Source organism: Streptomyces tamarix (assembly GCF_032423885.1).
GTDB lineage: Bacteria > Actinomycetota > Actinomycetes > Streptomycetales > Streptomycetaceae > Streptomyces > Streptomyces tamarix.
The window spans coordinates 1-40,832 of sequence record NZ_JAWCTQ010000056.1 but is presented as its reverse complement, the minus strand read 5'-3'; the positions used below and the strand labels follow the sequence as shown (position 1 = coordinate 40,832).

The following is a 40,832-nucleotide window of genomic DNA, read 5'->3' as shown; positions in this document are numbered from 1 at the left end:
GCGCCCTCCCCCCCCCCCCCCCCCCCCCCCCCGCCGCGATCTACCGAGCCGAAGTCGTCATCGCCGCCATCATGATCGGGCTCCGCTGATCGACAGGAAACGCCCTAGTCGTGCGCGTGGCCGTGGTGCTCGCCGTGGCCGGCGCGGTCTGCGTGGTCGTGGCCGCCGTGGTCGTGGACCGTGTTCGTCGCGGCGATCTTGGACCAGGACTTCGGCGGGACCGCCGGGGCCGCCGCCGTACGGGCCGCCGTGGCCGCGGGGGCCGCCGGGACCTCCGGCTTCGACGGCTGGTACAGCCAGGTGTCGAACAGTCCGCCCAGCCGCTTGCCGGAGATCCGCTCCGCGTACGCGACGAAGTCCGCCACCTCCGCGTTGCCGTGCGCCCGCTCCGTCGGCCAGCCCTTCAGGACGCGGAAGAAGTCCTCGTCGCCCAGTTCGTTGCGCAGGGCCTGGAGCGCCAGCGCGCCCCGGTCGTAGACGGCGATGTGGAACTGGTTCTCCGGGCCGGGGTCACCCGGCTTGACCGTCCAGAACGGGTCGTCGTCCGGGTGCGAGGCGTACACCCAGTCCGCCAGCTCCTGCGCCGTGCCCTCGCCCTCGCGCTCGGACCACAGCCACTGGCTGTACCGGGCGAAGCCCTCGTTGATCCAGATGTCCTTCCAGCCCTTCACGGACACGCTGTCGCCGTACCACTGGTGGGCCAGCTCGTGGACGACGACCGACACGTTGGAGCCGTTCGCGAACTGGCGCGGGCTGTAGAACGGCCGCGTCTGCGTCTCCAGCGCGTACCCGCTGCGCACGTTCGGCACGTACCCGCCGAGCGCGTTGAACGGGTAGGGCCCGAAGACCTCCTCCAGCCACTCCGCGACCTCGACGGTCCGCTCGATGCTCGCGCGCGCCGCGCCGGCGTTCGCCCCGAGGTCCTTGCTGTAGGCGTTGAGGACGGGCAGTCCGCTCGCGGTCGTGTCGGTGGTGAGGTCGAACTTCCCGACCGCCAGCGTCGCCAGGTACGTCGCCTGCGGCTTGTCGGACCGCCAGTTGTAGCGGGTCCAGCCCAGCCGGGAGCTCTGCGACTGCAGCACGCCGTTGCTGATGGCCTGCGTGCCGTCCGGGACGGCGACGGAGACGTCGAAGGTCGCCTTGTCGAGCGGGTGGTCGTTGGACGGGAACCACCACGCGGCGGACTCCGGCTGCTGCGCGGCGACCCCGCCGTCCGGGGTGCGGTGCCACGCCGTCCACCCGCCGATCTCCACCTCGGACGGCTTGCCCGCGTACCGCACGACGACCGAAACCGGTCGGCCCTTCGGCAGCGGCACCGCCGGCGTGATCTCCAGTTCCTGGGCGCCCGACGCCCTGGAAGCGGCCTTCCGACCGTTCACCCGCACCTCCAGCGCCTCCAGGCCGAGGTCCAGGTTGAAGCGGGACAGGTTCTGCGTGGGGGTGGCGAGGATCGTCGCCGTCCCCTCCAGCAGGTCCGTCGACGGCTGGTACTTCAGCCGCAGGTCGTAGTGGGCGACGTCGTATCCGCCGTTGCCGCTGACCGGGTAGTAGGGGTCGCCGATGCCCGGTGCGCCCGGCACGAAGTCGGCGGCCGATGCCGGGATCGCCAGCAGCAGGGAGGCCGCGATCGCGCCCGGGACGATCAGTCTGCGGTGCACGTGTCTCTCTCCAAGTCGTCGGGAAGTGCGATGGTCTGAACGCTATTCAGCGCGGGCGCCGCTGTCGTGTCCACGGCACACACCGTCACACGATCGCCATCCGGCCGACATGGACCCCCCGGGCCCGTCCCGTCCCCTCTGCCGCTCTTGTCCCGCAAACGCCCTCTTCTGCGCGGCAGTCGACGGCAGTACCGTCCGCCCATGCCGATACGCACGCGGAGAACCCCCTCCCACGCTCCCGGCTCCGCCCGGGCGGGCGCGGCCCCCCTGCCGAGCAGGACCCTGGTGGTGGCGGTCGCGGCCGCCCTGATGTCCGTCCTCGTCCCGGCGGGCGGCGCCCACGGCGCCCAGGGCCCCCGCCCCGACACGTCCCGGCCCGTCTACGCGTACGAGAACGCGATCCGCGAGTCCGTCTGGGTGGACACCGGCCTCGACGGCGACGGCGACGGCCGGACCGACCGGGTGGCCGCCGACGTCATCCGGCCCCGCGAGGCCGAGCGGCACGGCCGCAAGGTCCCCGTCATCATGGACGCCAGCCCGTACTACTCCTGTTGCGGACGCGGCAACGAGAGCCAGAAGAAGACCTACGACGCGAACGGCGACCCCGTCGGGTTCCCCCTCTTCTACGACAACTACTTCGTGCCCCGCGGCTACGCCTTCGTCGCCGTCGACCTGGCCGGAACCAACCGCTCCGACGGCTGCGTCGACGTCGGCGGCCCCTCCGACGTCCTGTCCGCGAAGGCCGTCGTCGACTGGCTGAACGGCCGCGCCCCCGCCTACACCACCCGCACCGGCACCACCCGCGCCCGCGCGCACTGGTCGACCGGCGCCACCGGCATGATCGGCAAGAGCTGGGACGGCACGGTCGCCAACGGCGTCGCCGCGACCGGCGTGGAGGGCCTGAAGACGATCGTGCCGATCGGCGCGATCTCCTCCTGGTACGACTACTACTTCAGCCAGGGCGCCCCCCTCTACGGCACCGGCCCCGACCGGCTGTCCCACCACGTCGGCAGCCCGGACGCCCGCGCCCGCTGCCAGGCCGTGCAGCGCCGCCTCGTCGAGGGCGCCCCGCGCTCCGGCGACCTGACCCCGCTGTGGGACGCGCGCGACTACGTGCCCGACGCCTCCCGCGTACGGGCCAGCGTCCTCGCCGTCCACGGCCTGCAGGACCTCAACGTGCGCACCGGCCACCTCGGCCGCTGGTGGCGGGCGCTCGCCGCGCACGGCGTCGAACGGAAGATCTGGCTCTCCCGGACGGGTCACGTCGACCCGTTCGACTTCCGCCGCGCCGCGTGGGTCCGCACCCTGCACCGCTGGTTCGACCACTATCTCCTCGGATACGACAACGGCGTCGAACGGGAACCCATGGCCGACATCGAACGCGCTCCCGACCGGTGGACCACCGACCGCGCCTGGCCCCCGGCCGGCACCGCGACGACCACCCTGCGCCCCGCCCCCGGCCCCGCCCCCGGCGTCGGCGCGCTCGGGCTGCTGCCGGCCCCCGCGGGCGCCACCGAGACGTTCACCGACGACCCGTCACTCGGCGAACTCGACTGGGCCGCGCGGATCGACGCCCCGACAGGGGCCAAGGCCGGGTTCGCCACCCGTCCGCTCAGCCGCGACCTGCGGCTGGCCGGCTCCGCCACCGTGACCGTCACCGCCACCCCGACCACCGACAGCGCCCATCTGACGGCGGTCCTCGTCGACCTGGGCCCCGCCGTCATCCGCGACTACGCGGCACCCGGCGAAGGCATCACCACCCTCGACGAACGCACCTGCTGGGGCGCGAGCACCCCCGGCGACAGCGCCTGCTTCAAGGAGACCGAGGCCAAGACGGCGGACGTCGGCTTCACCGTCGTCAGCCGGGGCTGGGCCGACCTCGGCACCTGGGCCGACCCGCGCCGGGGCCGCCCGCTCACTCCCGGCGAGCCGCACACGATCACCCTCGACCTGCACGCCACCGACCACGTCGTCCCGGCCGGGCACCGGCTCGCCCTGATCGTCGCGGGCACCGACGAGGACCTCGTCGAGGCCCCGCCCTCCACCCCGACGCTCACCCTCGACCTGGCCCGCACCCACGCCCGCGTCCCGGTCGTCGGCGGCCCCCTGGCGTACGCCCTGGCCACCTTCCCGCGCCCGCGGGCCGACGCGCGTGCCCCCCTCGCCGCAGGAGACGCCCCGCGTCCGCCGCGCGCCCAGCCGCCGACCCCCGGAGCCGCCCGATGAGCCTTCGCCTCCGAGCCCTGGCCGCCCTCGCCGCCTGCGCCACCGCCCTGACCCTGCCCGTCGCCCCGGCGCAGGCCGCCCCGGCCGGCCCGCAGCCGCCCCGGACCGGCTTCGAGACCAGTGGCGGCGCCCGCTGGACCGGCCTCGACGAGGAGCGGCGCTTCCTCGCCGCCGTCGACCGGGGCAGCGACCGGACGGCCACGACCACCCTCGGCACCACCCGCCAGGGCCGCCCCCTCCACCTCGTCCGCGTCGGCGGAGGCCCCGCCGGGTCCACCACCACCGTCCTCCTCGTGTGCGGCCAGCACGGTGACGAGCCGTCGGGCCGCGAGGCGTGCCTCACCACCCTCCGCGACCTGGCCTACGCACGGGACGCGCGGACCCTCCGGTTCCTCGCGCGCACCACCGTCCTCGTCATCCCCACCGCCAACCCGGACGGCCGGGCCGCGCACACCCGCCACAACGCCGACGACGTCGACGTCAACCGCGACCACATCGCCCTGCGCACGGCGGAGGCCCGCGCCGTGGCCCGCGTCCTGCGCGACCACCGCCCCCACGTCGTCCTCGACCTGCACGAGTACAGCGGCACACCGCCGTACTACGTGAAGGACCTCCTCGCGCTGTGGCCCCGCAACCTCAACACCCACCCCGGCGTCCACCGCGAGGCGCGCACCCTCTCCGAGGCGTACGTCCGCCCCGCCGCCGAACGCGCGGGCTTCACCAGCGGCCTCTACGGCATCTGGACCGACCCCGTCACCGGCGAACCGGTCCGCCAGGTCGCCGGGGACGGGCAGGAGCGCATCCTGCGCAACACCACCGGCGTCAAGCACGCGGTCGGCCTCCTCGTCGAGACCCGCGAGGAACCGCTCACCGCCGCGGACCGCGACGACCCCGCCCGGAACAACCGGCGCCGCGTGGACACCCAACTCGCGGCGCTCGACGGGGCGTTCGCCCACGTCACCGAAGGGCGCGCGCGGATCGCGGCGGCCACCGCGGCGGCCCGGACCGCCGGATACGCCGACCGGGGCCCCGTCCTGCTGGGCGGCGCCGACAACGACCCCGCCGAACCCGCCGAAATCCTCCACGACCCGCCCTGCGGCTACCGCCTGGACCCCGCCCAGTACGCCGAGTGGGGCGACGAGCTGGCCCTGCACGGCGTCCGCGCCGTCCGGGACGGCTCCGGCGCCTTCGTCCCGCTGCGCCAGTCCCTGCGCGCCCTGGTCCCCCTCCTCCTCGACGCCCGCGCCGCCCACCACCTCACCGTCGGGGAGCCCGTGCGGCGCTGCTGAACGCCCCCGCGCCCCCGGCGCGCACGACCCGTCCCGGGGTCCCGCGGGGAGCGGGAGGAGGTCCACCGGCACGGCCACCGGCGCGCCCGGCCGTCCCGGAACCCTCCGGCCGGCGCGCCCCCACCGCCCGGCCGGCGCGCCCCCACCGCCCCGGTCGGAGCCGGTCCCGCCGCCCGCCCGCCCGCGCCCGTCCGCCCGCCGCGCCGCGCCGCCGACGCGAAGACGACCCGCCGACGCGAAGGCGGCCCGCGCCTCCCCGCCCCCGTTCGGCACGGCGAACGCCCCGCGGGCGGGGCCCGGGCCGGTCCCCGGGCGCGTCGAGGAGCGGATCCGGCCGCGGTCCGCCGCGGCGGGCGGCGCCGTACCCGCGAACCGCCGGGCCCCACCGGCGCCGGCGCGACCGGCGGGCGGAGGCGGGGGCGCCGCCGGGCTGCCCTAGGATCGGTCCCCTGATGACCGCAACCCTCGTCGCCAAGAACCTCGCCGCCGGACACGCCGAGCGCTCCCTCTTCTCCGGCCTCGACCTCGTCGTCGCCCCCGGCGACGTCGTCGGCCTCGTCGGAGTCAACGGCGCCGGCAAGTCGACCCTGCTCCGCGTCCTCGCCGGCCTGGACGCCGCCGAGGAGGGCGAGGTCCACCTGTCGCCGCGCACCGCCGCCGTCGGCCACCTCCCGCAGGAGCCCGAGCGGCGGCCCGGCGAGACCGTACGGGACTTCCTCGCCCGCCGCACGGGCGTCGCCGGGGCGCAGGCGGCGATGGACGCGGCGACGCAGGGGCTCGTCGACGGGACGCCCGGCGCCGACGACGCGTACGCCACCGCCCTGGAGCGCTGGCTCGCCCTGGGCGGCGCCGACCTCGACGACCGGGCCGGGGAGACCGCCGCGTCGCTCGGGCTCACCGTCGGCCTCGACCAGCCGATGACCGCCCTCTCCGGCGGTCAGGCGGCCCGCGCCGGACTCGCCTCGCTGCTCCTCTCCCGCTACGACGTGTTCCTCCTCGACGAGCCGACCAACGACCTCGACCTGGACGGACTGGAGCGGCTGGAGACCTTCGTGCGGGGCCTGCGCGCCGGGACCGTCGTCATCAGCCACGACCGCGAGTTCCTCGCCCGCACCGTCACCAAGGTCCTCGAACTCGACCTCGCCCAGCACCGGACGACCCTGTACGGCGGCGGCTACGACGCGTACCTGGAGGAGCGCGAGCGGGCCCGCCGGCACCTGCGCGAGGACTACGAGGAGTACGCCGACAAGAAGGCCGCCCTGGAGGGCCGCGCCCAGATGCAGCGCTCCTGGATGGACAAGGGCGTCAAGAACGCCCGCCGCAAGGCCGGCGACAACGACAAGATCGGCCGCAAGTTCCGCAGCGAGGCCAGCGAGAAGCAGGCCGCCAAGGCGCGCCAGACCCAGCGGATGATCGAGCGGCTGGAGAGCGTCGAGGAGCCCCGCAAGGAGTGGGAGCTGCGCATGGAGATCGCCGCCGCGCCCCGCTCGGGCGCCGTCGTGGCGTCGCTGCGCGACGCCGAGGTCCGGCGCGGCGGCTTCGCCTTCGGCCCCGTGACCCTCCAGGTCGACTGGGCCGACCGGATCGCCGTCACCGGCGCCAACGGCGCGGGGAAGTCCACCCTCCTCGCCGCGCTCCTCGGCCGCCTCCCGCTGGACGCCGGCCACGCGGCGCTGGGCTCCGGCGTCGTCGTCGGCGAGGTCGACCAGGCACGGCGGCTGTTCCACGGCGAGGAGACGCTGCTGGACGCCTTCTGCGCGGCCGTCCCCGACACCGAGCCGGCGGACGTGCGCACCCTGCTCGCCAAGTTCGGCCTCAAGGCCGCCCACGTCCTGCGCCCCGCGACGACGCTCTCACCGGGCGAGCGGACCCGCGCCGCCCTCGCCCTCCTCCAGGGCCGCGGAGTGAACCTCCTCGTCCTGGACGAGCCGACCAACCACCTGGACCTGCCGGCGATCGAGCAGTTGGAGTCCGCCCTCGACGCGTACACCGGGACGCTGCTCCTCGTCACCCACGACCGGCGCATGCTCGACACGGTCCGCGTGACCCGCCGCATCGAGGTCGCGGACGGCGCGGTCACGGAGGTCTGACCGGGACCGCCCCCGCGCGGGCGGTCCCCGCCGGGGCTAGGGGCGGTCCTCCGGCTCCTCGTACGCGTCGAACGTGCTGTACGCCTCGTCGTCGGGCGCGGCACCGCGGGCGCGCTCCTCCTCCGGGGCGTTCCCGGCCCGCTCGGCCCGGTCGTCGCGCTCCTGCCCGCCGGCCGCGCGCCGTGCCTCCTCGTGGCGCCTGCGGACCTCTTCGGGCTTGTCTCCGATCTGGTTCACGGCCCTCTCCGTCTTCGTCGTCGGCTCCGTCGTCGGACGGTCTGGTGACCCGGCCAGCCTCACACGGCCCGCCCGCGCCCGCACGTCGGCGCCGGAACGCGCCCGGGGCGGGCGGGGAGACCCCCCGCCCGCCCCGGCGCGGCTCCGGGCCGGACTCAGCGGCGGCCCCGGCCCCCGCCGGAACCGCCGTCCAGCAGCCCCGCCTTGCGCAGGGCGTCCGCCATCGCGCCGTTGGCGGCCGGCGGCGCCTGCCGGTCGCCGCCGCGGCCGCCGCGCCGGTCCTGGCCGCCCCCGCCCTGGCGCTGCTGCGGCGGACGGGCACCGCGCTCGCGGCGCTGCCGGCCCTCGGCGGGCCGGCCGGCCGCGGCCTCGTCGTCCAGGCGCAGCGTCAGCGAGATCCGCTTGCGCGGCACGTCGACGTCGAGCACCTTCACCTTCACCACGTCACCCGGCTTCACCACCTCGCGCGGGTCCTTCACGAAGTTCCGCGACATGGCGGACACGTGCACCAGGCCGTCCTGGTGGACGCCGACGTCCACGAACGCGCCGAACGCCGCCACGTTGGTGACGACGCCTTCCAGCACCATCCCGGCCGCCAGGTCGCCGATCTTCTCGACGCCCTCCTTGAAGGTGGCCGTGCGGAACGCCGGACGCGGGTCGCGGCCCGGCTTCTCCAGCTCCCGCAGGATGTCCGTGACGGTCGGCAGGCCGAACTTCTCGTCGACGAAGTCCTCCGGGCGCAGCGACCGCAGCACCCCCGTGTCGCCGATCAGCGCCGCGACCTCGCCGCCCGTCGCCTTCACCATCCGCCGCACCACCGGGTACGCCTCCGGGTGCACCGCCGACGCGTCGAGCGGGTCGTCACCGCCGCGGATCCGCAGGAAGCCCGCGCACTGCTCGTACGCCTTCGGGCCGAGGCGCGGCACGTCCTTCAGCGCCTTCCGCGACCGGAAGGGCCCGTTGGCGTCCCGGTGGGCCACGATGTTCTCGGCCAGCCCGGCGCCGATGCCCGACACGCGCGAAAGGAGCGGCGCGGAGGCCGTGTTGACGTCGACGCCGACCCCGTTCACACAGTCCTCGACGACCGCGTCCAGCGACCGGGACAGCTTCACCTCGGACAGGTCGTGCTGGTACTGGCCGACCCCGATCGACTTCGGGTCGATCTTCACCAGCTCCGCGAGCGGGTCCTGGAGCCGCCGCGCGATCGACACCGCGCCGCGCAGCGACACGTCGAGCCCGGGCAGCTCCTGCGAGGCGAACGCCGACGCCGAGTACACCGAGGCGCCCGCCTCCGACACCATCACCTTCGTCAGCCCCAGCTCGGGATGGCGGGCGATGAGGTCCGCGGCGAGCTTGTCCGTCTCGCGCGACGCCGTGCCGTTGCCGACGGCGACGAGCTCCACGGCGTGCTCCTTCGCCAGCCGCGCCAGCGTCGCCAGCGACGCGTCCCACTTGTTCTGCGGCACGTGCGGGTAGATCGTGTCCGTCGCGACGACCTTGCCGGTCGCGTCGACGACGGCGACCTTGACGCCCGTACGGTAGCCGGGGTCGAGGCCCAGGGTCGCCCGCGTCCCGGCGGGCGCGGCCAGCAGCAGGTCCCGCAGGTTCGCGGCGAACACCCGGACGGCCTCGTCCTCGGCCGCCGTGCGCAGCCGCAGCCGCAGGTCGATGCCGAGGTGCACCAGGATGCGGGTGCGCCACGCCCAGCGGACCGTGTCCGCCAGCCACTTGTCGGCCGGCCGGCCCCGGTCGGCGATCCCGAACCGCCGGGCGATCGTCCCCTCGTACGTGGACGGGCCCTCGACCGGCTCCTCCGGCTCCAGGACCAGCTCCAGCACGTCCTCCTTCTCGCCGCGCAGCATCGCCAGCACGCGGTGCGAGGGCAACCGGGTGAACGGCTCCGCGAAGTCGAAGTAGTCGGCGAACTTGGCGCCGGCCTCCTCCTTGCCCTCGCGGACCTTCGCCACCAGCCGGCCGCGCGTCCACATCCGTTCGCGCAACTCGCCGATCAGGTCCGCGTCCTCCGAGAACCGCTCGGTGAGGATCGCCCGCGCGCCCTCCAGCGCGGCCGCCGCGTCGGCGACGCCCCTGTCCGCGTCGACGAACGGGGCCGCCGCCGCCAGCGGCTCCACCGACGGGTCCGCGAGCAGCCCGTTTGCCAGCGGTTCGAGCCCGGCCTCCCGGGCGATCTGCGCCTTGGTGCGCCGCTTCGGCTTGAACGGCAGGTAGATGTCCTCCAGGCGGGCCTTCGTGTCGGCCTCCCGGATGCGCGCCTCCAGCTCCTCGGTCAGCTTGCCCTGCTCGCGCACGGAGTCGAGGATCGCGGCACGCCGGTCCTCCAGCTCCCGCAGGTAGCGCAGCCGCTCCTCCAGGGTGCGCAGCTGCGCGTCGTCGAGCATCCCGGTCGCTTCCTTGCGGTAGCGCGCGATGAACGGCACGGTCGAGCCGCCGTCCAGCAGCTCCACGGCCGCTTTGACCTGCCGCTCCCGTACGCCGAGCTCCTCGGCGATCCTGCCTTCGATGGACGTCGTCACGGTGTGTCCCGACCCGCCTTCCCGTGCTTCCAGGTTGCGCTCGCATTCTGCCTGTCCGGGGCCGGATGTGTCGCATGCGCGGCACGCCGGCCCGCGGGGCGCGCCCGGCCGGTGGCGGGCACGCCCCGCGGGCCCGGTCAGTTCCGCCCGGTGAGGTGGGGCGGGAACGCGCCGGCCGCGACCGCCGTCGCGAGGAAGCCCTTGGCCAGCTCGGTGAGCCGTTCGACACCGGCCGCGCCGAGGTGGGCGTACGGCGCCGCGTCCAGCCGGTCCGTGTGGTCCTCCACCTCCTCGCGCAGCGCGGCGCCCGCCTCGGTGAGCGCGCCCTCCCCGTCCATCAGCCCGCGCCCGCGCAGGCGCTCCACGGCGGCGTCCCAGTCGGACTGCTGCCAGCCGCGGGAGGCGAGCACCCAGCGCGGCGCGATGCCCGTGCCGGTCGCGGTGTGGCTGACGACGGCCTCCAACGGGTCGAGTCCGGCGCTCAGCAGGGCGGCCAGGTGGGCGTCCCCGCGGTGCTCGCGCAGCAGCGTCGCCGCGTGCCAGTACGCGAGGTGCGGGGCGTCCGGCACGGGCAGGTCGGCGTGGGCGGCGTACAGCGGCCGGGCGTGCCGGGTGCACGCCTCCGTGGCGCGCAGGGCCAGCTCGGCGGCCTCCGCCATCCCGGCCGAGTCGGCGGCGTCGCCGAGCAGCCGCCGTACGGTCCGGTCGGCCGCGCGCAGCCGCGCCGCGAGCACGTCCGCCGGGGACGCGGCGTCCCACACGGCGGGCAGGTACCGGGCGATGAGGGCGTGGTTGAAGTTGTAGAAGGTGCCGGCGACCACCCCGGGGCCCACCGCGCCCATCGCGGCGGCGCGCCCCGCGAAGTAGGCGGCGTGCGGGTCGGTGACGCCGACCCCGGCCAGCTCCTCGCCGAACTCGGGGGAGAAGTAGACGGTCGAGTGGAAGAGGTTGACCGGGTGGTGGCAGCGGCGCACGGCCCGCGGCGGGAGAGTCGTCGGTGTCGTCATGCCCCACACGTTACCGACTGGTCGGTACGGTTCGAAGGGGTCGGTCAGCCCCGATACGCGAAACGCGGCCGCCGCCGCTCCAGGAACGCGGCGACGCCCTCGGCCCGGTCACCGCTCGCGCGCGCCTCCTCCTCCCAGTGCGCGTCCCGGTCGGTCAGCCCGGCGGCGAACTCCTTCGCGGCGGCCTGCGTCAGCGGCGACCGCGACAGCAGCACCCGGACGAACGCGTCGACCCGCGCGTCCAGCTCCCCGGCCGGCAGCACCTCGTCGACCAGGCCCGTGCGCAGCGCCCGCTCGTCGTCGATCAGCTCCGCGGAGAACAGCAGGTACTTCGCGGTGGCCGGCCCGACGAGGGAGACCAGCCGCCGGGTGGACGAGGAGGGGTAGACGATGCCCAGGCGCGCCGGCGTCACCCCGAACCGGGCACCCGCCTCCGCGAACCGCAGGTCGCAGGCGGCGGCGAGCTGGCAGCCGCCGCCCACGCAGTAGCCGCGCACGGCGGCGAGCGTCGGCCGGGGGAAGGCGGCCAGGGCCTCCTCGGCGCGGACGGCCAGCGACTGCTGGCGGTCGTCCGGCTCGCGCAGCGTCGAGATGTCGGCCCCGGCGCAGAACGTGTCGCCCTCGCCCGTCAGCACCAGCGCCCGTACGTCCCGGTCGGCGGCGAGCTCCTCCAGCAGCTCCGGCAGGGCCCGCCACATGGCGGCGGTCATGGCGTTGCGCTTGGCCGGATTGCTGATGACGACGGTCGCGACCCCGCCCGTGACGCGGTGCTCCAGCTGCGGCTCCATGCGCCGGATGCTATCCGGGGCCGCCGCGCGCGGCCGGGGGAGGGGGCGCCGCGGCCTCGGCCGGCCCGCGGGCGTCCGGCCGGCCCGCGGGCCTCCGGCGCGGTCCGAGCGGAGGAGCGGACGGCACCCCGGCGCCCGCGAGCGGACGCCCCCGGCCGCGTACGGCCGGGGGAGCGCCACCGGGGTCGTCCGGCGTCGGGGCTACCAGCCCCCGGCCGCCCCCGTCAGCTCCTTGATGGCCGGCCGGGCCGCGTCGAGGACGGTCGTGAACCAGGCGGAGAACGGCGCCGACGCGTGCCGCTCGGCCAGCTCCGCCGCCGTCACGAACGCGGTCTCCTCCACCTCTTCCGGGTCCGGCCGCGGCGGAGCCTGCACCATCCCCACGAAGAGGTGGTTGTACTCCTGCTCCACCAGGCCCGACGCCGGGTCCGGGTGGTTGTAGCGGACGGTCCCCGCCTCGGCCATCAGCGACGGCGACACCCCCAGCTCCTCGGAGACCCGCCGCGCGGCCGCCGCGAACGGCGCCTCGCCCGGGTACGGGTGCCCGCAGCAGGTGTTCGACCAGACACCAGGCGAGTGGTACTTGCCGAGCGCCCGGCGCTGGAGCAGCAGCCGCCCCTCCTCGTCGAAGAGGAACACCGAGAACGCCCGGTGCAGCCGACCGGGCGCCTGGTGTGCCGAGAGCTTTTCGGCGGTGCCGATGGTGCTGCCGTTCTCGTCGACCAGCTCAAGCATGATCGACGGTGCGGCTCCGTCCGGCGAGCTGTGCGCCGCGGTGGCAGGTGTGGTCGGCATAACCATCCTTCGCATCGGTTCTCGGCCCTGTGGGGCAATCCTCAGTCTGCCGTACGGAAGCCGCTCGCCGGCGCACTGCTCCCGCGCCCGCCCGGCCGAACGCGGCCCCGCGGTTCAGACGCCGAACGCGGGCGGATAGGTGATCGTGCCCGCGGGCGCGTCGCCCCGGGCGTCCAGCCGGAGCGCCATCATCGCCTCGTCCGGCACGTCGAAGGACGCCCGGATCCCGTACCGCGAAGCCGGGACGAAACCGAAGCGCGGGTAGTACTCCGGATGGCCGAGCACCAGCACCAGCGGCTCCCCGGCCAGCCGCGCCGCGTCGAGGACCGCCCGTACGACGGCCCGGCCGGCGCCGCGCCGCTGGTGCTCCGGGGCGACCGCCACGGGGGCCAGCGCCGCGGCCGGGGCGTCCCCGACGCGGCAGCGGGTGATCAGCGCGTACGCCGCGACGGAGCCGTCCGGCGCCTCGGCGACGTACGACAGGCCCGGCAGCCAGGCATCCGGGTCGGCGCGCAGCGCGTCGACGAGGTCCGCCTCCGCGGAGGTGCCAAAGGCCGCCGCGTTCACCGCGTACACGGAGGCGCGGTCGGCGTCCGTCTCGGGACGGGTCCGCCAGCGGGGCGGGGAAGCGGGGGAAGAGGAGAGGGAGAGAGAGGTGGTCTGAGCGAAGTCGTCGTGGGACAACGTGGAAACCCTTGGAGTGAGCGGGTCCCCGGACTGTCGTGTCAGCCGGACACCCGGGAGCCGAAGTGGACACGGAGCTCGTCGCCGCCGAGGGCGGCGCTGACCGCTGCGGTCATCGATCTCAGCTCCTCTCCCGGATCCGGTGGGGTGTCTCCCGGCCGCAGCCTAACAGCCGGGTGGTCAGTGGCACAGGCCCGCCTCGTGCGCCGCGTGCCCGCTCGGCTCCAGCTGGAACGTGCAGTGCTCCACGTCGAAGTGGCCGACCAGGCACTCCTGGAGGTCGTGCAGCATCTTCTCGTGGCCCGCCCCGTCCAGCACGCTCGGCTCCACGACCACGTGCGCCGACAGCACCGGCATCCCCGAGGTGATCGTCCAGGCGTGCAGGTCGTGGACGTCCTCCACCCCCGGCAGCGCCAGCAGGTGCGCCCGCACCTGCGTCATGTCCACGCCCTTCGGCGCCGCCTCCAGCAGCACGTCCAGCGTCTCCCGGAGCAGCTTCACCGTACGCGGGACGATCATCACGGCGATCGCCAGCGACGCGATCGGGTCCGCCGCCCACCACCCCGTGGCCAGGATCACCCCGGCGGCCACCAGCACCGTCACCGACCCCAGCGCGTCCGCCACCACCTCCAGGTAGGCGCCGCGCACGTTGAGGCTCTCCCTCTGCCCGCGCACCAGCAGCGACAGGGACACCATGTTCGCGACCAGGCCGACCAGGGCGAAGACGACCGTGAGCCCGCCCTTCGTCTCCACCGGCTCGACGAACCGCTGGACCGCCTCGAACAGGACGTACCCGCCGGCCCCCAGGAGCAGCAGGCAGTTCGCCAGCGCCGCCAGGATCTCGGCGCGGGCGTAGCCGTACGTGCGGTTCGCGGTGGCCGGGCGGTTCGCCACGTGGATGGCGAGGAGCGCCATGCCCAGGCCGACCGCGTCGGTCGCCATGTGCGTCGCGTCGGCGATCAGGGCGAGCGAGTCGGCGAGGACACCGCCGACGATCTCCACGGTCATCACGGAGAGTGTGATGGCGAGGGCCACGCGTAGCCGCCACCGGTGCGCGGCACCGGCCGTACCGGTCGGCGGCGGCCCTCCGTGCGTGTGCCCGTGGTTGTGCCCAGCCCCCATGAGGTCGCCTCCCGCTCGGCTCCGTGACTGCTTTCCGAGCGGTCAGTCAACTACGGGTGGGGGGTATGGGCAAGCTGAGGCTGAACACCGTTGTCATTGCCTCTGACCTGCACTTCCTCCTCCACGGCGCCTCCCGGCCGCGCCCGGTGCGGAACGGGCCGGTCCACTGCCGGCCGGGGCGGCCCGGAGCTGGGGTTTGTGGGCTGAGCGGATGATCGAGGATGATGACCCCACTGTCGGAGCGGGCGCCGCCGTCCGCGGAAACCTCGGTGAACTGCGCCTTCCGTCCATCCGATAGCCTCAGCCGACGTGCCGCCGCCCGTGACCGGGCCGAGCCGCCGCGCACCCAGCAGCTGCCAGCTCCAAGGAGTGAGTTCGTCTGTCGACCGCCATCCTCACCGGTCCTCCGGTACCCGGATCGCCGCTCGAGGGCGATCTGCGGTCGCTGGGCTTCGAGGTCCGCGCCGCCGCGGACCCGCGGGAGACCGCCGCGCTGCTCGCCGCCGTACCGGCCGGTGAGCGCGTCGCCGTCGTCGACCCGCGCTTCGTCGGCCACCAGCACGCGCTGCGGCTGGCCCTGACCGACCCCCGCTTCGCCGCGGGCGCGGCCCCGGGCGCCCTCACCGCGCAGCCGGAGGCCCGCCCGTCCCTGACCCGCGCCCTCGCGGCCCTCCCCGCCGACGGGCCCGCGCCCGCGACGCTGCCCGACGCGCTCGCCGCCGCGCTGGAGGCCGACGGCGTCGCCGTCCACCGGCCCGAGCTCGGGTCGCTGGTCGCCGCCGTACCGGTCGACCCGCAGGCCCGCAAGGAGACCCGCGACGCCGTCGCGGCCGTCGACGAGGAGGCCGTGCGCCTCCGCTCCGCGGTGAAGTCCCGCGACGGGTTCTTCACGACCTTCTTCATCAGCCCGTACTCGCGCCACCTCGCCCGCTGGTGCGCCCGCCGGGGCCTCACCCCGAACCAGGTCACCACCGCCTCGCTGGTCACCGCGCTGGTCGCGGCCGGCTGCGCGGCGACCGGCACCCGCGGCGGTTTCGTCGCGGCCGGGCTGCTGCTCCTCTTCTCCTTCGTCCTGGACTGCGCGGACGGGCAGCTCGCCCGCTACTCCCTGCAGTACTCGACGCTCGGCGCCTGGCTCGACGCCACCTTCGACCGGGCCAAGGAGTACGCCTACTACGCGGGCCTCGCCCTCGGCGCCGCCCGCGGCGGCGACGACGTGTGGGCGCTCGCCCTCGGCGCGATGGTCCTCCAGACCTGCCGCCACGTCGTCGACTTCTCCTTCAACGAGGCCAACCACGACGCCACCGGCAACACCAGCCCCACCGCCGCCCTCTCCGACCGGCTCGACGGCGTCGGCTGGACGGTCTGGGTGCGGCGCATGATCGTCCTCCCGATCGGCGAGCGCTGGGCCATGATCGCGGTCCTCACCGCCGTCACCACCCCGCGCGTCGTCTTCTACGCCCTGCTCGCCGGCTGCGCCTTCGCCGCCTGCTACACCACCGCCGGCCGCGTCCTGCGCTCCCTCACCCGCAGGGCGAGCCGGACCGACCGCGCCGCCCGGGCCCTCGCGGACCTCGCCGACAGCGGCCCCCTCGCCGAGGCCGCCGCCAGGGCGACCCGCCGCGCGGCCCGCCCCGTCGGCGGGCGCACCCCGTACGCCGTCGCCGGCGCGGCCGCGCTCCTGGCCGCCGCGTGCGCCGCCCCGCTCGGCGGCCCCCTCGTCGTGCTGGCGGCCCTCCTGTACGCCGTGACCTCCGGCGCCGCCGTGGCCCGGCCCCTCAAGGGCGCCCTCGACTGGCTCGTACCGCCCGTCCTGCGCGCCGCCGAGTACACCGCCGTCCTCGTCCTCGCCGCCCGCGCCGACGCCCCCGGGGCCCTCCCGGCGGCGTTCGGGCTGGTCGCGGCCGTCGCCTACCATCACTACGACACGGTGTACCGCATCCGCGGCGGCACCGGCGCGCCGCCCGCCTGGCTGGTGCGGGCGCTCGGCGGCCACGAGGGGCGCACGCTGCTGGTGGCCGTCCTCGCCGCCCTCCTGGCGACGGGCGGCGGCGCCGCCTTCACCCCGGCGCTCGCCGCCCTCGCCGGCGCCGTGGCGCTGGTGGGGCTCGCGGAGTCCATCCGCTTCTGGGTGTCCTCCGGAGCACCCGCCGTACACGACGAAGGAGAACCCGCATGATCGGCCTCGTACTGGCAGCCGGTGCCGGACGGCGTCTGCGCCCCTACACCGACACGCTTCCGAAGGCCCTCGTGCCGGTCGACGGCGACACGACCGTCCTCGACCTCACCCTCGCCAACTTCGCGGAGGTCGGCCTCACCGAGGCCGCGATCGTCGTCGGCTACCGCAAGGAGGCCGTGTACGAGCGGAAGGCCGCCCTGGAGGCCGCGTACGGGCTGAAGCTCACCCTGATCGACAACGACAAGGCCGAGGAGTGGAACAACGCCTACTCCCTGTGGTGCGCCCGTGACGTGCTGCGGGAAGGCGTCATCCTCGCCAACGGCGACACCGTCCACCCCGTCTCCGTCGAGCGCACGCTCCTCGCGGCCCGCGGCGGCGACCGGCGGATCGTCCTCGCCCTCGACACGGTGAAGTCCCTCGCGGACGAGGAGATGAAGGTCGTCGCGGAGGACGGCCTCGGCGTCCGCCGCATCACCAAGCTCATGGACCCGGCCACCGCCACCGGCGAGTACATCGGCGTCACCCTCATCGAGCCGGAGGCCGCCGACGACCTCGCCGACGCCCTGAGGACCACCTTCGAGCGCGACCCCGACCTGTACTACGAGGACGGCTACCAGGAGCTCGTCCACCGCGGCTTCCGGATCGACGTGGCCCCCATCGGAGACGTCCGCTGGGTGGAGATCGACAACCACGACGACCTCGCGAAGGGCCGTGAGATCGCGTGCCTGTACTGACCCGGCTCATCCCCTCGCCGGTCGTCGTCGACATCAGCGACGGCGCGATGGACAAGCTGGCCGGCCTCCTGGCCGACCAGCGGATCTCCTCGTCCGGCACGCTCGCGATGGCCGTCAGCGACGGCTCCGGCCGCGCCCTGCGCGAGAAGCTGGCGCCGCTGCTGCCCGACGCCCACTGGTACACGGTCGAGGACGGCACCCTCGACTCCGCCGTCCGCCTCGCCGACGCCATCCGCGGCAAGCGGTACGACGCGGTCGTCGGAGTCGGCGGCGGCAAGATCATCGACGTGGCGAAGTACGCCGCGGCGCGCGTCGGCCTGCCCATGGTCTCCGTCGCGACGAACCTCTCCCACGACGGCATCTGCTCGCCGGTCGCCACGCTCGACAACGACAACGGCCGCGGCTCGTACGGGGTGCCCTCGCCGATCGCGATGGTCATCGACCTCGACGTGATCCGCCGGGCCCCCGCGCGGTACGTCCGCTCCGGCATCGGCGAGGCGATCTCCAACATCTCCGCCATCGCGGACTGGCAGCTCTCCCACCGGGTCACCGGCGAGAGCGTCGACGGCCTCGCCGCCGCCATGGCCCGCACCGCCGGCGAGTCGGTGCTCCGCCACCCCGGCGGCCTCGGCGACGACGAGTTCCTCGTCGTCCTCTCCGAGGCGCTCGTGCTCGGCGGGATCGCCATGTCGATCAGCGGCGACAGCCGGCCCTCGTCCGGCGCCTGCCACGAGATCAGCCACGCCTTCGACCTGCTGTACCCGACCCGCCGCGCCCTCCACGGCGAGCAGTGCGGGCTCGGCGCCGCCTTCGCGATGCACCTGCGGGGCGCCCGCGACGACGCCGGCCTCTTCGCCGAGGTCCTCCGCCGGCACGGGCTGCCGGTGCTGCCCGAGGAGATCGGGTTCACCCCGGACGAGTTCGCCGCGACCGTGGCGTACGCGCCGCAGACCCGCCCCGGGCGCTTCACGATCCTGGAACACCTCGACCTGTCCACCGACCAGATCAGGGACGCGTACGCCGACTATGCAAAAACCATCGGTAGCTGAGCTCCGCCCCGTCGTCCACCCGCCGGGCGTCAAGGACCGGCGCAGCGGCGAGCACTGGGGCGGTCGCCTCTACATGCGCGAGGTCTCGCTGCGGGTGACCCGCCACCTGGTCACGACGCGGGTCACGCCGAACCAGCTGACGTACGTGATGACCGTCGCCGGCGTCCTCGCCGCCCCGGCCCTCCTCGTCCCCGGCATCCCCGGGGCGCTGCTCGGCGTGCTCATGGTCCAGTTGTACCTGCTGCTCGACTGCGTCGACGGCGAGGTCGCCCGCTGGAAGAAGCAGTTCTCCCTCGGCGGCGTCTACCTGGACCGCGTCGGCGCCTACCTGTGCGACGCGGCCGTGCTCGTCGGCTTCGGCCTGCGCGCCGCCGACCCGTGGGGCGGCGGGCGCGTCGACTGGCTGTGGGCGTTCCTCGGCACGCTCGCCGCGCTCGGAGCCGTACTGATCAAGGCGGAGACCGACCTCGTGGGCGTCGCCCGGCACCAGGGCGGGCTGCCGCCGGTCAAGGAGGCGGCGTCCGAGCCGCGCTCGTCCGGCCTCGCGCTGGCCCGCCGGGCCGCCGCGGCGATCAAGTTCCACCGGCTCGTCCTGGGCATCGAGGCCAGCCTGCTCATCCTGGCCCTCGCCGTCGCCGACGCGGTCCGCGGCGACCTGTTCCTCAGCCGCCTGGGCGTCGCCGTCCTCGCCGGCATCGCCCTGCTGCAGACCCTGCTGCACCTGGTGTCGATCCTCGCGTCGAGCAGGCTGAGGTGATCGCGTGAAGCTCGGTGCCGTCATCATCACCATGGGCGACCGCCCCGACGACCTGAACGCCCTCATCGAGTCCGTCGCCCGCCAGGACGGCGAGCCCGTCGAGGTCGTCGTCGTCGGCAACGGCGCCCCCGTCCGCGGGGTCCCCGGCTGGGTCCGCACCGTCGACCTGCCCGAGAACCTGGGCATCCCCGGCGGCCGCAACGTCGGCATCGAGGCGTTCGGGTCGAACGGCTCCGACGTCGACGTGCTGCTCTTCCTCGACGACGACGGGCTGCTGCCCCGCAAGGACACCGCGGAGCTGGTCCGGCGGGCCTTCGCCGACGACCCGGAACTGGGCATCGTCAGCTTCCGCATCGCCGACCCGGACACCGGCGTCACGCAGCGGCGGCACGTGCCCCGGCTGCGCGCCTCCGACCCGATGCGGTCCTCCCGCGTCACGACGTTCCTCGGCGGCGCCAGCGCCGTCCGGACCGAGGTCATCGCGGAGGTCGGGCCGCTGCCCGGCGAGTTCTTCTACGCGCACGAGGAGACCGACCTGGCCTGGCGCGCCCTGGACGCCGGCTGGATGATCGACTACCGGTCGGACATGGTGCTCCACCACCCCACGACCGCCCCGTCCCGGCACGCCGTGTACCACCGGATGGTCGCGCGGAACCGGGTGTGGCTGGCCCGCCGCAACCTGCCCGCGCCGCTGGTCCCGGTGTACGTCGGGGTGTGGCTGCTGCTCACCCTCCTGAGACGCCCGTCGGGGGCCGCGCTGAAGGCGTGGTTCGGGGGCTTCAAGGAGGGCTGGACGACGCCCTGCGGGCCCCGGCGGCCCATGAGGTGGCGCACGGTGTGGCGCCTCACGCGATTGGGCCGGCCGCCCGTCATCTGACAAGCTCGGACCCGGCGGCGCCGGTGCCCGGGAAGGGCCGCCGCCCTTCGCGGACACCGCCCGCCGCCTCCTTCCGCCCCCCGCATCGTGAACACGAAAGTTTCGACCTGTGAGTGAGACAACCCACGACCGAGCGGTCGCCGTGAGTGTCCCGCCCTCGCCCGACGACGACCTGACGCCGGCGGAGCTGGCCGCCAAGTACGGCCTGTCGGTGAGCGGTGCCCGCCCGGGCCTGGCGGAGTACGTCCGGCAGCTGTGGGGACGGCGCCATTTCATCCTGACGTTCTCCCGGGCGAAGCTCACGGCCCAGTACAGCCAGGCCAGGCTCGGCCAGCTGTGGCAGGTGGCCACGCCGCTGCTGAACGCCGCGGTGTACTTCGTGATCTTCGGCCTGATCCTCGAAGCCGGCCGGGGCATGGACAAGAAGGTCTACGTCCCGTTCCTGGTGACGGGCGTCTTCGTGTTCATGTTCACGCAGACGTCCGTCATGTCCGGCGTGAAGTCGATCTCCGGCAACCTGGGCCTGGTGCGGGCGCTGCACTTCCCGCGCGCCTCGCTCCCCATCTCGCTGGCGCTCCAGCAGCTCCAGCAGCTGCTGTACTCGATGCTCGTGCTGTTCGTCATCGTGGCGCTGTTCGGCAGCTACCCGTCGCCCGCCTGGCTGCTGATCGTGCCCGCGCTGGCGCTGCAGTTCCTGTTCAACACCGGCCTCGCGCTGATCATGGCGAGGCTCGGCAGCAAGACCCCCGACCTCGCCCAGCTGATGCCGTTCGTCATGCGGACGTGGATGTACGCGTCGGGCGTGATGTTCTCCATCCCGATGATGCTCCAGGACAAGCCGGCGTGGATCGCCGAGATCCTGATGTACAACCCGGCGGCGGTCTACATGGACCTCATCCGCTTCGCGCTGATCGAGGGGTACACCTCCGACAACCTGCCCGACCACGTCTGGCTGGCCGCGCTCCTGTGGGCGGTCGTCGTCGGCGCCGCCGGGTTCGTGTTCTTCTGGAAGGCTGAGGAGCGGTACGGCCGTGGCTGACGACATCGAGGGCGCCCGCCCCGCAGGGCCCCGCATCCCCACCGTGATCGCCGACGACGTGCACATCGTGTACCGCGTCAACGGCGGCGTCGCGGGCAAGGGCAGCGCCACGGCGGCGCTCAGCCGCATCCTGCGCCGCGGCAAGGGCGAGAGCCGCGGCGTCCGCGAGGTGCACGCCGTGCGCGGCGTCTCCTTCACCGCCTACCGGGGCGAGGCCATCGGCCTCATCGGCACCAACGGCTCCGGCAAGTCCACCCTGCTCCGCGCCATCGCCGGCCTGCTGCCCACCGAGCGGGGCAAGGTCTACACCGACGGCCAGCCCTCCCTCCTCGGCGTCAACGCCGCGCTCATGGGCGACCTGACCGGCGAGCGCAACGTCATCCTCGGCGGCCTCGCCATGGGCATGTCCCGCGAGGAGATCAAGGAGCGCTACCAGGACATCGTCGACTTCTCCGGCATCAACGAGAAGGGCGACTTCATCACCCTGCCCATGCGGACCTACTCCTCCGGGATGGGCGCCCGGCTCCGCTTCGCCATCGCCGCCGCCAAGAACCACGACGTGCTCATGATCGACGAGGCGCTGGCCACCGGTGACCGCAAGTTCCAGATCCGCTCCGAGCAGCGCATCCGCGAGCTGCGCAAGGAGGCCGGCACGGTCTTCCTCGTCAGCCACAGCAACAAGTCGATCCGCGACACCTGCGACCGCGTCCTGTGGCTGGAAAAAGGCGAACTCCTGATGGACGGGCCGACCGACGAGGTCCTCCGGGCGTACGAGAGGGAGACCGGCCGCTAGCCGGAACCGCCGGGAGAAACGCACGTCACGCCGAGGGGTCCGGACCGGAGCAGCCGGCCGGGCCCCTCGCCGTGAGCGCGCGCCGCGAGCCGACCCGAGCCCCGCACGGCGAACGGCGTAAGCTGTACCGGTTCGTTTCACGCCATGTGCGGTGGCAGCTCCAGAGGACCGGCGGCGTGTCCGAAATGGGATGTATTGAGTCCGCAGTGTAGAACGGGAGACGTGACGGCAATGACGGAGAATCCCCAGCCGGCCCAGGGGCCCGCCGTCCCCGCGCCGGGCCGCCGCCGGTGACGGGTGCCCGACAGGTGAGCCCCGACGCCTCCGTGCGGGTGAGCCCCGCCGCCTCCGCGCGGACGACCCTCGACAAGGCCGCGGACGAGAACTTCCCCGTGGCCCCGTTCTTCCTGCCCCGCGCCTGGCGCGCCGACCTGATGGCCGTCTACGGCTTCGCCCGCCTCGTCGACGACGTCGGCGACGGCGACCTCGCCCCCGGCGGCGCCGACGCCCGCCTCCTCGGCGCCCGCCCCGACGACGGCCCGGAGGCGCTGCTCGACGCCTTCGAAACCGACCTGCTGCGCGTCTTCGACGACACGGACGGCGGCCCCTCCCACCCGCTGCTCGCCTCCCTGCGGACCACCGTGCGCCGCCACGGACTCGGCCCCGGGCCGTTCCTCGCGCTCCTCGGGGCCAACCGCCAGGACCAGCGCGTCCGCCGCTACGCCACCTACGACGACCTCGCCGCGTACTGCGAACTGTCCGCCAACCCCGTCGGCCGGCTCGTCCTCGCGATCAGCGGCACCGCCACCCCCGAGCGGATCCGCCGCTCCGACGCGATCTGCACCGCCCTGCAGATCGTCGAGCACCTCCAGGACGTGGCCGAGGACCTCCGCCGCGACCGGATCTACCTGCCCGCCGACGACATGGCCCGCTTCCACGTCACCGAGGCGGACCTGGCCCGCCCCACGGCCGGCGCCTCGGTGCGGGCCCTCGTCGCGTACGAGGCGGAACGCGCCCGCGCCCTGCTGGACGAGGGCGCCCCGCTCGTCGGCAGCGTCCACGGCAGGCTCCGGCTCCTCCTCGCCGGTTTCGTCGCCGGGGGCCACGCCGCCCTCGACGCCATCAGGGCCGCCCGGTACGACGTGCTCCCCGGCCCGCCCAGGGCCCCCGGGCACCGCCTGCTCCGCCGCGCGGGAGCGGTGTGGCGAGCAGCGCGCGGAGAGGGGTGACCAGGACCGTGGACCCGACGACGGAGGCACCCCCGCCCGTCCAGGCCGCGTACAGCTACTGCGAGGCCGTCACCGCGCGGCAGGCCCGGAACTTCGCGTACGGCATCCGCCTCCTGCCGACCGGGAAGCGGCAGGCGATGTCGGCCCTGTACGCCTTCTCGCGGCGCGTCGACGACATCGGCGACGGCCCCCTCGACCCCGAGGCCAAACGGAGCCGCCTCGAAGCCACCCGCGACGTCCTCGACCGGATCCGGCGGGACGCCGTGGCCGAGGACGACACCGACCCGGTGGCCGTCGCCCTCGCCGACGCGGCCCGCCGCTTCCCCCTCCCCCTGGAGGGCCTCGACGAGCTGATCGACGGCGTCCTGATGGACGTGCGCGGCCGGACGTACGAGACGTGGGACGACCTGAAGGTCTACTGCCGCTGCGTCGCCGGCGCCGTCGGACGGCTCTCCCTCGGCGTGTTCGGCACGACGCCGGGCGCGCGCGACGCCGCGCACGCCCCGCGGTACGCCGACACGCTCGGGCTGGCCCTCCAGCTCACCAACATCCTCCGGGACCTGCGCGAGGACGCCGCCAACGGCCGCAGCTACCTGCCCGCGGAGGACCTCGCCAAGTTCGGCTGCTCCGACGGTTTCCACACCGCGACGCCGCCGCCGGGCGCCGACTTCACCGGCCTCGTCCACCACGAGGTGCGGCGCGCCCGCGCCCTGTTCGCGGAGGGGTACCGGCTGCTGCCCATGCTGGACCGGCGCAGCGGCGCCTGCGTCGCCGCCATGGCCGGGATCTACCGCCGCCTCCTCGACCGCATCGAGCGCGACCCCGGGGCCGTGCTGCGCGGGCGCGTCGCGCTGCCGGGCCGGGAGAAGGCGTACGTCGCCGTGCGCGGCCTCTCGGGCCTCGACGCCCGCACGGTCACCCGCCGCACCGGAAGGACCCGCCCGTGAACCTCCGGACACCGCGCCGCGGCCGGGTGTCGCCCCGGGCACGGGAGGTCCTCGCGTGAGCGGCCACCACGCCGTCGTCGTGGGCGGCGGCCTCGCCGGGACCACCGCCGCGCTGCGCCTCGCCGACGCCGGGCTGCGGGTCACCCTGCTGGAGGGCCGGCCCCGCCTCGGCGGCCTGGCGTTCTCGTTCCGCCGCGGCGACCTCACCGTCGACAACGGCCAGCACGTGTACATGCGCTGCTGCGCCGCGTACCGCTGGTTCCTCGACCGCGTCGGCGGCACGGCCCTCGCGCCCGTGCAGGACCGCCTCGACGTGCCCGTCCTGGACGTCGGCGGCCCGCGGGGCGCCCGCCTGGGCCGGCTGCGCCGCACCGCCCTGCCCGTGCCCCTGCACCTGGCGGCGAGCCTCGCCGCGTACCCGCACCTGTCGCCCGCCGAGCGGCTGGGCGTCGGCCGCGCCGCCCTCGCCCTGAAGGCCCTCGACCCCGCCGACCCCGCGCTCGACACGGCCGACTTCGCCGGCTGGCTCGCCCGCCACGGCCAGTCGCGCCGCGCGGTGGAGGCCCTGTGGGACCTCGTCGGCGTCGCCACCCTCAACGCCACCGCCGCGCACTCCTCCCTCGCCCTCGCCGCGATGGTGTTCAGGACCGGTCTCCTCTCCGCCCCGGGCGCCGCCGACATCGGCTGGGCCCGCGTCCCCCTCGGCCACCTCCACGACACGCTCGCCCGCAAGGCCCTCGAAGCCCGCGGCGTGCGGATCGCCGTCCGCACCAAGGTCACGGCCGTCACCCCCGCCGACGGCGGTCGCTGGGTCGTCGACGTGCCCGGCGACTGCCTGGAGGCGGACGCGGTCGTCCTCGCCGTCCCGCAGCGCGAGACCCACGGCCTCCTCCCGCCCGGCGCCCTCGACACCCCCGGCGACCTCCTGCGGATCGGCACCGCGCCGATCCTCAACGTCCACGTGCTGTACGACCGCCCCGTCCTGCGCCGCCCGTTCTTCGCCGCGATCGGCTCGCCCGTCCAGTGGGTCTTCGACCGGACGGAGGCGTCCGGCCTCCGCGGCGGCGGCCAGTACCTGGCCCTCTCCCAGTCGGCCGCCGGGGACGAGATCGACGCGCCCGTGGCCGAACTGCGCGCCCGCTACCTGCCGGAGCTGGAGCGGCTGCTGCCGCCCGCCCGGCACGCCCGCGTGGAGGACTTCTTCGTGACCCGGGAGCGGGCGGCGACGTTCGCCCCCGCGCCCGGTGTCGGACGGCTCCGCCCCGGTACCCGAACTCATGCGCCCGGCCTGTATCTTGCGGGCGCGTGGACCGCCACCGGCTGGCCCGCCACGATGGAAGGAGCGGTGCGCAGCGGTTTCACCGCCGCGGCGGCCGCCCTCTCGGCCCTCGGCCGCCCCCACGTACATCCGCTCGAGGAGGCGGCATGAGACCGAGTACAGGAACAAGAGGAGAGACCGTGCCGACAGTGCCCCCGGCGAACCCCGCCGTCGACGCAGCGGAGATCGCCGCGCTGCTGGACCGCGGGCGGAACCTGTCCACCCCCGTGCTGCGCGCGGCCGTGGACCGGCTCGCGAAGCCCATGGACACCGTCGCCGCCTACCACTTCGGCTGGATCGACGCCCTGGGGCAGCCCGCCGACGGGGACGGCGGCAAGGCCGTCCGACCGGCCCTCGCGCTGCTGTCCGCCGAGGCGGCCGGAGCCCCGCCGGAGACGGGGGTCCCCGGCGCCGTCGCCGTGGAGCTCGTCCACAACTTCTCGCTGCTGCACGACGACCTGATGGACGGCGACGAGCAGCGCCGCCACCGCGACACGGTGTGGAAGGTGCACGGCCCCGCCCAGGCGATCCTCGTCGGCGACGCGCTGTTCGCCCTCGCCAACGAGCTGCTGCTGGAGCTCGGCACCGCCGAGGCCGGCCGCGCCACCCGCCGCCTGACCGTCGCCACCCGCAAGCTGATCGACGGCCAGGCGCAGGACATCTCGTACGAGCACCGCGAGCGGGTCACCGTCGAGGAGTGCCTGGAGATGGAGGGCAACAAGACCGGCGCCCTGCTCGCCTGCTCCGCCTCCATCGGCGCCGTGCTCGGCGGCGCGGACGACCGCACCGCCGACGCCCTGGAGGCGTACGGCCACCACCTCGGCCTGGCGTTCCAGGCCGTCGATGACCTGCTCGGTATCTGGGGCGACCCGGAGTCCACCGGCAAGCAGACCTGGAGCGACCTGCGCCAGCGCAAGAAGTCGCTGCCCGTCGTGGCCGCGCTCGCCGCCGGCGGGCCGGCCTCCGAGCGGCTCGGCGAGCTGCTCACCGCCGACGCCAAGAGCCAGGACTTCGACTCGTTCTCCGAGGAGGAGTTCGCCACCCGCGCCGCCCTCATCGAGGAGGCCGGCGGCCGCGACTGGACCGCCGAGGAGGCCCGCCGGCAGCACGCCGTCGCCGTCGGGGCCCTGGACCGCGTCGACATGCCGGACCGGGTCCGGGCCCGGCTCGCCGCGCTCGCCGACTTCGTCGTCGTACGGACGCGATGACCGCGGCCGGGAGCACGCCCGGGGCCGCCCCCGCCCCCGGGCCGAGGAGTCCGATCCGGCACATATGACGTCGCGGTCGCCGGCCGGTGCCGTGCGCGTGGCGCACGGCACCGGCCGACGGCAGACCCGTAGCAGCAGCACGTCCACTGCACGAAGGGGAAGCCATGACAGCGACGACCGACGGGGGCGCCGGGGCCGCGGGCCCCGCGACGGCCACGACCGCCGGGATCCACCGCACCGCCACCACCGCCCCCGTCGAGACGGACCTCCGCACCGCGGCGGAGGGCGCGATGCGGCGCTCCGTCGAGCACCTCCTGGCCCGGCAGGACGCCGAGGGGTGGTGGAAGGGCGACCTGGAGACCAACGTCACCATGGACGCCGAGGACCTGCTCCTGCGCCAGTTCCTCGGCATCCGCGACACCCCGACCACCGAGGCCGCCGCCCTCTTCATCCGCGGCGAGCAGCGGGACGACGGCACGTGGGCCACCTTCCACGGCGGGCCCGGCGACCTCGCGGCCACCATCGAGGCGTACGTCGCCCTGCGCCTGGCCGGGGACGCGCCCGGAGAGGCGCACATGGCCCGCGCCGCCGCCTGGGTCCGCGAGAACGGCGGCATCGCGGCGAGCCGCGTCTTCACCCGGATCTGGCTGGCCCTGTTCGGCTGGTGGAAGTGGGAGGACCTGCCGGAACTCCCACCCGAGATGATCTACCTGCCCCCCTGGTTCCCGCTGAACATCTACTCCTTCGGGCAGTGGGCGCGGCAGACGATCGTGCCGCTCACCATCGTCTCCGCCAAACGGCCCGTCCGCCCCGCGCCCTTCGCGCTGGACGAGCTGCACGCCGACCCCCGCCGCCCCGGCCCGCCGCGCCGCCCCGCACCGGTGAACACCTGGGACGGGTTGTTCCAGCGGCTCGACAGGGCCCTGCACGGCTACCGCCGGGTCGCGCCGCGAGCCCTGCGCCGCGCCGCGATGAACGCCGCCGCCCGCTGGATCGTCGAGCGGCAGGAGAACGACGGCTGCTGGGGAGGCATCCAGCCCCCCGCCGTCTACTCGCTGATCGCCCTCCACCTCCTCGGCTACGACCTCGGACACCCCGTGATGCGCGCCGGACTCGACTCCCTGGACCGGTTCGCGGTCCGGCGCGACGACGGGGCCCGCATGATCGAGGCGTGTCAGTCGCCCGTCTGGGACACCTGCCTCGCCACCATCGCCCTCGCCGACGCCGGCCTCCCGCGCGACCACCCCGCCCTCGTCAGGGCCGCGGACTGGCTCCTGGCCGAGCAGGTCGTACGGCCCGGCGACTGGGCCGTGCGCCGGCCCCACCTCCCGCCGGGCGGCTGGGCGTTCGAGTTCCACAACGACACGTACCCCGACATCGACGACACCGCCGAGGTCATCCTCGCCCTGCGCCGGGTGCGCCACCCCGACCCCGCCCGGGTCGACGCGGCGGTCGAGCGCGGCACCCGCTGGACCCTCGGCATGCAGTGCCGCGACGGCGCCTGGGGCGCGTTCGACGCCGACAACACCAGCCGTTTCCCCAACCGGCTGCCGTTCTGCGACTTCGGCGAGGTGATCGACCCGCCCTCCGCCGACGTCACCGCCCACGTGGTGGAGATGCTCGCCCACGAGGGCCGCGCCCACGACCCGCGCACCCGGCGGGGCGTCGCCTGGCTCCTCGCCGAACAGGACCCGCGCGGCTCCTGGTTCGGCCGCTGGGGCGTCAACCACGTCTACGGCACGGGCTCCGTCGTGCCCGCGCTCACCGCCGCCGGGCTGCCCACCGGGCACCCGGCGATCCGGCGGGCCGTCGCCTGGCTGGAGTCCGTGCAGAACGACGACGGCGGCTGGGGCGAGGACCTCCGCTCGTACCGCGACGAGGGATGGGTCGGCCGCGGCGCCTCCACGGCCTCCCAGACCGCCTGGGCGCTGCTGGCGCTGCTCGCGGCGGGGGAGCGGGACTCCGCGGCCGTGGCGCGCGGCGTGGCCTGGCTGGCCGGCACCCAGCGGGAGGACGGCTCCTGGGACGAGCCGTACTTCACCGGCACCGGCTTCCCCTGGGACTTCTCCATCAACTACCACCTCTACCGGCAGGTCTTCCCGCTCACCGCGCTCGGCCGGTACGTCCACGGGGAACCGTCCGTCGGCAAGGGGCGCTGAATGCCCGCCGGACCGGGGCCGTCCGGTTCCGCGGACCGCTCCCCGGCCCCGCCGCCCGCCCCGGCGCCGCTGCTGGTCGCCTGCGCGCTCGGCATCGAGCACCTGGCCCTGCGCAGCGGCCGGACGGGGGGCGCCGGGGCGCGCAGGGCGACCCTGCTGCGCACCGGCATGGGCCCCGAGCACGCTCGCCGCGCGGTGGCCGGCGCCCTGCGGGACGGGCCGCTGCGCACCGCCGCCGTCGTCGCCTCCGGCTTCTGCGCCGGGCTCGCCCCCGGGATGCACCCGGGCGACCTGGTCGTCGCCGACGAGACGCGCGGCCCGCACGGCGCCACCCCCTGCACGGCCCCGGAGGCGCTCGTCGCGGCCCTGGCGCGGGAGCTGCCGGGGCGGACGGTCCACACGGGGCCGCTGACCGGCTCCGACCACGTCGTACGGGGTCAGGAGCGGGCGGCCCTGCGCGCCACGGGGGCGCTGGCGGTGGACATGGAGTCCGCCGCCACCCTGCACGCCGCGCTCGCGGCCGGGCCCCGGCCGGTTGCCGCCGTCCGGGTGGTCGTGGACGCCCCGGAGCACGAACTGGTCCGGATCGGAACGGTACGCGGTGGAATATCAGCCTTCCGTGTTCTTCGTGCGGTCCTTCCCGCGTTCCACGAATGGCACCGTTCCTTGCCGCTCCCCAGGAGGTGAGCCAGAGATGGCCATGCCGCTCCGCCAGACCGTCCGGGTCGGGACCTATCTGCTCGGACAGAGGCTCCGCAGGCGCGAGAAGTTCCCCCTCATCGTCGAACTCGAACCGCTCTACGCCTGCAACCTGAAGTGCGAGGGCTGCGGGAAGATCCAGCATCCGGCCGGGGTCCTGAAGCAGCGCATGCCCGTCGCCCAGGCGGTCGGAGCGGTCCTGGAGTCCGGGGCGCCCATGGTCTCCATCGCCGGCGGCGAGCCGCTGATGCACCCGCAGATCGACGAGATCGTGCGCCAGCTCGTCGCCCGCCGCAAGTACGTGTTCCTCTGCACCAACGCGTTGTTGCTCCGCAAGAGGATGGACGACTTCGCCCCGTCGCGCTATTTCGCCTTCGCCGTCCACATCGACGGGCTGCGGGACCGCCACGACGAATCCGTCGCCAAGGAAGGCGTGTTCGACGAGGCCGTCGCCGCCATCAAGGAGGCGAAGCGCCGGGGGTTCCGCGTCACCACCAACTCCACGTTCTTCAACACCGACACCCCGCAGACCGTCATCGAGGTCCTCGACTTCCTCAACGACGACCTCCGCGTCGACGAAATGATGATCTCGCCCGCGTACGCCTACGAGAAGGCGCCCGACCAGGAGCACTTCCTCGGCGTCGAGCAGACCCGCGAACTCTTCAGGAAGGCCTTCGCCGGCGGCAACCGCCGCCGCTGGCGCCTCAACCACTCGCCGCTGTTCCTCGACTTCCTGGAGGGCCGGGCCGACTTCCCCTGCACGGCCTGGGCCATCCCGAACTACTCCCTCTTCGGCTGGCAGCGCCCCTGTTACCTGATGAGCGACGGGTACGTCCCGACCTACCGCGAGCTGGTCGAGGAGACCGACTGGGACGCGTACGGCCGGGGCAAGGACCCGCGCTGCGCCAACTGCATGGCGCACTGCGGCTACGAGCCGACCGCCGTCCTCGCCACCGTGGGCTCCCTGCGCGAATCCCTGCGCGCCGCCCGGGAGGCGCTCCCCGGCCGCGGCGCCTGAGGAGCGACGCATGAGCACCGGCTTCGACCTCGGCAAGCTGCTCGCGGACCGCGCCTCCGAGCGGTACGAACTGCACGCCCGGCACCTCAACCACCAGCTTCCGCGCATGCTGCACACCATCGGCTTCGACAAGGTGTACGAACGCGCCGAAGGCGCCCACTTCTGGGACGCCGAGGGCAACGACTACCTCGACATGCTGGCCGGCTTCGGCGTCATGGGCCTGGGCCGCCACCACCCCGTGGTGCGCCGGGCCCTGCACGACGTCCTCGACCTCTCCCTGCCCGACCTCACCCGGTTCGACTGCGCGCCGCTGCCCGGCCTCCTCGCCGAGCGGCTGCTCGCCCACTCGCCCCACCTGGACCGGGTCCACTTCGGCAACAGCGGCGCGGAGGCGGTGGAGACCGCCCTCAAGTTCGCCCGGCGCGCCACCGGCCGGCCGCGCGTCGTGTACTGCGCCCACGCCTTCCACGGGCTCACCGCCGGGGCGCTCTCCGTCAACGGCGAGGACTGCTTCCGCGACGGCTTCGGCCCGCTGCTCCCCGACACCGCGATCGAGCTGGGCGACCTCGACGCCCTGGGGCGGGAGCTGAGGCGCGGCGACGTGGCCGCGATGATCGTGGAGCCCATCCAGGGCAAGGGCGTCCACGAGGCCCCGCCCGGCTTCCTGCGCGCCGCCGCGGAACTGCTGCACGAGCGGGGCGCCCTGCTCATCGCGGACGAGGTGCAGACCGGCCTCGGCCGCACCGGCGACTTCTACGCCTACCAGCACGAGGAGGGCGTCGAACCCGACCTCGTGTGCGTCGCCAAGGCCCTGTCCGGCGGGTACGTGCCGGTCAGCGCCACCCTCGGCAAGGACTGGATCTTCAAGAAGGTCTACTCGTCGATGGACCGCGTCGTCGTCCACTCGGCGAGCTTCGGCGCCAACGCCCAGGCCATGGCCGCCGGCCTGGCCGTCCTCGCCGTGTTGGAGGACGAGGGCCTCGTGGAGAACGCCCGGCGCACCGGCGCCCTGCTGAAGTCCCGGCTCGCGGAGCTCGTCGACCGGTACGAGATGCTCCGCGAGGTGCGCGGGCGCGGCCTGATGATCGGCATCGAGTTCGGCAGGCCCTCGTCGCTGGCCCTGCGCGGCCGCTGGACGATGCTCCAGACGGCCCGCAGGGGGCTCTTCGCGCAGATGGTCGTCGTCCCGCTGCTCCAGCGGCACCGGATCCTCACCCAGGTCTCCGGCGACCGCCTGGAGGTCATCAAGCTGATCCCGCCGCTGGTGGTCGGGGAGGAGGACGTCGACCGGTTCGTCACCGCGTTCACCGCGGTGATGGACGAGGCGCACAGCGGCGGTGGACTGATCTGGGACTTCGGGCGCACCCTGGTCAAGCAGGCCGTCGCCAACCGGTGATTTTTGCCCGGGAGGCAAGAAAATTGCCCCCCGGGAAATTTCCTGGCGCAATGGACGCATGACGACCGTCGAAGGCGAGCCGGCCGACGCGCTGCCGGACGTCGCGCCCCAACTGCGCGCCCTGCGCCGCCGCAGGGGCCTGACCCTGGAGGCGGCCGCCCGGCGCGCCGGGCTCTCCCCGGCCCACCTGTCCCGTCTGGAGACCGGCCGCCGCCAGCCGTCGCTGCCGATGCTGCTCGGGCTCGCCCGTACCTACGGTACGACCGTGTCGGAGCTGCTCGGCGAGGCGGCCCACGCCGCGGACCCGGTGGTCCGCGCCGGCCGCGCCGAGCCGGTCGAGGCCGGCGGCTGGACCTACCACCAGGCGGGCGCGGCGAACAGGGCCATGCAGGCGCTGCGCGTGGAGGTCCCGTACACGGGGCTGCGCGACGCGGTCCGCGTCCACCCGGGCGAGGAGTGGCTGTACGTGCTCGCCGGGCGCGTACGGCTGGCGCTCGGCGACGCCGTGCACGTCCTCGACCCGGGCGACAGCGCCCACTTCGACTCGCTCACCCCGCACCGGATCGCCGCGGCCACCCGCGACGGGGCGGAGCTGCTGTTCGTCCACACCCTCCTGCAGAGCTCCGCCGCCGACCTGTGCCTCGGCGGCGGCCCCGCCCAGCGCCACTGAGACGACCGAGAGGTACGCGTGTCCGAGCCGGAGAACCCGAACCCCATCCCCAGCACCCAGGAGCGGTGGATCAACCGCAACCTCGTCATACGGCTGTTCGCCTACCTGGTCGCGGGCCACCTCTTCGCGGCCTTCCTCTACCTGCTCTTCCTGCTCGGCGGCCAGAACCAGTAGCCGCCCGGCCCGCGCGGACCTCAGACGTCGAGCAGGCGCTCGCGCAGCCGGTCGCGGGTCTCGCCGCTCAGGCCGAGCCCCTCGCCGAGGTACCGCTCGGTGGAGCCCCAGGTCTCCTCGATCGTCGCGTACGCCGTGTGCAGGTACTCGGCGCGCGCGTCGAACAGCGGGCCGAGCAGCTCCATCACCTCCGGGGACATCCCGGCGGGCGACGAGTCGCTGCGGCGGACCTTGTACCGGCGGTGCGGGTCGTTCGACTTCAGGTAGTCCGCCTCGATCGCCTCGCGCTCCACGCCGACCGCCAGCAGCACCACCGCCACGGACAGACCCGCGCGGTCCTTGCCCGCCGCGCAGTGCATCAGCGCGGGCACGCTGTCCGCGGCGAGGGCGTGCAGGACCCGGCTGTGCTCCGCGGTGCGCTCGACGACGATGCCGCGGTAGGCGGCCCGCATCCGCGCCGCCGCCTTGCCGTCCCCGAGCAGGTCCCGCAACTGGTCCAGGTCGCCGTTGCGGACCATCCCCCAGAACTCGGCGCCGTCGGCCGGGTCCGTCAGCGGGATGTTGACGTTACGCACCCCGGGCAGCTCCACGTCCGGGCCCTCCAGCGCCTGGTCGGCGGCGTTGCGGAAGTCGAAGACGGTGTGCAGCCCGAGCGACGTCAGGAACGCCGCGTCCTCCTCGGTGGCGTGCGCGAGGTGCCCGCTGCGGAACAGCACCCCGGGCCGCACCCGGCGCCCGTCCACGGTCGGCAGCCCGCCCACGTCACGGAAGTTGCGGACGCCGGTCAGCTCCGGCTCGGCGGTCGACGGGAAGGACGGCAGCTGCTGCGTCACGGGAGCTCCTCCGTGTCTGGCGTCGGCGACGGCCGCCGACGAGGTAGCGGTCCGACGATACGACATCGCTTCCCCGGGCAAGGATCCGCCGCGGGGTGGGTGCGGCGCACCGTCCCGCCGGTGGCGCGCGGGTGGCGGGACGCCCTGCTCCCCACCGTGGCCGCGTCCTGTTCCGGCGTGGTTCGCCCAGGGGAGCCAGGCGGCTTCGGCGCGATGATCGTCCGCTTGTGTCGTTGTTGATCCGATGATCACGTAAGAGGGATTCTGTCGCTTCTGTCCGTATTGATGGAGTACGTCATAACGCGCCCTGGAAACAAGGGGGATGGGCTCCACCGCGTGAGCAGCGTCATAAAGGTGACGGATCGTATCCGGTGGCGCCGCCTGGAATCCCCGCGCCACACGGGAATTCATGATCCGTAATCCACGGAGGGTGACCGGAATTCCCCGAAGAATTCCCCGGCGTGAATGAGCGGGGGCAACCATCCGCTTGTTCCCGTCGTCCCCACTCGTTTACGGTCCCGTTCCAGCCGGGCGGATCGCCGAATCCTGCCGCCGCCCCGGAATTCGCACCCACCCACGTGTGGCAGGAGCGGGGGAACCAGGTAGGCCGCCGTACGGGAATTCCCGTACGGCTCGGGGTGAAGTCGCGCCACCCGCGCGGCCGGGCAGCTCCAGCCCGAACCCGACAGCTCACCTCGCAGGCGCCGGAGAGGAATTCGCCATGCCCGCCAAGGGTAAGCACCGCCGTATCAAGTCCAGCCCGCTCACGCGCGGTTTCGTCGCCGCCGGAACGGGCGGTGCCGCCATCGCCCTCCCGCTCCTCGGTGCGACCGGCGCGCACGCCGCCGCCCCCGCCACGGCCCCGGCCGCCGCCCCCGCGCAGACGGCCGCCGTCGCGTCCGCCGCCGGGACCGCCAAGCCCGCGCCGCGCGTCTACACCGTCGTCGCCGGCGACTACCTGGCGAAGATCGCCCACAACAAGAACGTCGAGGGCGGCTGGAAGAAGCTGTACGCCGACAACCGCGAGGCCATCGGCGACGACCCGGCGCTCATCCACCCGGGCCTGAAGCTCACCCTCGGCGCCAAGGCCACCGCCAGGGCCGACGACTCCCGCGGCGAGCGCGCCTCCCGGTCCGCCGCCAAGACCCAGGCCCCCGCCGAGGTCCAGGCCCCCGCCGAGGCGAAGCCCGCGGCCGACACCCCGGCCGAGGCCGAGACCCAGGCCCCGGCCGAGACCCAGACGCCCGCGCAGAGCGGCTCCGGCTTCACCGCCCCGGTCTCCGCCGGCATCACCACCCCGTACCGCGCCTCCGGCTCCATGTGGTCCTCCGGCTACCACACGGGCGTCGACTTCGCCGCCTCCTCCGGCAGTACCGTCAAGGCCGTCGGCCCGGGCACCGTCGTCTCCGCCGGCTGGAGTGGCGCGTACGGCAACGAGGTCGTCATCAAGCACGAGGACGGCAACTACTCGCAGTACGCCCACCTGTCCTCCCTCTCCGTCTCCGCCGGCCAGACCGTCGGCGGCGGGCAGCAGATCGGCCTGTCCGGTTCCACCGGCAACTCGACCGGCCCGCACCTGCACTTCGAGATCCGCACCAGCCCCAGCTACGGCTCGGACGTCGACCCGCTGGCCTACCTCCGGAGCCACGGCGTCAGCATCTGAACCTGACGCGCGCGTCACCGCGAACCGCCGCCGCCCGGCACCCCGCGAGGGTGCCGGGCGGCGGCGCGGTGGCGGAGATCACGCCCCGTCAACCCCTCCTTACGGTCGCGTAGGTCACATCCCACGGTGGATGATGTGCTGCCGTGGCAGACGATTCGACGATGGGGGAGAACGACGTGATCGGGTCGTACACGGCGATCGGCGACAGCTTCACCGAGGGCGTGGGGGACCCGGGCCCGGACGGGCGGTTCCTCGGCTGGGCCGACCGCCTCGCGGTCCTGCTCGCCGACCGGCTCCCGGAGGGCCGGGAGTTCCGGTACGCCAACCTCGCCGTGCGCGGCAGGCTCCTCGACCAGATCGTGGAGGAGCAGGTGCCCCGGGCCAAGGAGCTCCTCCCCGACCTGGTGACCTTCTGCGCCGGCGGCAACGACATCATCCGGCCCGGCAGCGACCCCGACGACGTGGCCGCGCGCTTCGAACGCGCGGTCGCGGACCTGACCTCCGTCATCGGCACGGTCGTGGTGACCACCGGATTCGACACGCGCGGCGTCCCGGTCCTGCGCCGCCTGCGCGGCAGGATCGCCACGTACAACAGCCACGTCCGGGCCATCGCCGACCGGTACGGCTGCCCGGTCCTGGACCTGTGGTCGCTCAGGACCGTCCAGGACCGCCGCGCCTGGGACGCGGACCGGCTCCACCTGTCGCCCGAGGGGCACACGCGGGTCGCGCTGCGCGCCGCCCAGCTCCTCGGCCTCGACGTGCCGGCCGACCCCGACCAGCCGTGGCCGCCGCTCCCGCCGCGCGGAACCCTGGAGGAGCGGCGCGACGACATCCAGTGGGCCCGCGAGTACCTCGTCCCCTGGATCGGCCGCCGTCTGCGCGGCGAGAGCTCCGGCGACCGGATCTCGGCCAAGCGCCCGGACCTGCTGCCGCTGTAGCGGACGCTCCGGTACGGCGAGCGGGGCGCGGGCGCCGGCCACGCGCGCGTAAGGGGCGGTCCGCTCAGGGGGGAGGCCGGTGCCGGCCCCGATCGGCCGGCCACGCGCGCGTACGGGGCGCTCCGGCCCCGGCCCCACCGCCGGCCACGCGGCAGGGGGGCGGTTCCGCCTCCGCGCGCGGCGGTCGCCGTACGGGCCGACCCGGCCGGTTCGCCGGGAGCCCGCCTCCACGCGTGCGCCCCGGCCGCTCAGGCCCCGCCCTCCCCGGTCCCGCCCAGCTCCCGCTCCAGGGCCTCGTCCGCCCAGCGCAGCACCGTCGTACGACTCAACGACCCCCGGTACGTCGTCATCCGGACGCCCAGCCCGTCGAGGAGCGCCGTCAGCCGCCCGGCCGCGCCCTCCGGGTCGGGGCACCGGAACTCGCCCGCCGCCGCTCCCTGCGCGAACACCTCCGCCAGCGCGGCCCTCCACTGCCGGTCGAGCCGCGCCGCGACCTCCCGCAGCGCGCGTTCCCGCGGAGCGGCCGCCCAGCACTCGATCCACAGCCGCCATCCCCGGGTCCGCCGGCCCGGCACGTACCAGCGCACGGCCGCCCGCAGCCGCCGGGCCGCCGGGGCCCGCCGGTCCAGGACGCGGCGCAGCTCCGCCAAGTCCCCCTCCGCCGCGTGGGCGAACGCCGCCGCGACCAGCTTCTCCTTCGTCGAGAAGTGGTACAGGACCAGCGCCCCGCTCACCCCGAGCGCCGCCGCCACGTCCGCGACCCGCACCGCCGCCATGCCGCGCGCCTCGATCTGGGCGACGGTCGCCCGCAGCAGCTCCTCGCGCCGCTCGGCCGCCGACAGCCGCACCCTCGTCACGTCATCCGCCCGTCCTCCGCCCTTCGCGCGCGACAGTATCCCGGACGCCCGCCCACCGCCCCGCAGCCCTGTCGTACCGTCCGCTCATAATGGAAGGACCTGAGCCCCCTGGAGGTGCTGTGTCCGGCGACGACGCTCTCGGACGGCTGCGCGCCCGGTTCCTCTCCCTGCGGCCGGCCGCCTTCGGCGCGGACGCCGCCGGGGACCGGCTGGAACGGATCCGCCGCTCGCCGAACTTCGCGGACGGCGCCTTCCGCAACCCCGGCGCCACCCGGCACAGGCCCTCCGGCTCGGCCGCCGAGTTCGCGAAGACGTACTTCCGCAAGGAGGAACGCGTCCGTCGCGCCCCCGCCCGTCCCGTGCCCCTCCACCCGACCACGGCCGCCGACCTGGCCCGGCCCCCGGCCTCCGGGCTGCGCCTGACCTGGATGGGGCACTCCAGCGTGTTCGCCGAGATCGACGGCCTGCGCGTCCTGTTCGACCCGGTCTGGGGCGACCGCTGCTCGCCCTTCTCCTTCGCCGGGCCCAAGCGGCTGCACCCGGTGCCGCTGCCGCTCGCCGCGTTGGGACCGGTCGACGTCGTCGTGATCTCCCACGACCACTACGACCACCTCGACCTGCCCACGATCCGCGCCCTGGCCGGGACGGACACGCTCTTCGCCGTCCCGCTCGGCGTCGGCGCCCACCTGGAGCGCTGGGGCGTGGCCCCCTCCCGGCTGCGCGAGCTGGACTGGGACGAGTCGACGCGGATCCGCGACGTGCGGCTCACGGCCACCCCGGCCCGCCACTTCTGCGGCCGCGGCCTGCGCAACCGGCAGCACACGCTCTGGGCGTCCTGGGTCGTCGCCGGCCCGGAGCACCGCGTCTACCACAGCGGCGACACGGGCTACTTCCCCGGCTTCCGCGACATCGGCGCGACGCACGGCCCGTTCGACGCCACCATGATCCAGATCGGCGCGTACTCGGACTTCTGGCCCGACATCCACATGACGCCGGCCGAGGGCCTGCGCGCCCACCTCGACCTCCAGGGCGGCCGGCCCTCCGGCGTGATGCTGCCCATCCACTGGGCCACGTTCAACCTCGCCCCGCACCCCTGGGCCGAACCGGGGGAGTGGACGGTCGCGGCAGCAGCCGCCGTGGGGCAGGCGGTCGCCCTGCCCGTCCCCGGTCAGCCCTTCGAGCCTGCCGGCGACCTCCCCGCGCACCTCTGGTGGCGGGACGCGTCCCCGTCACCGCCCCGCAGGTGGCCCGTCCCGGAGACCGTTCCGGTGGCACCCCGCGACGGACTCGACCTCGTGGACGAGGGCTGACCGCGGGCGGACCCGAGCGCGCGACGGAACCCCCGGTGACCATGTGGAAGCCGGGCGGGCGCGGGCCCTGCGAGTCGTCGACGGGCCATCGCGTCGAAGGGGTCGGGAACGGACCTCGGACACCTCCGGCGTGCGGTCGCCCTCGGCGTCGTCGGACTCGTCGTGCTCGAAGCGGGCGATCAGCGGGAGCACGAGCAGCGCGGGCAGGATCGGGTGCGCCCGGGTGTACGCGGCCGGCGCCCGGTGCGGAGGGGTGCTGGGGTCCGCGAGCTGGGCGGCCATCGAGCCGTTGAGCAGTTCCGGCCGGTCGGCCGTACGCCGGAACCGTCGCACCCCCTCCGTCGGGGCCGCGTCCCCCAGGGCCTCCAGCGTCCGTTCGGGGTCGGACAGCAGGTTGCGGGCGCCGGCCAGCGTGGCGCGGAAGTACGGCTTGGCGTACGCGGTGTGGATCCGGGCCATCGCGCGGTACGTGACGCCCACACGCCGGATGTCGACCTCGCCCGCCCTCCTGCCCTTGGCCGCGGCCTCGGCGCTCTTCTTCTCCTGCCGGGCCTGTTCACGGGCCGCGGTTTTCCCGGCGCGCTCCTCGAAGTGCCTGATGGTGTTCAGGATCTGGGTGCGGCCGCGCACGGTGAGGGCGACGAGGCGGGTGTCGGCGTTGGAGTAGTGGCCCGGTTCGTGCGCGATGACCGATCGGAGCTGGGCCTCCGTCAGGTCCTGGGGAAGGGGCACGCCGAGGTGGAGGCGGCGCGGGCCGGGCAGCAGGCCGAGCAGGCGGGCGTCCTCGGCGACGGCCGCGTTGGCGTCCGGTACCAGCGGGATGCGGGACGGCGCGCGGGTGCCGATCCGGTCGGCCGGCTCCCGTACGGTCCGCCACGGCTCGGGTTCGTCGGCCTTCGTGACGGGCAGGCCGGGGGGTTCGTCGGCCTTGGGCGTGCGCAGCATGAACAGGCCGCGGACCAGCGGAACCGCCAGGAACACGGAGACCAGGTACGGCTTCACCGCGACGCTCGACGGGGCGTACGAGTACAGCAGGTGGTCGATGCCGGTGAGTACCGCCAGCAGCAGGACGCCGAGCAGGTGGAAACCGGCGAGCAGCAGGAGAGCGCGCAGCGCGCGCAAGGTCACGCCCCTCGGGCAGGGGCCCCCACGGGATATCGGGTTGACGGCATCGGGTGCGGCGACGGGGTGCCGCGGCTGATCGCGGCCGGCGGGAGGCGGGCTCACAAGCGGTCGCGTTCAACAGTTGTGGGGGAAGCGGGGATGACCCACCGGGAGGCTGACGTGCGAGACGTGTACACGGCGGGCCGGTGGGTGCCGGCACGGGAACCCCGTACGGTGCGGTCCTCCCGCCGTCCTGGTCGGCGACTTTCCCCAGATCACTCGGTGAGCCGTTTTCATCCTGTGGTTCGCGGACGGTGACGGCTGGTGGCCGGGGGCCGTGACGCGGCAGGGCTCCTCGTGGTCCCGGACGGTGATCTCACTCGCCGGTGTCTCGACGCAGAAGCCTTGCCGGTCTCGTACAGGGACCGGCGCCACTGTCCGCACTCCCTGCTGCCGCCACGAACTTCCCCAGCACCACCAGCAGTACAACCGGGACCACGTCCGGCTGCGAGCACCGGGCGAACGCGCTTCCGCCCGCCCCGAGCAAACCCGGAGCGGTTCAGGGTGGCCCTCGGGCCCGGCCCTTTCCGGACACGGAGCGGCCCTCCAGCCCCGTATGGGGCGGGAGGGCCTTTTCCTCAGTGGGGCGTCCGTGAACGACGGGCGGGCCGACCTCGGGCTGGGTCAACCCGTTGCGTCACCGCTGTCCGCTTCCAAGTACGGGACCAGGTCATCCATGTAATCCCTGTGCTCCACGTGAAGCCTTTCGGCAGGGATCGACTTGAGCGGCGACAGATCCGCATCACCGATCTTTTCCGCGGTGTCGAGCTCGGAAAGCGCGTGCAACTGTGCTTCCAAGCACTCCCTGTCCGGCTCACAGGAAGCAGCCATGGCCAGGATCTCGGACAGCAATCTGCCGTCGCCGGAGGAGAAGGTGTCCATCCAGTCCTGAATCCGGTCACTGGCCGAAGACCGTACCCGGGGGTCGGGGCTCGTGAGCTCGTTGATGAGCGTCACGAGGTGCTTGCGCTCGATGCGCATGGTCACCTCTCAGTTGTACGAAGGGCGCGGGTGCTGGCTTGGCCAAGGAATGTGGGTCGCATTGGCACCCGCGGAGTTGTAGTGCGGGCTGTTCTCGTTGTGGACGTTCTTGTGCCACAGATGGCCCGATACATCCTGATACTGGTTGCCGATCTGGATTCGGTAGATGTCCCCCTTGGCCGCGTTGCTCCCAGCCGGTGCCTTGGGGTCAGCGGCGTGTACGCGCATGCGGACCGTCTTCCCTGTGACATCATCCTTCCACTTCCACTTCACACCCTGAGCCACGCCTCCGGCTTGCTCCGTCCAGGCCTCCTTCACGGCATTCTTTGGAATTATGCTCATGGGGTTGGCGCCGTTGCTGAATCGGCCGGATCCAGGACGGGGAGACCAGGGGGTGGGCGCCCGGCAGC

At 74.4% G+C, this 40,832-nt stretch carries 35 protein-coding genes, 1 pseudogene and 1 riboswitch; of the genes and pseudogenes, 23 read left to right on the top strand and 13 right to left on the bottom strand.

Features of this window, described 5'->3' with window-relative positions:
• Positions 1-104 precede the first annotated feature (104 nt).
• The gene (locus RND61_RS29290) at positions 105-1,658 is read right to left on the bottom strand and encodes a M1 family metallopeptidase (protein WP_315881164.1); all 1,554 of its coding nucleotides are present in this window, start codon (positions 1,656-1,658) and stop codon (positions 105-107) included.
• Positions 1,659-1,859: 201 nt separating this feature from the next.
• Here RND61_RS29290 and RND61_RS29285 point away from each other — a divergent pair, with 201 nt between their 5' ends.
• The 3 genes from RND61_RS29285 (at position 1,860) to RND61_RS29275 (ending at position 7,263) form a co-directional block, all read left to right on the top strand.
• Positions 1,860-3,884: a Xaa-Pro dipeptidyl-peptidase gene (locus RND61_RS29285; protein ID WP_391654391.1), complete on the top strand. Its 2,025-nt coding sequence runs from the start codon at positions 1,860-1,862 to the stop codon at positions 3,882-3,884.
• A complete protein-coding gene (locus RND61_RS29280; RefSeq protein ID WP_315881163.1) occupies positions 3,881-5,173 on the top strand; it encodes a M14 family metallopeptidase in 1,293 nt (430 codons plus the stop codon). Before RND61_RS29285 ends, RND61_RS29280 begins: the two co-directional genes overlap by 4 nt.
• 452 nt (positions 5,174-5,625) lie before the next feature.
• A complete protein-coding gene (locus RND61_RS29275; RefSeq protein ID WP_315881162.1) occupies positions 5,626-7,263 on the top strand; it encodes an ABC-F family ATP-binding cassette domain-containing protein in 1,638 nt (545 codons plus the stop codon).
• A 36-nt stretch (positions 7,264-7,299) separates the two neighbouring features.
• On the opposite strand, the gene RND61_RS29270 is transcribed toward RND61_RS29275, so the two are convergent.
• The 7 genes and pseudogenes from RND61_RS29270 to RND61_RS29240 form a co-directional block, all read right to left on the bottom strand.
• Entirely contained in the window at positions 7,300-7,500 is a 201-nt protein-coding gene (locus RND61_RS29270; protein WP_315881161.1) for a hypothetical protein, read from the bottom strand.
• 155 nt (positions 7,501-7,655) lie between these two features.
• Entirely contained in the window at positions 7,656-10,034 is a 2,379-nt protein-coding gene (locus RND61_RS29265; RefSeq protein ID WP_315881160.1) for a Tex family protein, read from the bottom strand.
• A gap of 137 nt (positions 10,035-10,171) precedes the next feature.
• On the bottom strand, positions 10,172-11,041 hold the full coding sequence (locus RND61_RS29260; protein WP_315881159.1) for an SCO6745 family protein: 870 nt from the start codon (positions 11,039-11,041) through the stop codon (positions 10,172-10,174).
• Positions 11,042-11,085: 44 nt separating this feature from the next.
• Positions 11,086-11,829 carry an enoyl-CoA hydratase/isomerase family protein gene (locus RND61_RS29255; RefSeq protein WP_315881158.1) on the bottom strand — a complete coding sequence of 248 codons (744 nt, stop codon included), beginning with the start codon at positions 11,827-11,829 and terminating at the stop codon, positions 11,086-11,088.
• Between the two features lie 201 nt (positions 11,830-12,030).
• Positions 12,031-12,624 (bottom strand): isopentenyl-diphosphate Delta-isomerase, encoded by a 594-nt coding sequence (idi, locus tag RND61_RS29250; protein ID WP_315881157.1) that lies wholly within the window; start codon positions 12,622-12,624, stop codon positions 12,031-12,033.
• A 114-nt stretch (positions 12,625-12,738) separates the two neighbouring features.
• Positions 12,739-13,245: pseudogene (locus tag RND61_RS29245) on the bottom strand (GNAT family N-acetyltransferase); the annotation flags it as partial.
• A gap of 243 nt (positions 13,246-13,488) precedes the next feature.
• Positions 13,489-14,430 (bottom strand): cation diffusion facilitator family transporter, encoded by a 942-nt coding sequence (locus RND61_RS29240; RefSeq protein ID WP_315881156.1) that lies wholly within the window; start codon positions 14,428-14,430, stop codon positions 13,489-13,491.
• Between the two features lie 379 nt (positions 14,431-14,809).
• On the opposite strand from RND61_RS29240, the gene RND61_RS29235 reads away from it, so the two are divergent.
• The 17 genes from RND61_RS29235 to RND61_RS29155 all read left to right on the top strand — a co-directional run bounded on the left by RND61_RS29235 (position 14,810) and on the right by RND61_RS29155 (position 32,676).
• Entirely contained in the window at positions 14,810-16,609 is a 1,800-nt protein-coding gene (locus RND61_RS29235; RefSeq protein ID WP_315881167.1) for a DUF5941 domain-containing protein, read from the top strand.
• Positions 16,606-17,343 (top strand): phosphocholine cytidylyltransferase family protein, encoded by a 738-nt coding sequence (locus RND61_RS29230; RefSeq protein WP_315881155.1) that lies wholly within the window; start codon positions 16,606-16,608, stop codon positions 17,341-17,343. Before RND61_RS29235 ends, RND61_RS29230 begins: the two co-directional genes overlap by 4 nt.
• Positions 17,331-18,392, top strand: coding sequence for an iron-containing alcohol dehydrogenase family protein (locus RND61_RS29225; RefSeq protein ID WP_315881154.1), 1,062 nt, complete (start codon positions 17,331-17,333; stop codon positions 18,390-18,392). Before RND61_RS29230 ends, RND61_RS29225 begins: the two co-directional genes overlap by 13 nt.
• On the top strand, positions 18,370-19,149 hold the full coding sequence (locus RND61_RS29220) for a CDP-alcohol phosphatidyltransferase family protein (protein ID WP_315881153.1): 780 nt from the start codon (positions 18,370-18,372) through the stop codon (positions 19,147-19,149). The genes RND61_RS29225 and RND61_RS29220 overlap by 23 nt, the downstream gene beginning before the upstream one ends.
• A 4-nt stretch (positions 19,150-19,153) precedes the next feature.
• Positions 19,154-20,026, top strand: coding sequence for a glycosyltransferase family 2 protein (locus tag RND61_RS29215; RefSeq protein ID WP_315881152.1), 873 nt, complete (start codon positions 19,154-19,156; stop codon positions 20,024-20,026).
• A gap of 109 nt (positions 20,027-20,135) precedes the next feature.
• Complete coding sequence (locus RND61_RS29210; RefSeq protein ID WP_315881151.1) at positions 20,136-21,065, top strand: ABC transporter permease; 930 nt, start codon at positions 20,136-20,138, stop codon at positions 21,063-21,065.
• The gene (locus tag RND61_RS29205; RefSeq protein WP_315881150.1) at positions 21,058-21,858 is read left to right on the top strand and encodes an ABC transporter ATP-binding protein; all 801 of its coding nucleotides are present in this window, start codon (positions 21,058-21,060) and stop codon (positions 21,856-21,858) included. Before RND61_RS29210 ends, RND61_RS29205 begins: the two co-directional genes overlap by 8 nt.
• Before the next feature lie 308 nt (positions 21,859-22,166).
• The gene (gene hpnC / locus RND61_RS29200; RefSeq protein WP_315881149.1) at positions 22,167-23,087 is read left to right on the top strand and encodes a squalene synthase HpnC; all 921 of its coding nucleotides are present in this window, start codon (positions 22,167-22,169) and stop codon (positions 23,085-23,087) included.
• Positions 23,084-24,034, top strand: a complete 951-nt coding sequence (gene hpnD, locus RND61_RS29195) for a presqualene diphosphate synthase HpnD (protein WP_315881148.1) — start codon at positions 23,084-23,086, stop codon at positions 24,032-24,034. The genes hpnC and hpnD overlap by 4 nt, the downstream gene beginning before the upstream one ends.
• A gap of 55 nt (positions 24,035-24,089) precedes the next feature.
• Positions 24,090-25,463: a hydroxysqualene dehydroxylase HpnE gene (gene hpnE / locus RND61_RS29190; RefSeq protein WP_315881147.1), complete on the top strand. Its 1,374-nt coding sequence runs from the start codon at positions 24,090-24,092 to the stop codon at positions 25,461-25,463.
• Entirely contained in the window at positions 25,460-26,560 is a 1,101-nt protein-coding gene (locus RND61_RS29185; RefSeq protein ID WP_315881146.1) for a polyprenyl synthetase family protein, read from the top strand. The genes hpnE and RND61_RS29185 overlap by 4 nt, the downstream gene beginning before the upstream one ends.
• A 164-nt stretch (positions 26,561-26,724) precedes the next feature.
• Positions 26,725-28,719: a squalene--hopene cyclase gene (shc, locus tag RND61_RS29180; RefSeq protein ID WP_315881145.1), complete on the top strand. Its 1,995-nt coding sequence runs from the start codon at positions 26,725-26,727 to the stop codon at positions 28,717-28,719.
• Positions 28,720-29,406 (top strand): phosphorylase family protein, encoded by a 687-nt coding sequence (locus tag RND61_RS29175; protein WP_315881144.1) that lies wholly within the window; start codon positions 28,720-28,722, stop codon positions 29,404-29,406.
• A 7-nt stretch (positions 29,407-29,413) separates the two neighbouring features.
• Positions 29,414-30,436 (top strand): adenosyl-hopene transferase HpnH, encoded by a 1,023-nt coding sequence (gene hpnH / locus RND61_RS29170; protein ID WP_315881143.1) that lies wholly within the window; start codon positions 29,414-29,416, stop codon positions 30,434-30,436.
• Between the two features lie 10 nt (positions 30,437-30,446).
• On the top strand, positions 30,447-31,832 hold the full coding sequence (locus RND61_RS29165; protein ID WP_315881142.1) for an aspartate aminotransferase family protein: 1,386 nt from the start codon (positions 30,447-30,449) through the stop codon (positions 31,830-31,832).
• A gap of 58 nt (positions 31,833-31,890) precedes the next feature.
• Entirely contained in the window at positions 31,891-32,502 is a 612-nt protein-coding gene (locus RND61_RS29160) for an XRE family transcriptional regulator (RefSeq protein ID WP_315881141.1), read from the top strand.
• Positions 32,503-32,520: 18 nt separating this feature from the next.
• Positions 32,521-32,676 (top strand): DUF6126 family protein, encoded by a 156-nt coding sequence (locus RND61_RS29155; RefSeq protein ID WP_391654380.1) that lies wholly within the window; start codon positions 32,521-32,523, stop codon positions 32,674-32,676.
• A 20-nt stretch (positions 32,677-32,696) separates the two neighbouring features.
• Here RND61_RS29155 and RND61_RS29150 read toward each other — a convergent pair whose 3' ends face one another.
• On the bottom strand, positions 32,697-33,509 hold the full coding sequence (locus RND61_RS29150) for a tyrosine-protein phosphatase (RefSeq protein ID WP_315881140.1): 813 nt from the start codon (positions 33,507-33,509) through the stop codon (positions 32,697-32,699).
• 561 nt (positions 33,510-34,070) lie between these two features.
• Positions 34,071-34,226: riboswitch (cyclic di-AMP (ydaO/yuaA leader) on the top strand.
• 4 nt (positions 34,227-34,230) lie between these two features.
• Between RND61_RS29150 and RND61_RS29145 the strand changes: the two genes are divergently transcribed.
• Together RND61_RS29145 and RND61_RS29140 are read left to right on the top strand one after the other, a co-directional pair.
• A complete protein-coding gene (locus RND61_RS29145) occupies positions 34,231-35,172 on the top strand; it encodes a M23 family metallopeptidase (RefSeq protein ID WP_315881139.1) in 942 nt (313 codons plus the stop codon).
• A 161-nt stretch (positions 35,173-35,333) separates the two neighbouring features.
• Positions 35,334-36,110: an SGNH/GDSL hydrolase family protein gene (locus RND61_RS29140; protein WP_315881165.1), complete on the top strand. Its 777-nt coding sequence runs from the start codon at positions 35,334-35,336 to the stop codon at positions 36,108-36,110.
• Positions 36,111-36,358: 248 nt separating this feature from the next.
• Here the strand turns inward: RND61_RS29140 and RND61_RS29135 are convergent, their stop codons facing one another.
• The gene (locus RND61_RS29135) at positions 36,359-36,967 is read right to left on the bottom strand and encodes a TetR family transcriptional regulator C-terminal domain-containing protein (protein ID WP_315881138.1); all 609 of its coding nucleotides are present in this window, start codon (positions 36,965-36,967) and stop codon (positions 36,359-36,361) included.
• Between the two features lie 119 nt (positions 36,968-37,086).
• Between RND61_RS29135 and RND61_RS29130 the strand changes: the two genes are divergently transcribed.
• On the top strand, positions 37,087-38,277 hold the full coding sequence (locus RND61_RS29130; protein WP_315881137.1) for an MBL fold metallo-hydrolase: 1,191 nt from the start codon (positions 37,087-37,089) through the stop codon (positions 38,275-38,277).
• Here the strand turns inward: RND61_RS29130 and RND61_RS29125 are convergent.
• The 3 genes from RND61_RS29125 to RND61_RS29110 all read right to left on the bottom strand — a co-directional run.
• Entirely contained in the window at positions 38,197-39,405 is a 1,209-nt protein-coding gene (locus RND61_RS29125) for a M48 family metallopeptidase (protein ID WP_315881136.1), read from the bottom strand. The two genes, RND61_RS29130 and RND61_RS29125, sit on opposite strands and share 81 nt — an antisense overlap.
• A 660-nt stretch (positions 39,406-40,065) precedes the next feature.
• Positions 40,066-40,428, bottom strand: a complete 363-nt coding sequence (locus tag RND61_RS29115; protein ID WP_315881135.1) for a hypothetical protein — start codon at positions 40,426-40,428, stop codon at positions 40,066-40,068.
• Between the two features lie 3 nt (positions 40,429-40,431).
• Positions 40,432-40,832 (bottom strand): polymorphic toxin type 30 domain-containing protein (locus tag RND61_RS29110; RefSeq protein WP_315881134.1); only part of this gene is annotated, 401 nt, incomplete at its 5' end.

Excerpts from the sequence above, each read along its gene's own strand:
- RND61_RS29285 (WP_391654391.1), top strand. The coding sequence starts at position 1,860 with ATGCCGATACGCACGCGGAGAACCCCCTCCCACGCTCCCGGCTCCGCC.
- RND61_RS29280 (WP_315881163.1), top strand. The coding sequence starts at position 3,881 with ATGAGCCTTCGCCTCCGAGCCCTGGCCGCCCTCGCCGCCTGCGCCACC.
- RND61_RS29275 (WP_315881162.1), top strand. The coding sequence starts at position 5,626 with ATGACCGCAACCCTCGTCGCCAAGAACCTCGCCGCCGGACACGCCGAG.
- RND61_RS29260 (WP_315881159.1), bottom strand. The coding sequence starts at position 11,041 with ATGACGACACCGACGACTCTCCCGCCGCGGGCCGTGCGCCGCTGCCAC.
- RND61_RS29255 (WP_315881158.1), bottom strand. The coding sequence starts at position 11,829 with ATGGAGCCGCAGCTGGAGCACCGCGTCACGGGCGGGGTCGCGACCGTC.
- idi (WP_315881157.1), bottom strand. The coding sequence starts at position 12,624 with ATGCCGACCACACCTGCCACCGCGGCGCACAGCTCGCCGGACGGAGCC.
- RND61_RS29240 (WP_315881156.1), bottom strand. The coding sequence starts at position 14,430 with ATGGGGGCTGGGCACAACCACGGGCACACGCACGGAGGGCCGCCGCCG.
- RND61_RS29230 (WP_315881155.1), top strand. The coding sequence starts at position 16,606 with ATGATCGGCCTCGTACTGGCAGCCGGTGCCGGACGGCGTCTGCGCCCC.
- RND61_RS29220 (WP_315881153.1), top strand. The coding sequence starts at position 18,370 with ATGCAAAAACCATCGGTAGCTGAGCTCCGCCCCGTCGTCCACCCGCCG.
- RND61_RS29185 (WP_315881146.1), top strand. The coding sequence starts at position 25,460 with ATGAGACCGAGTACAGGAACAAGAGGAGAGACCGTGCCGACAGTGCCC.
- shc (WP_315881145.1), top strand. The coding sequence starts at position 26,725 with ATGACAGCGACGACCGACGGGGGCGCCGGGGCCGCGGGCCCCGCGACG.
- RND61_RS29175 (WP_315881144.1), top strand. The coding sequence starts at position 28,720 with ATGCCCGCCGGACCGGGGCCGTCCGGTTCCGCGGACCGCTCCCCGGCC.
- hpnH (WP_315881143.1), top strand. The coding sequence starts at position 29,414 with ATGGCCATGCCGCTCCGCCAGACCGTCCGGGTCGGGACCTATCTGCTC.
- RND61_RS29165 (WP_315881142.1), top strand. The coding sequence starts at position 30,447 with ATGAGCACCGGCTTCGACCTCGGCAAGCTGCTCGCGGACCGCGCCTCC.
- RND61_RS29160 (WP_315881141.1), top strand. The coding sequence starts at position 31,891 with ATGACGACCGTCGAAGGCGAGCCGGCCGACGCGCTGCCGGACGTCGCG.
- RND61_RS29145 (WP_315881139.1), top strand. The coding sequence starts at position 34,231 with ATGCCCGCCAAGGGTAAGCACCGCCGTATCAAGTCCAGCCCGCTCACG.
- RND61_RS29140 (WP_315881165.1), top strand. The coding sequence starts at position 35,334 with ATGGGGGAGAACGACGTGATCGGGTCGTACACGGCGATCGGCGACAGC.